This is a genomic window from Halobacillus sp. HZG1, from assembly GCF_035818575.1.
GTDB lineage: Bacteria > Bacillota > Bacilli > Bacillales > Halobacillaceae > Halobacillus > Halobacillus litoralis.
Map to the genome: position 1 here is coordinate 1 of NZ_JAYLVQ010000061.1, position 57,671 is coordinate 57,671.

A 57,671-nucleotide genomic window follows, 5' to 3' on the forward strand; every position below is an offset into this window, starting at 1 on the left:
TTCGATAATGATCCTTGGTAAAGGGGCGAAGGGGAATGGCGAGACTCCTGCGGGAAAAAAGTGCTTGGTGAGACCCCACAGGACGCAGTCCGAGGAGGCTCACCGCGCTCCCGCGGAAAGCGAGCTATTCCCCGCAGCCCCACCTACTCATTAAAAGTCTCGAAACTGAGTCTTCAAGAAACCTGCCATATAGTTGAAGATCATTGTCATAGGTAAGAGACTATTTTATTGACGTTTTCACAGGAATTAGCTATATTAATAGTAACAAGGGGAGTAGCGACCGTATAATGCGGTTGGTGAATCGTCATTTCAGTGTGCAGACACTCGGTTCACCAAACTATGACCATAGTACGCAAGACCTTGGCCTGAACGAAACTAGGGCCAAGGTCTTTTTTTATTGGCTCAAAATCAAGGAGGAATACGATGAACTTTTTAATTTTCGCCATCTCAGCCGTTGTGGTCGTACTCGCTGCCGTACAGCTGAACCGTTATGGAGATGTCATCAGTCAAAAATCGAAATTGAGCGGAGCTGTTGTGGGAACCTTCCTTATAGCGGGGGCTACATCCTTACCGGAATTGACTACGAGTTTAACGGCCGTATATATCGACAACCCGGACATTGCCGTAGGGAATATGCTGGGTAGTAACGTATTTAATGTATTGATTCTGGCAGCGGTTGATCTTATGTATCGCAAACAGAAAATGTTCAACAGCATCCCGCCAAAGCATCACCTCCCTTCTGCCATTGCAGGGATTATCTTTACGCTGGTTGTTGTTGTCTCGCTATTGATGGGTTCAACGCTTTCGCTTTTTAATATAGGAATCGAAATGTTCATTCTCGTCGGCTTGTATATCCTGACCGTCCGATTTTTCGAAAATGATGAAGCAGAAGAGATGGACGAAGCAGCAGCCACTGGCAAAACGGTTTCCTTAAAAGGGGCAAGCATCGGTTTTGCAATCAGCGCTATTGTCGTTTTCGCTGCCGGAAGTGCCCTTTCGATATCCGGGGATCAACTGGCCCAGCAAACGGGAATGAGCTCAAGTTTTGTCGGAAGCTTCTTGATTGCTGCTTCCACCTCTCTGCCTGAACTCGTCACCGTCCTTGTGGCATTTAAAATGGGGAATTATGATATGGCGGTAGGCTCGATTTTAGGGAGTAACTTGTTCAACCTGCAACTTCTTGCCATCACAGACCTTTTCTATCAAAAAGGTCCGATTCTGAATGCGACATCAGACAGCAACCTCCCGATTGCCCTTTTATTCATTGGCATGATGGTGCTGACGATCTTCATGATGGTAAGAAAAAATGCGGAGAGCTTCACGCGCTATGCCGCTCCATCTCTCCTTATCGTAGTCACGTACTTCGTCTCTTCTTACTTTCTTTTCTAATTAAAAAATCCGCAGACTTCAATGTCTGCGGATTTTCTCTATAATACTTTACTTAAGAACTCCTGTGTTCTAGGATTTTGTGGATTCCCGAAAATATTATCAGGTACATCCTCTTCCATGATGATCCCTTCATCCATAAACAGAACCCGGTCGCCGACTTCGCGGGCAAATCCCATCTCGTGGGTGACGACCACCATCGTCATCCCTTCCTGCGCTAATTCCTTCATAACCGCAAGCACGTCCCCGACAAGTTCAGGGTCTAGCGCGGAGGTGGGCTCATCAAACAACATGATGCTTGGTTCCATCGCTAGCGAACGGGCGATGGCTACACGTTGTTTCTGACCGCCGGAAAGGCTTTCAGGGTAAGCGTCCGCTTTGTCACTCAGGCCGACTTTCTCAAGGAGCGGGCGGGCCACTTTTTCAGCTTCTGCTTTCTTCATTTTCTTCACTTTGATTGGACCGATCGTAATGTTATCAAGCACGGTTTTGTGCGGGAAAAGGTTAAAGTGCTGGAACACCATTCCGACACGGGAGCGGACATCATTGATATTGATTTTAGGGTCAGTCAAATTGTCTCCCTGAATGATGACCTCTCCGGAGGTGACTTCCTCAAGCAGGTTCAAGCACCGTAAAAAAGTACTTTTCCCGGAACCTGAGGGCCCGATGACACAGACCACTTCTTTTTCTTTGATTTCTGCATTGATTCCTTTCAACACTTCGTTGGAACCGAATGATTTATGCAAATCTTTGACGGTAATCATTACACATCCAGTCTCCTTTCAACTCGTCTCAAGTACACCGCTGTCGGTACCGTGATGATCAAGTACATCACACAAACCATCGTCAGTGCCTGGAAGGCTTGGAACGTCATTCCGTAATACTGTTGTCCCATATAAAGCAATTCCCCTACAGCAATGACGGAGAAAAGCGAGGTATCCTTCAAGCTGATGACAAATTGGTTTCCAAGCGGCGGAATCATCCTTCTGAACGCCTGTGGCCAGATAATGTACCGCATCGTCTGATTACGTGTGAGACCGATGGAGCGCCCAGCCTCTTCCTGTCCTTTATCAATCGAGTAAACCGCTCCCCTTACGATTTCCGCTATGTAAGCACCGGCATTAATGGCAATCGCTATGATGGAGGCCGTAATTTTATCAATGTTGATTCCGGTCAGGTCGGACAGACCAAAATAGATAAACAAAATTTGAGCAAGAATCGGTGTACCGCGGACCGCTTCTACATAGACCGTTGCAAGTCCGTATATGATCTTGTTTTTCGACAGTCGCGCAAAGCCAAAGACCGCCCCGAGCACAAATCCAAAAATCAATCCAACAAAGGTGATGAGTAGTGTCCATACCAATCCTTCAAGCAAAAAAGGCATGACACGAAAATAGTGCGATTCTGTAATGAACTCCATATATGTATTCGCTCCTTGTGTTTTGAATGGTGTGTGGGTTCATGCCAAGTATTCAATTCAAAAAGCGTAACAAGCCAATCACTTGCTACGCTTTTATGATCAGCTGCTTTATTACTCGGAAGATTCTGTGCCGTATTTACGCTCACCGAACCATTCTTCGTAGATATCATCGTACGTACCATTATCAATCAATGTCTTTAATGCTTCGTTCACATCACTTACAAGTTCAGAATCCTTAGGAAAAGCAATACCATACTGCTCCCCCTGCAAAATGTCTCCCGCTGTTTTTAATCCTTCAGAATCATTGGCTACATAGTACTGGACGTTAGGAACGTCATACATAACCGCATCCAAACGACCAGACTCAAGGTCCATATAAGCTTCAACGATTCCAGGGAAAGTAATTAATTCGGCATCCGGGTGGTTTTCTCTGATATACGTTTCACTTGTCGTACCAGAACGAGTCCCCACTTTCTTACCTGCAAGATCATCTTCGGATTGAATTTCATCATTATCTGCGCTGACCGCAAGCATCAGTCCAGCATCATAATAAGGATCAGAAAAATCGATGGTTTCTTTACGCTCATCCGTAATTGTCATACCAGCAATTCCGATGTCATAGCGGCCGGACTGCATACCAGCAACAACACCGTCAAACTTCATCGATTCAATCTCAATATTGAAGCCAGCTTCATCAGCAATCGCCTTGATCAAATCAATATCAAAGCCTTCCATTTCTCCCGTTTCTTCGTTCATAAACTCAAATGGGACAAAGTTATTATCCGTTGCCACCGTGTAAGTTTCTCCACCTGAATCACCGGAGTCTCCTGATGAGCCTGTCTCACTATCACTGCCACAGGCAGCAAGAAACAGAGTTAAAGACATGACCATAATGAATAAGTACCATTTCGCTTTCATCCATTTTCCCCCTTTTATTCTATGACCTCTATTATCTCAAATTTTACTACTCTTGCAAATTTTCTGAATAATTCTTTTGAAGGTCTTTTCAGCTGAAATCTACTATTCTATTCAACTTTCCTATCGATTGCTCAAAATTTCATTGTTTTTCACCAATTAACTCGTGATTACGACTCATTTTTCTTAAAAAATGGGATTAACCTCAGATTCAAAGGGAAATAGGGTATAATAGGGTAAAGCTCCTAATTTTGTGAAAAGGAAGGTTTTTCATGTCTGAAGAACATCTCATGGACTCAGAAGGATATTATTCTTTGAAGTCAGCCGCTCAGAAAATATTTGATGTGGTGACCCAAAGGTTAAATGTCCAGACCGCTTATGTAACGATGAGAGGTAAGAACGCGATGACCGTACTGAGTTCCTTAAATAAGAAAGAGGAAATCGTCCCTGAAGGGTTTACTATTGACTACGAGGAAAGCCACTGCCGCCTCATTATAAATGACCAAAACCATGTACTTAGAACAACCAACTTAATGGACGACCCACTCACTAACGAAATGAAAGCCTCAGCCCAACTGGAAGTTAAAGGGTACCTCGGTGTCACATTAAAAGATTTACGAGGGAATGTGTTCGGAACCCTCTGTGTGATGGACAAAGAAGAAAAACAATTCACCGATGAAGACATAGAATTTCTACAAACGATTGCAGCTGTACTTTCTCATATGATTGACCTTGATCAAACCCACTACAACATGAGATTAATGAATGTGCCGATCATACCAATCACAGAAGGTGTATCCGTCGTCCCTATCCAGGGCATCGTGGATGAAGAACGTGCGGACAAACTGATGCGAGACGTCCTTTTATACGGAAAAGAGCAGGATATTGATCATTTTGTATTAGATCTATCCGGTTTAGTAGTGCGCGATCAATTTTTCTCCGAAATGCTGCCTAAGCTCATTCACGCCTTGCAAGTAATGGGGATCAATACGATTTTAACAGGGATTACTCCGGAAGTAGCTCATAAAGAAATAGAAACGAATGTACTGTCCCCACACAAACCTAAAACGGTTTCTAATTTAAAGACAGCTCTTTCTACGATCGGTTTTCAATTAGTGGAAAGTCGTTAATCTTTTTACTTCATTCTATAAAAGTTTTCATAGGAAAAGCTCCACCATCTTTTGGTGGAGCTTTTTATTGTTTATTTCAACTTTTCTTTTTGAGAATCGGTAACTTCCCCTGTTTGACCATCAACCGTGATTTCGTATTCAAAGGAATCATCTTGAAATTCAAACTCGTAGTGCCCATCTTCAATTTCCATATTTTTCATTTCACTGCCCGAAGCTTCCTCTTTAGCAGCTTTCTCAGCTTCTTCTTCTGTTACTTTCATATCTTCAGCTGACGTTTCATTGGAATCGTCATCGCCACGCTCTACTTGTAAGACTTCTCCTGTGTTTGCGTCCACTTCCACTTCTGCCTCTTTGCCATCTTCTGTCTGACCTTCAAACTCATAGACGGATACACCGTCTTCTTTATCTTTTTCTACTTTATCAATCGTCAAACCATCTACTTCTTTTTTAGCGGTAGTTTCTGCTTCTTTTTGGGAAATCTCTACTTCACTTTCAGAAAACTGATCATCTCCGGAGACAGCACTCACACCGAAAGCTCCGCCGCCCAATACAACAATACTCGCAATACCGCCGATCAACCATTTTTTCTTCATTTTATTTCCTCCTCTTTGTTGTTCTACTATGACTATATCCACCAGAGATGAGAACAAAGAAAGAGGAAAATGAGAATTTGATGAGAAGTCAATCGTCCCATGTGACGGACATGATTTCACCTGTAAGGGCATGGACTTGGACCGTGGCTTCCGCTCCACCCGATCGCTCAATTTCTACGAGGTAAAAGGCTGGTTCTTCTTCTGATTCAAAATCGATATCATCCACTTCCCCCTCAATTTCATTCAGGGCGACAGCCTTTGCCTTTTCTTCTGTAATCGGCTCGGTTTGAGCGCTCTCAAACTTATCTTCCGGTGGTGAAGGTGAATCGTTGTCTTTGAAACTTTCAAGCGGCCTAATTTCAGAGATCCGGCCATCTGTTTTTATAACAACCACTTCATAAACACCTTCGTCCAATGCTATCGTTGCCAAGTAATGATCTTCCATCGAAGTGACATCCGTAATTTCACCATTGTATTGGGTTTGTACTTTTTCACGAACATCTGACTCTGATAAAGGCTCAGCACTTAAGCTCTGGTGAACCCACTGCCACCCGAGGATAATCAAGAGAGTGAGCAACGCTATGGAAATCAACACCTTAAGACGGTTAGCCATAAAACTCCCTCCTTCGTATCATCCTACTCTCTAAAAATGAGAACCCTCTGAGAGTGGCATAAGAATCGTGGCCGTGGTCCCTTTCCCTTTCTCACTGGAAAGTTGAATGTCAGCCTTGAGAGCTTGAGCCAACTCTTCAGCCAGCGAAAGGCCTAATCCATATCCTTCGGTCCTCGATTCCTCCACTTGGTAAAAGCGATCAAAGACTTTTTCAAGTTCTTTTTGCGACATCCCAATTCCGTGATCCATGACAAGGATAACCACGTGATCGTCTCTACTTTCTACGTTCACCTCGATCGGATCTTCACTATACTTTCGAGCATTATCCATAAAAATATAAAGCAGCTGCTTCAATTTCTGTTCATCGGTGGTTATATGAATTCCTTGAGGGCAGAAAAGATCAACTTTTCGCTGATAAGCTTTTTCAAAAGAAGAGACCGAGGTCTGAAGTAGATAAGACAAGTCAACGGACTCAAACTGAACATCCCAGTGTTCCTCTTTTCTTGCAAGGAGAAGCAGCTGTTCCGTAAGTCCACGCATTCGCTTCGCCTCTGAATGAATGGCTTCTACAGATTCTTGAAAAAGTTCCTCATCCTGTGTGCCTCTTCTCTTTAAAAGGCTTGCATAAGACTCAATGACCGTTAAAGGAGTCTTCAACTCATGAGAAGCATTAGAAACAAACTGCTCCTGCTTGTGATAGTTTTCTTCGAGCTGCACCATCATCTTGTTGAACGTATGAGCCATTTGAGCTAACTCATCTTTAGACTCCCTTTCATAAGGAATATGTTTAAACTGGCCACTGCCTCTGATTTGCTGCATCGTCTGAATCAATGAGCGGATCGGATGGACAATCAACCGGCTTAAAAGTCTGGAAGACAGGAAAAATGGGATCATCGCAAGAAGAGCGACGCTCATGAGCACAATTCTAAGAATATTTAAATTCTGTGCCGTCGCCTCCAAACTTCTCGTCAACTGAAAAGAGACGACCTCACCATTCGTCCATATGATCGGGATAGATACAAAAGCATAAGGGACACCTTCGTACCTACGAACCTCCGTTTTTTCCCCTGCTTCATATGGATACGCTTGTTCAATGAGGTCCTCCTGGCTCCCTCCCGTCAAGCTGACCTCCGAAGTTCCATCAGGAAGGACCAGCCGGATCATGCCATTGGCAGGAACATACGCTCTCAGAACGTCTGCGGACAGGGAATCAGAACGCTCATTAACGCCAGTCACAATCCGCTCTGCTTCCATTCTGGTTTGGTCCACATCACTATCGTAAACAATTTTACTGAAAGAGAAATAAACGGCTGCGCTGATCAGCACAAGAAGGAGAATGAACAGGCCTGTGGTGTAAACTTGAATCCGATTCCCCAGCTTCATCGTGGATCCTTCAAGACGTAGCCGACGCCTCTGACGGTATGAATCAGCTTCGTCTCGTATCCTTTATCCAGTTTGTTACGCAAATAACGGATATACACATCCACGATATTCGTATCTCCGTAATAGTCAAAACCCCATACCCCTTCTAAGAGCTGTTCACGGTTCAGCACTTGCCGCTTATTTTTCATGAGATAGACAAGAAGCGAGAACTCCTTGGCCGTCAACTCTATGGAATGTTCCCCCCGGTGCACTTCATGAGTGCTTACGTTCACAGTCAGGTCTTCAATGCTCATGACTTGTTGGTCAGACTTTGTCCGTAAAGCTGCTCGTATCCTTGCAAGCAGCTCCTCAATCTCAAAGGGCTTTGTTACATAATCATTCGCCCCAAGATCGAGCCCTGTCACCTTATCACTCACGGCATCCTTCGCCGTCAGCATAATGACCGGCGTATCCTCATCACCAGAACGAATCCTTTTGAGGAGGTCCGTGCCGCTCAAGCCCGGAAGCATAATATCAAGAAGAAGCAAGTCCCATTCTTGTTCGCGGTAAAGACGTAATCCTTCCATACCATCATGAGCTTTCGTCACTTGATAACCTTCAAATTCGAGTTCCAGCTCCAATACACGAGCGATTTTTGTTTCATCTTCAACGACTAAAATATGTGGTTTACTCAATGCTCATCCCTCATTTGTTTTGTTGCCTGTATTTTAGCATATAGGCAGGCTGAGGGTTGAATATTTAATAGGAATTCAGCACCTTTTGTCGTACGATTAAAAAAGAAAGGATGAATAGCATGATTATGAAGCAACGCACATTTCCAAGAGACATCGAACAACTGCAAGCCATCGAACGAAGACTTCCTGAAAACCATACCCACATGCCAAAAGTCAAAGAACACCTCAAAAACCGCCTCTCCGGTCACAAGGGAGAACTCGCTCTCAACTTTCCCCTCTCCTACCTTCCCGATCACTATCACATTTTCCATCACCTGCGCCTCTATGACGGCACCCACTACTTCCAAATCGATTGCCTGATTTTAACGAGTCAATGGATGTTGATTGTCGAAGCTAAAAATATGGGTGGGGAGTTGTTTTACAATCAAAGGTTCAACTTCCTATCCAGAACATGGGATGAAGGACCACAAACATTTTCTGATCCTGTTCTTCAAGTCCGCCGGCATCGCAGACAGCTCCAGCAATGGCTGCATATGAAAGGTTTTCCTAACATTCCTATTTACTGCCTCGTGGTCAACAGTCATCCTGGAACTTCGATAAACACAGATGACCCTTCTCTCGATATTGTAATCCGTACGGAAGCTCTTCCGGAAAAGGTGGATGAGATTAACTCTCAGCACAGCGATTTACAGAAGTTAAGTACCTCTTCTCTTCATTTGCTATCGAGCGAATTACTATCTAACCATACAGAAAATGAATTCGATTATATAAAATATTTCTCTTTATCTATAATAGACTTTAAACGAGGGGTATTTTGCACGTATTGTAACGCTCTTCCTATGATAAGGAAACACGGAACCTGGCAGTGCGGTAGTTGTCTCCATAAAGATCCAAAAGCGCACATTCCCGCACTGAAAGATTACTCATCACTTATTGGACTCAGGATTAATAACCGTCAAGGTAGAAGTTTTTTACTCATCAACTCACCATCTGCTATGCAAAATATACTAAGAGATATGAATTTAAGATCAGAAGGGGAATATAAAGGGAGAGTTTACTTTTTGAAGTAGTTTAATTGATATATTGCTAATTCAGCCGATATACCTTGCATTTAATTGATATATTCCATTTTTAATTGATAAAACCAAAATTTAACCGATATCCGCCTCTCTCAACAAACAAAAAAGACGACCTCATCAAGAGATCGCCTTACCACTTCGGCCCAGGATCAGCCTCCATCAGTAAATCTACCAAATGCACAGCTTCCATACCCAATCCTTCACGCTCCACCCCAAGCTTCATCTGAAGTTGACAGCCAGGATTGGATGTCACTACACCACCAGCACCGGTACCACACACATCCTGCATTTTCACGTCCAGAATATCCATCGCATCTTCATAGTTGGTGATATTATAAACCCCAGCCGACCCGCAGCAAAACTCCGGTCGTTCCAATTCGCGCAATTCCACCCCAGGAATGCGATGAATGAGATCCAGTGGTTCACTCGTCACCTTCTGTACGTTACGCAAATGACAGGAAGGTTGATAGGTAACGGTCTTCGACAATTCTTTTTCAAAAACAAGCCCGTCCATCTCAACCAGCACTTCAGAAATATCACGCACTCGTTCAACAAACCGTTCTGCACGCTTGTGCCACTCTGTTCCTTCTTCAAACAAATGCGTATACTCGACCAACCGCGCCCCACAGCCACCTGCATTGTTCACGATATAATCAAATCCTTCTTCTTCAAAAGCTTCAATATTCCGCTTCGCAAGTTCCACCGACTGATCGACTTTTCCTGTATGAGCGTGAAGAGCTCCACAGCACGTCTGGGCTTCTGGAAAAACAACTTCTGCTCCACTCCGAAGCAAAAGCTCGACGGTATTTTGATTCGTTTCAAAAAAGACGCTGTCCATCACGCATCCTTTAAAAAATCCGATCTTCGCCACAGCCGGCCGCTTACGCACGTAACGATCCACTCGCTCCCGACGGCGATTACTCGGCGCAGGCATGTTCGGCAAAGCCGCTTCGAATTCGTGAATATGAAGCGGCGCTCTTTTCGTCAAACCAAAGCGTTGGGATACCTTCTGCAAACCGCTCTTCTGATAAAGCCAAGTGGCATTTCCTAACGTATTCATCCACTTTGAAGAAGGAAAGAATGACTGGAACAAGAAATCCTCCACAATCCCGCGCGGCCTCTCTTCATCAATCACCCGTTTCGCTCCTTCAAAGATTTCTCCATACTGGACGTTCGTCGGACACACCGTCGTACACGCCATGCAGCCAAGACACTTCTCTATCGGCTCCTTTAAATCCTCCACAGAAGCTTTCCCTTCTGCCACCATCTTCACGAGATTGATCCGCCCTCTCGGCGAATGGGTCTCTTTTTCCATCGTTTCATACGTTGGACAGGCCGGAAGACAGTAGCCGCACTGGACACAGTCGAACGTTTTGTCATAGTTCAATCGTTCCTTCAGTGAACTAGTCATGGTGCAGCACCAACTTCTGTCCTTTTTCAGGAAAAACTTTGCCCGGGTTCAAGATGCCGTTCGGGTCCCAGCTGTCTTTGATGCGCTTCATCATATCCAGTCCGACTTCTCCTAGTTCAAGCTCCATGAACGGGGCCTTCATCGTACCGATCCCGTGCTCACCGGATAGTGTGCCACCGAGATCAAGGGCCGCCTGGAACATGTCCCCCACCGCTTTTTCAACAAGCTTCATCTCTTCCACATTCCGCTTGTCACACAAAATATTCGGGTGCAGATTGCCGTCTCCCGCATGACCAAAAGCGACGACGTCGAGGCCGTACTTCTCTTTGATGAGTTCTAACCGGTCCATAAAGTCCGGGATTTTGCTTCTTGGAACGGTCGCGTCTTCGGAGACTTTCGTCGGCTTAATCTTCGCAATCGCAGGTGACACTTGCTTGCGCGCATGCCAGAGCTTAGCCGCTTCCTCATCACTTTTCGGAATGATGATTTCCTTAGCGCCCATATCTTCCATAATCTCCTCGATCAGACCCCGCTCCACACGCAGCGTTTCCGGATGTCCATCGAGTTCAATGATGATGACAGCAGCGGCATCGACAGGCAGACCGACCGGCTGGAAGTTTTCGACGGCGACGATACACGCTTGATCCATAAATTCCATTTTCGCTGGTAAAATTCCTGAAGTCAGCGTCTGGGAGATGGCTTCCCCTGCTTTTCGCACTTCGTCAAAAGCGACCATGATCGTTTGCACAGCGGGCGGCTTCGGCATCAGCTTCAACGTAGCTCCGACGATGACGCCTAGCGTTCCTTCCGACCCGACGATCAGCTTCGTCAGATCAATGCCTGTGACATTCTTAATCGTCTGACCACCCGTCTTAATGATTTCACCTTCAGGCGTCACGACTTCCAACCCGAGTACGTGGTCCTTTGTTACTCCATACTTCAACCCGCGGGGGCCGCCGGAGTTCTCGGCAAGGTTACCTCCGATCGTAGCCACATGGGCACTGCTAGGATCCGGGGCATACATCAGCCCGTGTTGTTCGGCCGCTTTATTGATGTTTCCGGTCAAGACACTCGGTGTCACTTTCACCGTCAAGTCGCGCGGACTAAGGTCGATGACTGCTGGATATTGAGACATATCCAAAACAATCCCGCCGTGAACGGGAAGGGGACCGCCGCTCAGGCAGGTGCCCGAACCGCGCGGATGAACCGGTACTTTATAACGATTGGCAAGCTTCAAAACATCAGCGACTTCCTGTTTTTCTTTCACCTGTACCACAGCATCCGGCAGGTGTTCCCCAAAAGAAGCATCAAAACTGTAACTGTGACGGTCGGCCAAGGATGTTAATACGTGTCCTTCCGGAAGCAAAGACTGCAGCTCTTCCAACCACTTTTCCATACGATGATTCCTCCTTATCCCTTTGTTTTCTTCCCTTTCAACAAATCCATCACGTCGGTAATTTCATGAAAGTACTCAGAAGCCTTGTCCCACTGTTCGGTGACGACATTGACGAACAAAATGTCGATCATATGTAACTGGGCAAGACGGGAAGATGTCGCTCCACTTCGGAATGGAGCAGGGATCTCCCTTGAGGCAGAAATGTACAGCGAAACATCGGCATGTTCTGTAACGGGAGACTGTCCATAACGGGTCAAACTAATGGTCCGTGCTCCCTTCTTCTTTGCAATTTCCATGATTTTTGCTGTTTCATAGGTTTCACCGGAAAAAGAGATGCCGAAGACAACATCATTTTCTGTAACGTTGGCAATGTTCATCGCCGCATTATGCATATCCGTAAAAGCAGAGGTCGGTTTGTTCATCCGTAAAAATTTCTGTTGAGCGTCCTGAGCAATAATCCCGGACGCACCTACACCGAAAAAGTGGATTGATCCTGCTTCATTTAACAGCTTCACCGCTTCCGACAGCGTCCGGTAGTCGACCATTTCCGTCGTTTCGCGAATCGCCTGCAGACTGTTGCTTGTTATTTTTTCTACAATTGAATCGGAAGGTTCTCCCGGTTGGATATCGCGGTACCGCGCCTCCGGTTTCTTTTGTAAATCACCGGAGATCCTCAATTTCAATTCCTGCAAACCTTTCAGACCAAGAGACTTGCATAAGCGAATGACAGCGGCACTGCTCGTTGAGCTCAGTTCGCCGAGCTGTGTCGCTGTACAGTGGATCGCTTCATGAGGCTGATCCAGTATAAATTCGGCAATCTTTTTTTCAGAAGGCGGTAACTTATCTTTCATTTCATTAAGAATGACAAGTCCGCCGGTTAGAGAATTCTTCATTTGTTTCACCACACTTATCCTTTAATGGCTCCCTCAGTCATTCCTTTAACAATACGGCGTTGGAAAATCGCATACAACACGATAACAGGGACGATTGCAATGACGAGACTCGCAAACAGCGTTCCCCATGCATTCGTGTACTGTGTTTCATTACTAATATAATCAATCGCGAGTGCAAGCGTATAGTTTTCCTCTGTTTGCAGGAAGATGAGCGCCATAAAATACTCATTCCAAAACTGGATCATATTCATAATCGTAACGGTAATAATCCCAGTTGTCGAAAGTGGCGTAATGATTTTCCACAGGATGCCATACGGCGACATCCCATCAATCGCTGCCGCTTCTTCCAATGATTTTGGAATCGTTGCCATGAAACTCGTCAAAACGAAAATGCTGAACGGTAACTGGCTGACCGCATACACGATACTGAGCCCGAAGATGTTATCCAAGAGATTCAATTGCATCAATAGGAAAAACAACGGAATCCAGCCAAGGACCATCGGAATCATCATCGCGGAAATATAAAGCGTGAACAACAGCCGGTTTCCGCGGAAACGCATCCGCTCTAACGCATAAGACGTCGGAATCGCCATCGCAAGCGTCAGTGTCGCGCCAAGACCGGTGACGATAAAACTGTTGAACACACTCGCATCGATGTTGTAGTTGCTCCACGCATCGACGAAGTTACTGAAACTGAAGGATTCCGGCAGCCCCCATGGATTGGCGTAGATTTCCGCATTGGACTTGAATGCCCCAAGCACCATCCAGAAAATCGGATATAAGACGGCCAGAGACCAGATGATCAATGGGATACGTACGATCGTTCTTGAAAAAATACTCCCTTTTTGCACTCTATTCCCCTCCTGTCTTTTAGTACTCCACTTTCTCTCTTCTCATCAGGAATTGCATAATCAGTACGGTCACGAGAGACAGAATCAAAATCATAACCCCGATCGTTGCCCCGTATCCGAAGTTATATTTAACAAAAGCCTGTTCATATAAGTAGGAACCCATCACGTGTGTGGAGTTGTTTGGTCCACCTTTGGTCATGACCTGGACGATAATGAAGGACCCATTCAACGTCGTAATAATAATGTACAAAATAGATATCTTGATTTGCGGCCAGATCAGCGGTAAGGTCACCTTCCAAAACTGCTGCCACTCGGTGGCCCCATCGATTTCTGCTGCTTCATAATAACTCTTCGAAATGTTCGAAATCCCGCCCATCAGCATGAGCATGAACAACCCGATTCCTGCCCATACCGAAGGAAGCACTAAACTTGGTAAAGCCCAGTCTTCACTCCCAAGCCACGGCTGCGTCCAGCTTTCAAGGCCAATCAGTTCAAGACCTGAGTTCACAAGCCCGAGACTTGGATTATAGATGAACATCCACAAAATCCCGATCACGACGACGGACATGATATTCGGAAAGAAGAAGACAATCCGGTAAAAGGGAGCTTCTTTGATTTTCATTTGCGTTAAAGCTACCGCAAAAAAGGTAGACAGAATCATGATACCGAACACTTTTGTAATGACAAGAAAGTAATCGTGCCAGATGGTTCTCGGGATAATATCATCACTGAATAACCGGCGGTAATTATCAAAACCTACGAACTCGGCGAGTGAAGATGCCCCTGACCATTTGAAAAAGGAATAATAAAGACCATTGAACAAGGGGTACAACGTGAACACGGCAAACAAAATGAATGTCGGAACAAGACAAAAGGCAAGGAACAAGTTCCGCTGTCGTTTGGACTGGACCATTTACAACCACCTCTTTTTCTAGTTTGAATATGTTTTTACAAGCATAAGTCAAGCAACAGCAGGATGGTTTTCCCGCGGTTGATTGGCTTATGCCTTTAAGAAAAATGGAATGTGAAGACGTCCGCCTCCACATTCCACTTGTCCTTTACTCCAAACTGCTGCGGTATTCCGCTGCCGCTTGTTCAGCTTCCTCGACGAACTCTTCCGCTGTAATGTTACCGAGCATCAGAGAAACGAGCGAGTTGCTGATCGGCGTCTCAAGCTCTGAACTCATTGGGTGAGGCTTTTGATAGATCTGGACCTGTTCAGGGTCATTGATCATCTCGTTGGCATCAATCAAGAAAGAAGGCACTTCTTCACTTGAAGCAAGATCCACACCTTGCAAGTTCATGATGGCTCCCGTATGTTCAGAAAAACTCTTCGCGTATTCTTTTGTGAACACGAACTCAACAAAAGCTTTTGCTGCTTCCGGGTTTTCTGCTTTTTCAGCGATCGCTAATGGACGTAGGTCTGGAACAATCGCCGCTGGTTCACCTTCGTCCTGCATCGGAGAAGGAATGAATCCATATTCGAAGTCTTCCGGCGTATCATTCGCCATTTCATTCGGCAGCCAGAAACCGACCGGAATGAACGCATTGTCATGAAGCAGGAAGTTCATTTGGGACTGCGTATGGTTCAATGCACCAAAACCGGAGTCAATCATGCCCTCTTGCTGCATCTGTTCCACTTTTTTCATGACATTAAGGACAGGTTCACTCGTCCAGGCGCCTTCAGCACCTGTAATAACATCATTAAGTAACTCATCTCCACCTGCGGCACCAAAGGCAGGGTAAAGCATTCCGCGAAGGAAATAGTATGGATATTGTCCTGTCGTAACGAAAGGCTCAATGCCTTCATCTTCCTTAATCTGACTCATCGTATCCATGAAACTTGGGAAGTCTTTCGGTACATCCCAATTGTTTTCTTCAAACCAGGCATTGTCATACCATGTGCCCCATGTATCGAAGACAAGTGGTAAGCTGTAAATTTCCCCATCGTATTTAGCAGGATCAACAATGAAACTTTCACCTAAAGCGGAGCCATCCTCAAGCTCAACGCCGCTTAACCATTCCGACAAGTTCATAAGCTGACCATCTTCAACCATCTGTGTTTCGCTGGAACCGGCACCATCAATGTAGACGACATCAGGTGGGTCATCGGATACCCAGCGTGAACGCATTTCTTCATTAATATTAGGACCCGCGTGTTCCGTAATCGAGACATCCGGATATTCTTCCTGGAAATCGGCAATGACTTCTTTCCACCAGGAATCGCCATAACCACCGACAAAGTACTGAATTTCAAGCTCTCCCGAAACTTCACCGGATTCACCAGACTCTGAAGACCCTTCCGAACTGGATTCTTCTTCTGTGCCCTCGCTGTCTGTTTCTTCCGTTCCTGCACCAGGTGCACAACCGACCAACAACAAGAAAGCGAACAAAACCGCCATCATCAACCAAGCAGATGTTTTCCGCCACATGCTCAACATAAGCTCCCCCTTTTTGATTGAAAAATTTATTTGAAACCATGCAAGATGGTCTTCAAATCATTAAGATTCATTCATGGCCTTGCGTAAATTCCCCTCATTCTCCTGAAGCATTTTCACTGCTTGTTCATAAGAAACACTTCGCTTCAGCATGACAATCGCCGGCTTCACTTGCAGCTTTGCTTTTTTCAACGTTTCCTCAGCTTCCTCATAAGTCGCTGAGGTACACTCCATCAAAATGCTCTTCGCGCGTTCCCGCAGCTTGTGATTACTTGCATGGACGTCCACCATCAAATTCTCATAAACCTTCCCGAGTTTGACCATGGCAGTCGTACTCATCATGTTCAACACCATTTTGTGGGCGGTCGCTGCTTTCAAGCGCGTCGAACCTGTCAAAACTTCCGGCCCGACAACCACCTCGATCGGGCACTCGGCATAATCACTGATTTCGGAATGATGGTTGCAGGATAGAGAAATCGTATAAGCACCAATGGAACCTGCATGTTTGAGCGCTCCGATCGGGTAGGGCGTCCGGCCACTGGCCGTAATTCCGACCACGACATCGTTTGAAGTGAGTTTTTTTGCTTTCAAGTCGGCTTCCCCTTGAGCGGCATCATCTTCCGAATTCTCTTTCGCCTTTGTAAAGGCGTTGCCGCCCCCAGCCATGACCGCTTGAACAAGGTCGGGATCCACAAGGAAGGTCGGTGGACATTCCGACGCATCCAGAATACCGAGCCTTCCGCTTGTCCCTGCTCCTACATAAAAGAGTCGGCCACCCTTTTTTAATGAAGCGGAGATATGATCGACAGCTTTCGTAATCGCCGGCAAAACCTGTTTGACGGCTTCTGCGACTTTGTGATCCTCTTCATTCATGACTTTCAGTATTTCAGCAGTCGTCATTTCATCCATGTTTTTCGTTCGTTCATTTCGTTTCTCTGTTGTTAGGAACGTCAAGGAATTCGTCACTTTTGGCACCACCTTTTATTAATTATCCGGAATTGCTAACAGAGCTGCTCCAAACTCAGGTGGAGCATAGGCCTCTTTATATACGCCCAACCCTTTCGTTTCGATTTCTTGGATGAAATATTGTTTCAGAATTTTAGAATGCTTGAAAATAGACCCTGCCGCTGTAATCGCTGCATCTTTTTCAAAGCCGTGACGTGCGATACTTTCCACGTGTGAAACGAGCTGATCAGCAGCTTCCTTCAATATTTTCACTGCGACTTCATCCTGTCGTTCCGACGCTTCGATCACGCATGTCGCAAGCTTCGCTATTTCCTGTTTCTCATGAGTCCTGCCATACATGTGACGGACGAGACCTTCAGGCTTATGTAGACTTAATTTCTCTAAGATAAAAGGAGTGAGGAGCGTTTCCTCTCCACGTCCATCGGCGGCTTTCGCCACTGATGATAACGCTTTCAAAGATAGATAATATCCACTTCCTTCATCACCAATTAAATGCCCCCAACCGCCGCATTTATGAATTTCCCCTTCAAGGTTTACCCCAATAGCGTTCGATCCCGTCCCTGAGATGACGAGAATCCCAGACTTGTCTGTCAGAGAAAGTGCCCCTTTCAAAGCGGCTAAGCTATCAGATCCAATAAATGAGTTTAAATTTTCAGATAATGATAGATTCCAAAAAATATTCCGCACAATCCTTTTCATTTGCTCTTCGTCCTCTGGTCTTCCAATACCAGCCAGTCCGAAGCCAATGCCTATGACCTGTGCAGAATCTACGTTGAATGTTTGTAATCCTTTTTCAATCAGAGCCGTTAAGCGGTGACCCGCTTCCTCAAAACCAATCTGATGAGGGTTGGTCCCTGACCCCTGGATGACTTTTGGTTGTTCCGGGTATGTACATTGATTTGCTTCAAGGAACAGGCACGTCGTTTTCGTCCCGCCTCCATCTATTCCAATCACATAGTTCATGGACATCCTCCAAATCTTTGTTGGCTCTATTATAAAATTTATGAATTTTTATGTCAACATACGTTTTAAAATATTGTAATTATATTTCAATAGCACTCTAGTAGAAATCTATAAAAAGTAAAAAAGGGCGGACCAGGTCATCCAATATCTGGATGACCTGGTCCGCCACTTTTTCACATATTCCCGAATCATGATTTGGATTTATTTGTGAATCGACACTCGGGATAGTTCATACACCCTTTATAGGCCCCATATTTGCCGATGCGATCAATAAGTCCTGCTCCGCAATCCGGACAAATCATTCCGTTTACAAGTTGACGCCTATGTTCGTGTTTCTCCTTAATTTTAATAATATGATTTTCTCTCATTTGTCTATCTTCAATTTTATGGTGGTGTAACTTATAGATGATTCCTTTCATATTGGCATTGGATATAAGCCTTTCATCATACATTTTGATTGTATTCAATAAGTGAGAGGTATTCACAACATGCACCATAGGGGAAGTTATGGTTATGTTTTCCAACGTAGATTTAGAGCTGAAAGATATAACCGAACAAAAGGGATGGGTGTAAGTTTTCCCCAATACTTCTTCTAAGCCTTTTATGTGACCATAGTTCTGGTGGATAGGATTCATGAACGTATGTTTCTTCTTATAGATGACCTGTGTCCACTTTTTACATTTTTCATCACCAAAAATCCATCCTTTATAATTTTTCGTCTCAATGACAAAAACACCATAGACCGAGACAACTACATGATCAATTTGAGTGGTTCCCTTTTCCGTCTTCAGCATTAAATCATTCATGACATAATACTCACTCTCATTCAGTCGTTTAAGTAGAAGAGAAACCTTCGCTTCCCCAATTTTCCCTTTAACCACTGGATTAGCAAGGATTCCACGTATCAACATTAAAACCAAAAGCACAATAAAAAAGAACACATAATCTCCTCCAAAAGCATGATGTTTGACCTACATCATTAATATCGGCAGAGATCCCGTTATGTAAAAAACACCACACTAGGTCATCCAATATCTGGATGACCTAGTGTGGGTATTATTTCCATTAAAGTGTATATACTGTTCCTTCATAAGGAGCTAATCTTCCGCGATTCGATGATTCTGTTTCATTTGTAATTACGACAGGCTTTCCTTCTATCTCTTTTACAATTTCCTCATCCAACGCCACTTCTTCTTCCGAAAAGTTACAGACGATAAGAAGACTTCCTTCATCACTTACACGCTTATAGGCAAAAACATTTGAATCTTCTCTCATCAATAGTTCAAAACGACCATCGGTCATAATATTGATTTCTTTTCTCAAACGGATCAACTGTTGATAGAAATAGAATACAGAGTTTCTATCTTCCAGCGCGCGCTCCGCATTAATTTCTTTATAATTCGGATTCACTTGTATCCATGGGGTTCCGTCCGTAAATCCGCCATTTTCCTTATCGTTCCACTGAATCGGCGTCCGGGCATTGTCACGCCCTTTTACGTAGATAGCTTTCATGAGATCTTCATGGGACCACCCTTGTTCCTTTTTCTCTTTATACATATTCAGTAGTTCAATATCCTTGTATTCTTCGAGCGTTTCAAAGTGGACGTTCGTCATCCCCAGCTCTTCACCCTGGTAAATATAAGGCGTCCCCTGCATCATGTGCAGGCAGATCCCGAGCATTTTCGCCGACTTCTCTCGGTACTCTGCATCATCACCGAACCGGGAAACAATACGCGGCTGGTCATGATTGTTCCAGTATAAACTGTTCCAACCCACACCATGGAGCGCCGTCTGCCACTTTTCAAAGTTCTCCTTCAAGTCTACGAGGTTCAGATTCGTCCAGTTCCACTTATCCCCGTTCGAATCCAAATCCATATGCTCAAATGTGAAAATCATATTCAACTCTTCATTCTCTGGATCTGTGTATCGCTTGGCATCTTCCGGAGAAGCCCCTGGCATTTCCCCGACGGTCATCACATCATAGTTTGATAGAACTTCCCGATTCATCTCCTGCAAAAATTCGTGAACACGAGGGCCGTTCATAAAATAAGGACTGCCATCCCCATTGTCTCCATCCGGATAGTCCGGATCTTTAGAGATAAAGTTGATGACATCCATCCGGAACCCATCCATCCCCTTATCCAGCCAAAACTTCATCATATCGTACACATCTTCCCGAAGCTTCGGGTTTTCCCAGTTCAAATCAGGCTGCTTCTTCGCGAAAATGTGCAAGTAATATTGACCTGTCTTTTCATCATAAGTCCAAGCCGGGCCACTGAAAACAGAGCTCCAGTTTGTGGGTGGCTCTCCGTTTTCGTTGCCATCTTTCCATATGTAATAATCACGATACGGATTGTCCTTGCTTCTCGAAGACTCCACAAACCAGGGGTGTTCATCAGACGTGTGATTGACGACGAGGTCCATGACCAGCTTCAAGTCTCTCTTATGAGCCTCTTCCAATAACGCTTCCAAGTCTTCCATCTTTCCAAAAAGACTATCCACTTCGCGGTAGTTCCGAATATCATAGCCATTATCTGCTTGTGGAGAATCATAGATGGGGGACAGCCAAAGAACGTCCACACCAAGCTCCTTCAAGTAATCCAACTTCTCTATAATCCCAGGGATATCCCCAATTCCATCCCCGTTCGTATCATTAAAGCTCTTCGGATAAATTTGATAGACGACACTTTTCTTCCACCATTTCTGATTATTCATCTCTTCCACTCCCTTATGAAAACCTTCTCATATAACCATAACGCATAACCGCCGTGCACTTCCATTATTTGTTGTACCAGGTCATACAGATAATGGAAAAAGAGTAGCTAGCTATTTGCTAACTACTCTTCTTACTAGAGTGCTTTTACTAATCCTCCATCAATTACAAGAGATTGACCTGTTAGGTATGTGTTGGCTCCAGAAGCAAGAAAAACAACGGTTTTGGCGAATTCTTCGGGTTCACCGTAGCGGCCTATGGGAATCGATTGTTCCGTAGTCTTCTTCAGCTCTTCTACAGAGACCTCTAGTTTATTGGCTCTCTTTTGGTCAAGCTCAGCTACTCGATCTGTAGCAATGCGTCCAGGTCCAACGGTATTAATGAGGATCTGATCCCCGGCAAGCTCTTGAGATAGACTTTTAGACAAGCCTACAATTCCTGCCCGAAAGGTGTTGGATAAGATAAGGTTGTCCAGCGTTTGTTTAATAGAAGATGAGGCAATATTTATAATTCTTCCTGACTGTTGTTTCTTCATGGCAGGCAATACTTCCCGTATGGAGCGCGTAAAGCTGAGTAAATTCAGTTCAAACGCTTTCTGCCAGTCCTCATCATCAAAATTTTCAAATGTTCCTGCTGGAGGGCCACCCGCATTATTAATCAGCACATCAACCGTTCCATAAAGTTCAATGGACTTATTGATTAATTGTTGAATGTCTTCCTTTTTAGTGACATTACAAACTTGGTACTCGACTTGATCATTCCCGCTCGCTTCTTGAATTTCTTTTTTCGCTGATTGAAGTTCCGCTTCGTCCCGACTAGAAATAAGGACACGAGCTCCTTCCTTGGCAAACCCCATGCTGACAGCTTTTCCAAGCCCTTTACTCGAAGCGAGTACAACGACTGATTTATTTTCCAATTGTAAGTCCATCACTATTCACTCCTAATTTTTTAAATCTACCACTGGATTTTCCAGTGCCATCATACGATCCACTTCACATTCAATTTTGTCACCATCTCTAATGACGACCGCTCCTGGAGTACCCGTTGAGATAATATCACCTGGAAGTAGTGTCATAACTTTAGAATGGAAAGAAATCAAGTCGTAAGGTTGAAACGTCATGTTCCTCACTTTGTTCGTCCGATGAACCTTACCATTGATTTTTGTTGTAACGTTCACTTCTAAAAGGTCATCGATTTCATCGGGAGTGATGAATTCCGGACCGAAACTGAAGAAGGTATCAAAGCTTTTGGCCCTCGTTAAGTACCTGGGATTTTTACGCAAAATATCTTCTGCTGTCATATCAATGATCGTTGTATAACCTGCAACTACATTTTCCGCTTCAGCAGCTTCGACATCTTTACACTCCCGGCCAATAACAACACCTAACTCTGCTTCTCCTGTGGTACGTTCAGACTGTAGAGGAACTTTTATTTTGTCCCCATGACCGATGATTGTCGTATCAGGCTTCATAAAGCTCGCAGGTTCCCCTTTAGGAGCAGCTTCGTCCAAATCGGAAGCATGATCGACGTAATTCAAACCAATGCCCCAAATTTTTCTGGGGTGGCGATAGAGGGGGCGGTAGTCGGGATTTTCAATAGATGGCACCCGTTCTTTGTCCTCGTTCCCCAGTTCGTTCCACCATTCCTTAAAACGACTCAACTGGTTGGATTGAATCAATTCGAACATTGTCGTAGGCCAGGATTGTTCAAAGAAATCGTTCACATCAGGTAAAGAAGTGACTTGCCCTCCCTCACTTCTTATCGCTGCGATCTCTTTTCCATCTTTCATTATCGTAGATAAGCGCATAACGTCTTCCTCCTCTATTAAAGAGCTGTTCGTTGTTGTTGAAGATCATTGTTACTTTTCAAATTGGTGACTAGTACAAAAGCAAAGATGGCTAAACCGATAAAGTCGGTGAGGAGCCCTGGATAAATCAATAGTAAAGCTCCCGCTCCTGCTAAAGCCCTCATCCAGACGGGTACGGATGATTTCAGGTATCCTTCTGCCATGACCGACAACATAAAGACACCAACGAGCGAAGTTACCGTAATCAGCAAAATATTCATCACTGTCGCATCAATCATCAACATTTCATGCGAAAAGACGAACATGAACGGAACGATAAACCCAGCGATAGCAAGTTTCATGGCTTGGAATCCGGTTTTGTTTGGGTTTCCACCTGCTACTCCAGCTCCCGCAAAGGCTGCTAAAGCGACTGGTGGCGTAATATTAGCAAAGATACCGAAATAAAAGACAAACATATGTGCAACGAAGGTAGCCGTTTCCGTAGATCCCGCAAGCTCACGATATAACGGAAGCTGTAGAAGAATAGGCGCAGCCATCGTACTTGTAATGATGTAGGTTGGGATACTTGGAAGCCCCATCCCTAAAATAATGGAAGTGATCATGGTTAAGATAAGCGTGATAATCAATTGAATCAGCGGACTGTTTACGGCACTGCCAATGCTCACAATACTATTCGCAATTTCCAACGCTACTCCTGTAAGAGATGCGATTCCTACAACAATACCGACAGCACCACAGGCAATTGCTACAGGAACAGTCGTTTTAGCCCCATCCTCAAGGGCATTCAAACAGTCTTTAACCCCTACTTCATCGCCTTCGATCTGAAGCCACTTTCTCCAAAGGTTGATCCCGAGAGGAAGCGCGACAATCAAGAGTAATTCCCACCAATCACTTCGGACGTTCGGTATATTCCCACCTGTGACCAAAGCCGACAACTGGGGTTGAAAAATCAAGTATAAAGAAAGGGCGACAATAATCGGAAGCATCCGTTTTGAACCTGCAATCACTACCGTTGCAATGATTGACCAAAAAGCAGCATAAAAAGGTGTCTTCCCAGAGAAAAGCAGGTAAAGCAAAGTCAACATTGGAATAATTAAGTGACCACGCTCGACAAGGACCCCTTTTAATGAAGGGAGTTCTTCTTTTGGCAGCCCTCTTAATCCTCGTTTAGAGGCACGGAAATGAACCTGCAGCAATATGCCGACATAGAACAGTAAAGCCGGTATGATTCCAGCTAAAATGATTTTCGTGTAAGCGACATTCAAGTTCTCTGCCATGATAAAAGCAGCAGCACCCATGATTGGTGGTAAGATTTGACCTCCTACACTGGCCGCAGACTCTACAGCTCCGGCAAAGTCTTTTTTATAACCGATCTTCTTCATGAGAGGGATAGTGAACGTACCGGTTGTCACAACATTAGCAATAGCAGATCCGTTAATCGAACCTAGAAAACCACTGGCAATAACTGCAACTTTCGCTGGTCCACCTTTGGTATGACCCGCAACTGCAAGAGCTAAATCATTAAATAACTGACCCATTCCCGACTTTGCGAGAAAAGCCCCGAACAAAATGAACAGAATGATGTAACTGGCTGAAACCCCGATCGCGGTTCCGAGAACACCTTCTGTAATAAAGACTAATTGAGAGATAATCTGTTTTGAAACACTTGTGATCACCGCAGGATTCAGTTCCGGATATACCGACAATTTCACATAAAATCCATAGATGAGAAAACCAAGCCCTAATAGAGCAAGCCCCCATCCGGTTACACGTCGAGTAATATCAAATAATAATAGAATAATAAGTACACCAACATAAAAATCGGTGTCATTGATTTGACCGCCGGATTGGATAATTCGCTCAGCTGTAGCCAGCATGTAAATTCCTACAAACAACGACAATCCCGCCGTTATGTAATCATAAAAAGGGAGACCTCTCTGCCCTCTTTTCCTAAGGAACGGATACATAAAAAACCCAAGTGTCATCAATGTATAAAGGTGGATACTTCTCTGTTTCACATCGACAAGTGAGCCTGCATAAGACGTGTACAAATGAAACAAGGATAAAGCGATCGCCAATACTGAAATCGTTAAGGCGATCGGTTTTGCCATATTCACACGCGTGGTACTCTCACGATCGTATTTTTCTGCTGTTTCGCTCTGCTGCTTGTTCACCTTTCCTCACCCCTCCAATGAATTGCTATATACTTACCTAGCGGAACCTTCTGAACCTTCACTTGATAAGCTTTCTGACTTTTAAGCGATATAGTGGTATCCTTTCCATACATGAACGTATGATTGGTGCTTTTACCTGTTCGAATCGCCAGCTCCCTGCCAATACGTTGGGAGATCCCCGTCATGTAAACCCAGCCATCTTTCAGATAGGTCTGATCCCCCGTATCGTTCGGTACTCCTGCCCCAAACGTCTTGAAGCGAGTGGACGTCAATTCAATCGTTCCATCCTCTATGACAAACATCTCTTCCCAGGTTTCTTTTTCAACAGAATGGGTCCAGCTGATGGTAAAGCCATCCCCTTCTTCAAGCCGAAAAAGCCTGGTTAATTCCTGATTTGAATAAATACCGAGCACTTCCACTTTCACAAGAAATAAAGAGAATGCTGAACTGAGAATGATAAGTACACCGACAATTAAATAGGTCTGTTTCATGGAATAAAAAAGGGCACCAGAACGATGCCCTGTTTCCTTTACTCTAAAATGCCTTGTTCTTCATAAAACTTCTTAGCACCGGGATGCAATGGAGCAATTAAACCTTTAGCAATTTCATCACGCCCCAATTGCTTCAACGCACCGACAGAAACTTCTTCTGTTCCTAAATATTCATAGTACCGTTTTGTCATGTCATAGACGACATCTTCGCTCAAATCCGGGCTGACGATGATCATGTTTTGAATACCGACCGTCTCAACAGCTTCGTCTAAGTTGTATCGAGCTTCGTCACCAGCTTCGATCGTATTCGCTTTGTAGAATGGATATTTTTCCATAAGGGCATCGGCCGTTTCCCCTTTGATTTCAACAAAGTTGATATCCGTCTGCTGCATCAAGTCCGTAATGTTGCTGTTCGGAACACCTGAGGTAAAGAATGCAGCATCCAGATTTCCATTCTTCATTTCCTGTACACTATCGGCATAACCCGTATGTGTTACTTTAGAAAGATCATCATAAGTAATTCCAACCGCTTCAAGCACCTTCTTGGCACTTTGCTCAACACCAGATCCTACTTTACCTACGCCTACTTTTTTCCCTTCGAGGTCTTCAATGGATGAAATACCGCTGTCCTTCAAAGCTACAACCTGGACGACATTCTGATACATTCCCGCCATCGCTTGTACTTCTACGGCGTTCCCATCAAATTGACCTTGTCCTTCAATCGCATCATAACCAACGTCACTCATAATAATAGCCATCTGATTAAGACTGTCCTCAATGTTTTGGATGTTCGCTACAGAGGCCCCCGTGGATTCCACAGTCACATTATCAATACTGTCACTCTCTTCAAAAACAGGCTTTAGTGCACCACCAATAGGATAATAAGTACCGGACGTTCCACCTGTACCAAAGACAATGGATTCAGATCCACCTCCGGAACTTGAAGCCTCCTCTGATCCACCATCGCTGCCACAAGCTGCCAAAATTAATGTAAATGCTAAAGATAAAACAAATAATAACCGTTTCATCGCGTTTATTCCCCCAATTCGTAATATTCTAAAAATAATGGTAACGCTTTCAATTATTAAAAAAAACATTATGAACATATTGGACATTTTGGTCATTTTGGTCTTTGGTTTTTTTCATAAAAAAAGAGGCCTCTTTTCTGTAAGAGAACCTCATTGTTTCACCTGATAACGATTGACCGGACGGCCGACACCGCCGTACTGGATATCTATATTCAGCTGTCCATTTTTTTGGAGATAGTCTAAATATCTCCTTGCAGTCACCCGGGCCATTCCCAAGCCATCCGCTACCTCTTCGGCGGATAAGGCAATGGTATTCTGCTTCAAATAATCTAAGATCTGGTTTAAGGTTTGTTGATTCAATCCCTTAGGAAGGTGATTCATTCCTCTTGATGATGGCGCATGGTTGAATAAAGTATCCAATTGTTCCTGTCCAACCCCGCCTTCTCCTGTCATACGGGTACGGAAGTTCTTATAATCGAGAAGAGCACGTTCCAATCGTTCAAATTTGAATGGTTTTATAATATAATCCACAACTCCATATTGGAACATGGATCGAATCATGCTTTTTTCATTGGCCGCAGTGATTACCATAACCTCTACATCAAACCCTAGACGACGAAGTTCCTGCAATGTCTTCTGTCCATCCAGGGCAGGCATATAGATATCCAAAATGACCAGGTCAGGCTTGTGTTCACGGATAAGCTTCAGCCCTTTTTCTCCATTAGAAGCGATAGCAGCGACATGATAGCCTTCAACCCTCTCAATGAAATGCCGGTTGACTTCCTGGACCATAGGATCATCTTCAATCAATAACACCCGAATATCCGACTGTCGTTTACTCATCATGTCCCTCCTCTCTTTCCATAGGGAATTCAATAACAAAACTTGTGCCTTCCCCGATTCTTGAGACAACTTCCAATTCTCCGTATCCTTTATCTACGATATTTTTCACGAGATATAATCCAATGCCGGACCCTTGATCTCCTTTTGTTGAATAGCCCTTTTGCAAAATTCTCCCTTTCTGTTCATCCGATATCCCTTCCCCATTGTCCTCGACCATAACTGTACACTGATGTCGATCCTGGAAGATGGACAGGTTCACCAGCTTCTCCTCTCGACGGATGCTTTGCAGAGCATCAAAAGCATTTTCTATGAGATTCCCGAGAATGAGGACAAAGTCGTGCTGGTCCAATAATGGTGGGTAACTTTTCAACTTACTATCTTCATCAATGGACACATCAATTCCAAGCTCCCTGCCCCGGCTGACTTTACTAATCAACAATCCAGCCAAGCTGTAATCTTTGAATTTGTGGACGAGCATCCGGGAAAGTTTTTCGTGCTTTTCAGACGTTTCAAATACGAAGCTCAATGCTTGTTCCTTTTGATCAAGCTGAATCAGACCTGCAATCGTATGTAATTTGTTCAAATGTTCGTGGTTTTGGACACGAAGGGCATCGACAAACGCTTTAACGCCCGTCAGTTCTTCTGCGAGTTTAGTAATATTTGTCCGGTCTTGAAACACCATGACCGCCCCAATCACTTCTTTATCCACCCGTATGGGAACTCTCGTATTGAATATGATGGCACTGCCATACCTTACTTCCTCATTGAACGCTGTCTCTCCTGATGTAAGGACGTGATGCAGCCGCATTTCCGGGACTACATGTTGAATGGGTTTATTTATATAGTCTCCTTTCAGATCGAGAATCTCTTTCGCCTTTTCATTCATAATGGTGATCTGACTATTTTTATCAACCGCAATGATTCCTTCATTCATGGCTTGGAAAGTAGCCGTTCGCTCTACTAACAATTGAACAATCTCATAGGGCTCTAAACGGTACGTCTGCTCTTTAAGGTGTCTGGCAAGAAACCAGGAACCAATAACTCCGAACAAGGAAGTCAGAAACAGGATGAAAAAAATCTCCCTTTTCATATCTGATAAAATCTCAGTTATGGACGGTACAAGGTTTCCTACAATAACGACTCCGATCTGTTCGTGATCTTCATTCATTACGGGTACAAAACCTCGGACCGCTACCCCGGCATCACCTTGAGCTCTTGTTGTATAACTATGTTCAGCAAATGCAGGTCCTTCATCTTTTCCGGATGATAGAGTGCCGAGCTTATCTTCTATCGGATGAGAAAAGCGAACGCGATTCATATTGAGCACTACAATGTAATCCGAGTTGTTAATGGTTCGAATCCTATCCACCACAGGGTTAATTTCGTCCCACCCTTCCGGTTCAGATAAATGATTTTTTAACGCTGGCAAGTTGGCCACTGTGCGCCCGGTTACAAGGGCATGTTCTCCGAGGGACTTCTCTCTGGATTCAATCGTGTTCCCTATAATGACGATGCCACCGATGACGATAGAAAAAAGGACAATCCCGAATGAAAGAATCGTAATCTTCCAACGAATCGGCATATGTTTCAGTGACATGGTCCTTCCCCCCTACCCATTTCTATCCTCTCTTCATTCTAGTGTATCACTTAATTGTCGAACTATGGTAAACTGATGTAAACGATTCCAGGAGGGATTCTTCTGAAGACCTTCACAGCGATCGGGCTCTTCATCTGCACTGGTATTTTAACTGCACTCTATTTTGGCTTTGATTTCAGTGAGGCCTCTGAGACCCTTGAATATGACGATGAACAAGAGGGGATTAAGGATGAAATCGTGATTAAATTCAGCCACGTCGTAGCCGAAAACACTCCAAAAGCGAGAGCAGCGAGAAAATTTGCGTCTCTTGTCGAAACACGATCAAACGGGGAAATCAAAGTGGAAATCTATGCGAATGGCAGTTTATATAATGATCAAAACGAATACGCAGCCTTAAAAGACGGACACATCGAAATGATCGCTCCTGCTACATCGAAAATGACAGCTCATGACCCTGGATGGAAGGTTCTTGACCTTCCCTACGCGTTCTCAACTTACGAGGATGTAAAGAAGGCGTATGAAGGAGAGTTAGGTGACCGGTTATTCGATCGTCTCGACAGTGGCATTAGAGGAATGACCTATTGGTATAACGGATTCAAACAAATCACCAACGACAAAAAGCCCTTGCTTTTGCCGCAAGACTTCAAACGGACGCATTTTAGAATTATGCCAAGTCCTATGATTCAAACCCAATTCAAATCGCTTGGCGCAAGCACTAGTGAGATTCCTTTTAATAAAACCTACAGCAATTTGGAAGTCGGTTTTATCGATGGACAAGAAAATACAGCGTCAAATATATTTTCTAAGAAATTGTATGAAGAACAGAACTATATGACCATAAGTAACCACGGTTACTTAGGCTATGTTGTCCTAATGAATAACGAATTTTGGGAAGGGCTTTCAAAAGAACATCAAGTAATTATTACGAACGCACTGGATGAGACGACCGAATGGATATGGAGACATGCCATAGAAATGAATGACTCTCACCTTCGCCAAATGAAACGAATGGACTCTATGGAGATTCATTACTTAAGTAACAAGCAAAAAGAGCGTTGGAAGAAAGCGTTTAAAAGTATCTATCAAAACACTGATATCAGCCAATCATTGATGCAAGAGCTAAAACGAATACAAGAAGAATAGTTTTCATACTTGAGGAGGATTAAGAAATGAGAACCGTGTTTGTCGCTGGCCATTCTAAATTACCGACGGGGATTGCTGCCAACCATATCTCTGAATCTCTTACTTTAACATTGGAAATCGATCAAAAATATGGGGTCATCGTTGATGCCTCCTGCACTCTTGCCACGGATCACGGAAGAGGGTATATTAAGTCGTTATTAAAAGGATTCAGCTTAAAGGATGGAATCGAAGAACCATTGGATACATTAAGAAAAGGGTATCTTGGGAAAGCCGGAAACGCCCTTGAAGCCGCCCTGAAGGATGCACACAAACAGTATCACCAGCATATGTAAAAGGACCAGCATAATGCTGGTCCTTTTTCTGCTTATTTTGCTATAGCATACGACCGCTCCGGAAGACGAGCAGCAATCTCTTTTCCGATCTCCAATGAAGCCGTAGCTGCTGGAGAAGGGGCATTACAAATGTGTACGGTTCTCTTTCCTGAAATGATATAAAAATCATCCACGAGCTTTCCGTCCTTCAACATGGCTTGTGCTCTCACCCCAGCTTCAGATGGAATGACATCTTCAGGTTCAATAGATGGGACGAGACGCTGCAGGCTCTTAACAAAACTTTTCCTATGAAAAGAACGCACCATTTCCTTCATCCCTTCTTTCATGTTGGACCCAGCCATTTTCCAAAAGCCAGGAAAAGATAGGATATCCCGGGTGTCTCTCCAATCAAAATCTGTTTTCCTGTACCCTTCCCGTTTGAAAGTGAGTACAGCATTAGGACCTGCATGGACCCCTCCATCCATCGTTTTCGTTAAATGGACGCCAAGGAAAGGAAAATCGGGATTAGGAATGGGATAAATCAATCCTTTTACGAGGTGGCTTTTCTCTTCTTTTAATTTGAAATACTCTCCACGGAATGGAATAATTCTCAATTCACTGTGAATCCCCGCCATTTTAACAATGCGGTCACTAAACAAACCTGCACAGTTCACCACGTATCTGGCCCGGACATTTTCCTTGGGAAGATCAATGACTACCTCTTCATTTTTCTCATGAAGGTCTTCCACTGTTTGTCGGAGGATGATATCAACCCCTGCCGCTTCCAGCAGTTCTTTTAACTTCTCGCTCACTTTTTTATAATCCACAATCCCGGTCGTCGGTACTTTAAGCCCGGCTATTCCATCGACATAGGGTTCGATTTCTTTCAATTCATCTTGTTCAATCTTGTTAACATTCAATCCATTCTCCTGGACTCTTTCATACAAGGCTTCCATACGTGGAAGCTCTTCTTTTTCCGTTGCCACGAGCACTTTTCCACACACATCATGAGGAATATCGTTTTGTTCACAAAAGTCCACCATGGAATCACGACCTTGAACAGCCATCCTCGCTTTTAAACTACCAGGCTTATAATAAACACCAGAATGAATCACTCCACTGTTTCTTCCTGTTTGATGGGCAGATATACTTTTTTCTTTATCAATGACCGCAACTCTTGCGTCTGGATCTCTTTTCTTGATGGCATGAGCAGTCGATAATCCGACAATTCCGCACCCGATCACAGCATAATCATACATCCCAAAACCTCCCGTTATTGAACAAATCGACCTCTTTGACGGAGCAACTCTCTATGCAGCTCTGTATTCTGTTCAAAAGACCCTCGACCGTGAAGCCAAAAGCGGTTGTTCAACATGACAAGATCCCCAACAGGAAGTTCCAACTCGATCACTGCTTTGGATTGTTCCATGGAATGGGAGAGCTCTTGTAAGTATTCCGCTTGTTGGATCGTTTGAGGATAAACAAATTGATCGATGAAGCAGATACAAGGCTGGTTGTTCCACGTATAAAATGGCTTTCTAGTAACCTCCTCAGAAACGTTCTTACTTGCAGGGGCTTTATAAGTAAAAGGATAAGAAGCTAACGAATGATTGGAGAAGTATTCAAAATCCTCCCACTCATCCAAGTGAAGAAGTCTGGAGCTTCCTCCTGCAGCGTTCTCCTCTTCCATTTTCATCATAAGCAGCCAGTCCGTCGGTTCGTCCACATAGGTTCCATCCGTATGCAACGTGAACCTTCGGTAAGCCTGGCGAAGGTAGGAATCACTGTCGTCGGTATGTTTCACAGAGAAACGGGCGTAATACTTTTTCGACATGGCATCAAAGTTAGGAATACCTGCCAGGTGAGAGAAAGCCGTTGAAAATTTCACATAATCCTGGACATCTGCATCTTTCCCTCCCAGTCCGACTGTAAAGCCGCCGGATAAACGATCATGAAGAACATGGCGGATGGTTTCACCGAATGATTCATCGAGTAAGTCTTGCAGGGCTTTTGCGACCATAAGACGCTGATAAGGGATATACTCCAGTTGTTCATCACTGATGTTTTTGACATCTACCAAAAATTGTTCCACCACCCATCGTTCCAACTCTACTTTGTACAATCGAGGGTGTTCCTTGTTAGGCTCTATGCGATACCCATGACCTGTCCATATTTGTTCCGGATGCTTTTTCGTCTCAACCATACTCATAAAAAACCCCTCCAAAATTTTTGATTGTTTATGAACTGATTACGAAAAAAAGCCAGTCCTCCCCTAATAGGGAAGAACTGGCTTTTTACTGCGAGAATACCTCTTTGGCAATAGAGGTTATAACAGTCTTAACAGTTCAAATGATTTGCTGCGTTCTAGTAATCCGGAATCGAAAGGGGTTGCCTTTTTGAGGGATTACTTTCTACAAACACCTTAAACTTATTTGACTATTCTGTCAATAGAACAATCTTACATACAATCAGTAAAAGTCTAAGCTGATAAGCGCTCTTCTTGTTGAGATTCTTTTTTCAGTCGGAATGGCGCTGTTACCAGAGCAAGAATTAGGAACAGTCCCATATACCCGATCAGTGGGTAGAAAAATGCGACAAGTTCTGTAAATCCTACGAAGCTGAGCCCGAAAGCGACGACTCCTGTAATGAGAACGAACTTCTTATGCTGGCTTGTCCCAACTTTCGTATAACGGGCAGCAAAGGAGAAGAACATGCTGACGGCTGTATTGAAGACCATACCGAACAAAACAATCGAATAAAACGTTCCTAATACCGGAGACAGACCATCGACAAGCGCAAGAAGCGGCATGTCATACGAAGCAACAGTATCGACTTTTGAGAAAATGGCCAGATGGCTGATGACGATCATAATTCCGAGCCCTAATCCTCCAAGGAGCCCGCCGAGTGCGGACGTCCGTTCATCTTTCTCATTTCCTCCCATCAGCAAGGACATCGACGCCCCTACCGCCACGTTAAAGGAAACGTAATTGATGGCGGAAAGGAACCAGTTGGATAAAGCGGATGGCTGATCAACGGCAACCGCGTTCAAATCACTGAAGGACTGATCCATTGTAAACAAGCTGTAGCCGGATATAATTAAAACAGTAATGATTAAAAACGGTGTAATACTGCCAATGACATTGACGACTTTGTCCACATTCATCATTATTATCGCAACCACGATCACACTCATGAGAATGACTCCGAGGACCGGAGGCAGACCGAATTGCTGACTTGGAATCGAACCAGCTCCAGCAATCATCACGACACCAACACCAAACAACGTCAGAATAATGACATAATCCACAATCAGCCCAAGCCATTTGTTTCCACTGACTTTATAGACCGCTTCCTTATGTGAAGTCGCCTGCGTTCTCGTTCCAAGCTTCACAAGCATCATCCCCATATAGGCGAACAAAGCGGTCGATATGATGGTTCCGATCGTTCCTAAATAGCCGAAACTCGTAAAGTATTGAAGAATCTCCTGGCCGGAGGCAAAGCCCGCACCAACGATGATCCCTATAAAAGCGCTTGCAATTTTAAGTACTTTTTTCACAGAAAATCCTCCTTTAATCTAAGATGTCTCGTTCCTTCCCGGCATGATAAAACGCTTACACACCAAAGGGATAGGCCCAGTTTATCATGAATGCGCTTTCCATGATTGGGCAAAATCCACAAATCCCCTCATCTATATTCGTTCAATTTAACAAATACTTCAATAGGGAAATGGATGTTTCTCTAAGAGAATCAATGATAATATAAAGGTATTCACACCATAAGGAGTACCGCTATGAACCATTCATCACACATGAACTATTCATATAAAGATTACATCGATTCCCCCGAGGGGCTTGCTGACAGCATCGCGGAAACCTTAGGATGTCCGGTGACCATTGAGGATGCCAACCACCGCATCGTCTCTTACAGCAAACATGAGAAAAACGTGGATGAAGCAAGAACGGCCACCATCATGAGACGGAAAGTGCCCGAACATGTCATCAACGGGTTATGGAAACAAGGCATCATGGCTAAGCTTTTCGAAAGCGATCAGCCGCTCATTGTCAAAACGATTGATTCTATTGGACTCGGTCACAGGTTAGCTGTCTCTGTCCGCAAGAACAACGAAATCCTCGGGTTTATCTGGGCCCAGACGAACGATCTCTCCGTAACTGCTGAACATTTGGATGAGATGAAAGAAGCCGCTCAGTGGGTCAGTCATCATTTATTAAGACAACAGGCGAAGAAGAAAAAGACCGATGAAAACCGGAAAGAGTTTTTCTGGCAGCTGCTGACAGGCTCCCTAAAAAATCAGGCGGAAATCAAACGACTGGCGAAGAAGTTTCATATGAATTTACAGGGGCAGCTTTGTGTAGCTGTGTTTGAATTTACGGAAGAAATGAGTCAGGCCGTGGAACGTCACGCCTATTACTTAACCGAAACCCTTCATCAAACCCGGATTGTAAACCGAATTTTCGATGACCAGCAGCTCATTCTCCTTGTCCGTACAGATAATAAGGAAGATGCGAATGAAATGAATCAGGCGTTCATTCGTGAATTCACACAAAAGATGAAGGAACGTCTCAACTTTGAGGATTTAAAAGGGGCTTTCGGTTTGATCTATGACTCCCCGACATTAATCAGCGACAGTTATAAGCAGGCCTTAAAAGTCCTTGAATTAAAAGAACAGTATGCCGCAGGGCTTGAGAACGTCGACAACTACCAGGATCTTGGTGTCTATCAATTCCTTAATGAACTGTCGGTCCTACAAAAACGGGAAAACTACAAAAACGCTGCCTTGACCAACATCCAAGCTTACGATGAACGGAACAACTCTATGCTCCTTGAAACATTGAAGGTTTTTCTTGAGAAAAACAGTAACGTTCACCAGGCAGCCGCTCATATGCACATTCATACCAATACATTGAATTATCGACTGAAGCGGATTAAAGAGATCGGCAACGTCGACTTCAAAGATATGAACCAGAAGACAATGCTCTACCTGGATCTACTGATCTATGAGAACGAACAGGAGGATTTGTGATTTTACACAAATCCTCCTGTTTATTTTTTCACTTTCACCTAAACAAAAATATCCGCAGGCGGGCTATACTTTGTTTACATTCAATTTGAAAGGTGGACGTTCCCCATGATTATCGGAATTCCTAAAGAAATTAAAAATAATGAAAACCGCGTAGCGATTACGCCTTCAGGTGTCATCAATCTCATGAAAGCCGGACACACGATCCGCATCGAAACTCAAGCCGGTACAGGAAGTAATTTTACCGACGAAGAATATCGTGATGCAGGTGCTGAGATTGTTGAAACCGCTTCCGATATTTGGTCAAATTCAGAAATGGTGATGAAAGTAAAAGAACCACTACCATCTGAATATGGATACTTCCGTAAAGGTCTTATTCTTTTCACATACCTTCACCTTGCAGCGGAACCTGAACTGACAAAAGCATTAGTTGAAAACGAAGTCACGGCCATTGCTTATGAAACGGTGGCTGTTGATAACAAACTTCCTCTTCTTACTCCAATGAGTGAAGTGGCTGGACGTATGGCGACACAAGTCGGAGCTCAATACCTTGAGAAATCCTTCGGTGGAAAGGGAATCCTCCTGAGCGGCGTTCCTGGCGTTTCCCGCGGGAAAGTCGTCATCATTGGCGGAGGGATCGTTGGTACGAACGCAGCGAAAATTGCCATCGGCCTTGGTGCACATGTAACCGTACTGGACTTGAATCCTAACCGCCTTCGCGAGCTGGATGATCAGTTCGGCAAAGACATCCAAACCATGATGTCCAATCCGTTCAACATTGCGGAAGCAGTCAAAGAAGCAGATCTTGTCATCGGAGCTGTTCTGATTCCGGGAGCCAAAGCACCGAAACTTGTAACAGAAGACATGGTCAAAGAAATGAAAGACGGCTCAGTCATCGTTGACGTCGCCATCGACCAGGGTGGAAACTTCGAAACGGTCGACCACATTACGACACACGATGATCCGATTTACGAAAAACACGGCGTCCTTCATTATGCGGTCGCAAACATCCCGGGAGCTGTTCCACGTACATCGACGATCGCTCTTACAAACGTAACGATTCCTTACGCTTTGCAAATCGCTTCCAAAGGGGTCAACAAAGCAGTCGAAGAGAATAAAGCGATTGAAGCAGGTGTGAACACAGCCAACGGCCACTTGACTTATGAAGCCGTTGCTCGTGATCTAGGCTATGATTGCAAGCCTGTACAAGAAGCCCTTCAGTCTTTGGCACGCGTATAAATCAACAGGCTCCTCCACATTGATGGGGGAGCTTTTTTCATAGAAAGGAGAGAATCATCATGATCAACTATCGTCCGACATGGGCAGAAGTTTCCATGAAAGCACTCGGAAACAATGTGAAGGCCTTTCAAAAACATATCGATAAGAACTGTGAATTGATGGCAGTCGTCAAAGCGGATGCTTACGGCCATGGGCTTTTGGAATGTGCAGAAGTTATGATTGAAGCTGGAGCGGAGCGTTTAGGTGTTGCCATTATTGAAGAAGCCTTGGAATTGCGAAAAGCAGGAATCACACTCCCGATCCTTGTTTTTGGCTACACGCCTAAAGAAGCCGTCCCGGATGCCATAGATCATGACATTACGTTGACCGTTTTTACAGAAGAAGTCTTAGAAAAGGTCAATCAAGAAGCCGATCAGCGGGAGAGTTCTATGAATATTCATATCAAAGTGGATAGCGGGATGCATCGGATTGGTCTCAAAAAAGCGGAAGATATCATCCAGCTCTTAGAGCAAAATGCCTCACCTTTTGTCCATGTGGAAGGGATTTTTACTCATTTCTCTGATGCAGATAATGAGGACTCTGCCTATACAGAGCAACAATTTGATCACTTTTTATCAGTCGTAGAAGATGTGGAAAAGGCTCACGGGACGATTCCAACCAAGCACTGCTGCAACAGTGCGGCCACCATCAACTTTCCGCATATGCACATGGATATGGTGCGGGTGGGGATAAGCTTGTACGGACTTTATCCAGCTGATTATATGCGGGAATCGATTTCACTTCACCAAGTGATGCGTTTAAAAACAAAACCTGTCATGGTGAAAACCGTCCACCCTGGCGAACCTATCAGTTATGGAAGATCCTACGAACCAGCGGAACCGATACAAGTAGCCACAGTCCCCATCGGATATGGAGACGGCCTCCCCCGCTCCCTTTCAAATCAAGGGAATGTGGTCGTCCATGGGAAGAGAGCGCCGATCGTAGGGAAAGTGTGTATGGACCAAACCATGGTGGATATCACAGCAGTCGGAGAAACGGGCGAAGAGACGGAATACACGTTCTTCGGAGAGCGGACAGAAGGTCACATCCCCCTTCAGGAAATCGCCGATCAGCTCAACACCATCCACTACGAAATCACCTGCCAAATCGGCAGCCGTGTACCTAGAAAGTATGTATATAAATAACACACCAGGTCATCCATTTATTTACATCATGGGTGACCTTTATCTATTCACATTTTTGAAGGTCTCTCCTATCTTCCATATTTTTACGTACCAGGTCATACAGAAAATCCCAACTACAATTCTTATCCCCTACAATTCTCCATATTTCTTCTTTATTAGTACAATAGTCCGAATCTATTTCGCAACTCGAAATGTTCGTGTGACGGTAATTGTGTCTAAAAACCGTGATTAAAGTCTTATACTAAATTTCTATTCGACATTATTTTCAGAATATACAAACAGTTCAATCTACTCTGTATACTTTATCCTCTATTACCTATAATTGGATACATTATTACGAGGAGGTTGGTTATGAAGAAGAAACACGTGTTTCCAATGGCCGTCTTGTCATCTGCCCTATTAATGGGAACGGTCGCACCGACACAGTCCTATGCGATCAGTGAGAACGCTAGTTCAAATGCTCATGCGCAAATCCAGCACAATAGTGTACATAAGGATAAAGACAATCGTCCATTCTTTGTACAGGAAAAACAGAAAGAGAAGTACACAAAAGCGAACGAGGCCTCTGCCAAAGCCCACCTGAACAAGAATAAGGATACTTATCAAATGAATGATCCTGAACATAGTTTAGGTAATGCAGAAGTTACAAAAGACGACCTCGGAATGACTCACGTCAAGCTTCAGCAGGAAAAGAACGGCGTACCTGTAGAAGGCCACCAAGTAACGGTCCACTACGATAAGGAGAACAAAGTCCAAACCGTAAACGGTCAGTTCAACGAAATGGTTGAACAAAAAGATATGTCTACCGACGCAGCATTAAGCGATGCTAAAGGTTTGGAAATAGCCAAGGAAGCTGTAAAAGCTCCAGAACAACTCGTAGAGTCTCCATCATCCAATCTTGTCATCTATCCATTTCAAGAAGAAAATCACCTCGCTTACAAAGTAAATGTCAACTTCCTTGGAGAAAATCCAGGAAACTGGTTCGTTTATGTTGACGCCAACACGGGTGAAGTGATCGACAAATACAACGCCCTCATGCATGCGGATGAATATAAGTCCTCCAAAGGATCAGGGATTGGAGTCCTTGGCGACCACCGTAACCTCCACATTTCCCACAGCAACGAAAAAGGCGTGGAAGCAAACGGAACGGACTTTTACCTGTATGACAAATCTCACGAAAACCTGGATGGCATTTACACATACGATGCACAGAACAGCTGGGACTACTCAGCCCTGCAAGATAAATTATTCTCTTCAAGCGATGCAGCCTTTACGGATGATTATGAAAAACCAGCCGTTGATGCCCATTACAACTCTGAAAAAGTGTACGAGTACTATTTAGAAGAACATGACCGCAATTCTATTGACGGGGAAGGAATGGCCATCAAGTCGACGGTCCACTTTGGCCAGGATTACAACAACGCCTTCTGGAACGGCCGGCAGATGACTTATGGTGACGGAGATGGCGAGTTCTTCATCCCTCTATCCGCCGGACTTGATGTAGCTGCACACGAAATGGCCCACGGAGTAACGACAAACTCAGCAAATCTTAAATACCGCTTCCAATCCGGAGCTTTAAACGAAGCTTTCTCTGATATTTTCGGAGCACTTGTCGATGAGGAAGATTGGGAGATCGGTGAGGATATCATGGCGGAGGACGCAATTGCTTCCGGACGAACATCCTTAAGAAGCCTGAGTGATCCAAGCAAATATCCTGTTGGTGCAAAATACGTAGAATATGGAGATGGCAACGGCATGTACCCTTCCCACATGGATGAGTTTTATGACTTGCCGCTAGATTTAGATAATGGCGGTGTCCATATCAACTCGTCCATCATCAACCATGCAGCATACATCACAGGTGAACAAATCGGAAAAGAAAAGCTCGGCCAAATCTATTACCGTGCTTTGACTGTCTACTTGCAGCCGGAATCAGACTTCAGCCACGCCAGAGAATCGCTTATCCAATCAGCTGTTGACCTTTATGGCGAAAATAGTGAAGAAGCTCAAGCTACGGAAGATGGATTCAATCAAGTAGGAATTACAGAATAAGGAGGAATTGTTCATGAAAAAACAAGTATTTGCGGTCGCTAGTTCCATCGTATTGGCTTCCAGTGTGGCCATCCCAACATATGCAGCCGGAAACCACCCTGGTACACCTGATCAGCAAACCTACAACAGCTCCGGTTGGACAGACTATGGTCAGCTGACGAAAAAATTAGAGCAGATTGAAAAATCAAGCCAAGGAACTGTAAAAGTCGACGTCGTCGGTCAATCCAATAACGGACTGGATATCTATCAAGCCCGTGTCGGTCACGGCGACAAAGTCATTCTTATTGAAAGTGAAATCCACGGAAATGAAAAAACAGGAACCGAAGCCATTCTGAATCTATTAAGCTATTTGGGTTCAAGCAACTCCCCCCATGCCAAAAAAATCAGAGAAGAGGTGACACTCGTTACCCTTCCTAAAATGAACCCTGATGCTTCTGAGCTCGACAGGCGGGGCAATGATATGACGTGGTCAGAAGTCGTTGAAGACTTCCCTCAGCTGGCTGATGCCGGTGGGCCGACATGGAATTACTATACCGCCCCCAATATTCAGGGGGACAATTACGCAGCCAATCCAGGATTTGATGTAAACCGCGACTTTAATCCTGATTTGGATTATGTTCCAGAAGCAGAAGATGTTCCAGGTTCTTCTTCACAGCCAGGCTGGTATATCACACCAGAAGCTCAAACCGTTCGTGACGTTTATAAAAACTTACAGGATGAGTTTGGAACGGTCGATGTTTTCATAGATCTCCACCACCAGGGGCTCTATTATGTAGATGGCACAAGTGATCCCGTCACCTTGTCTCTATCCGGACAATTCGTCCCTGATCCAAACTCAGATGAAGGAGCCAAATACTCCGAATATGCAGCCAACTATGATTTCGATTATTCCCGTCAATTGAACGTTGCCGCCTACGATGCCTTGCAGGAAATGGGGAACTCTCCATTCGATAACATCACACTTTACAGCCAGGGACTGGATCTTCCAGGCACAGCCTTAGGTTCCTTTGCCCTTAATGGCAGCGGGACAGTCCTCTTTGAAGTGACGGGACAGACACAGAGTCTCGGGCAGAAGAAAAAAGGTATGCTCGTAAAAGCCGTAGAAACGGGGCTCAGAGGTATTATTGATGGTGTAGCAGCGGACACAGTTGAAGATTTAGATCCTGAAGATTATGAAGAAATTCCAGAAACAGCTTATCGTCCAAGCTTATAACATAAGAAAAGCAAGGGGCCTGATTCCCCTTGCTTTCTTTTGCATTATGGAAGAGAACGAATCATTTCTCTCACAGCACTCGTTAAATCCTCCTGCGACCAACTTGGTAAATTCCCATGCTGGACAGCTAATTCATGAGACGCAGGCATGTGAATGAATCCAGAAGGAATCTCCATATTCTTTTTCTTAAAATGATTCAGCCCTCTGTACATCACATGATTACATAAGTACGTACCGGCAGTGTTAGAGATTTTAGCAGGATATCCCTTCTCATTCAACACCTCAACGAAGGTTCGAATAGGCAAAGAAGAAAACAATCCATCCGCGCCTTCCGCATCAATCAAATCTCCTTCAGGCTGATTCCCTTCATTATCTTCTTCCTTACTTTCATTACAGTTGATCGCAATTCTCTCCGGTGTCACTTTGTACCTTCCTGCAGCAAGACCAAGTGAAAGAACAGAATCGGGTCGAACTTCTTCAATCAAGGACACCAATTGGTCGCCGGATTTGTTATAGTCGACGGGTAAGACTTTGGCGACAATTGTATAATTGTTGATCGTCTCTCCATCTAATGCACGGGCAATTTCCTCGGTCGGGTTCAATGAATAATTCAAAAAAGGTTCAAACCCAGTAAGCAGTAATTTTTTCATGTTTCCTCCCCCTCTTCTTTATAGCGCAGAATTCCCTCTATAAAACTTCCTTATCCTTTATTCTAAACTCTATGGAATAACTTCTCATCTCCCTTTAGGGAATCTCCCCATGTCCAATCTGATAGAATGATAAAAAAAGGAGTGATCCAACATGGAACTTACTGATCACCTGGGACAGGAAATCATCCATCGCCTCTCTAAATACATCGATGTAGCCATCAACCTAATGGATCCGACTGGAAAAATTGTGGCCAGCACAGACCACGCCCGCATCAATCAAGTCCATGGTGGAGCACAAAAAGTAATAGAAACGCTGGAAGCCCAACAAATAACTAAAGACATCTCATCCCAATATTCCAATACAAAACCTGGGGTTAATCTGCCGATTTTTCATAGAGGAGAACTTGCGGGTGTCGTCGGTTTGACAGGAGATCCAGATCAAGTGTACCAAGCGGCTGGAATGACCCAAGGATCGGTAGAGATTGCGCTCGAACAACTCTATATCCAGAAACAGAGTTTCTATCAAGAAAGACAATGGAACCACTGGTTTCATCGGCTCATGTCAGATGAAGATATCGAAGAGCTGGAAAAAGAAGCCCGCTATTCTTTACGCGCAGACCTTAAGAAAGCATGGCAGGTGGTCGTTTTCCAGACACCCTCACCTTTTGATTTTACAGAGAGACTCCGCAGACAGGCCGAACAGCTGCAATTACGTCCTCTTTTCATCCTCCCTTTTCAGGAAAATTCAGTGGTCATGCCTCTTCCATTCCAAGAGCATCTTCCACCCTTCCAAACAGAAGGACCCGCCGCTGTTGGTGAACCAGGGTACAGTGCCAAAGGTATTTATACATCTTTCCAACAAGCATCACAGACAATTGAGATTGCAGGAAAAGCTGGAGAGATGGTTTACAGCGGAGCTTTTAAGGTTGAACGGCTACTCTCAAGCATTACAAAAGAGACGTACATAGAGATTACGGAACCTTATGCCCATCGTTTGAACCGATTAGAAGCACCTTATTTAGAAACACTTGATTCTTTTTTCAAAAACGACTTAAAAATGAGTCGGACTGCTGATGAATTGCACGTCCACAGAAATACACTCCATTACCGTCTGGATCAAGTCCATAAAAAAGTAGGACTGGATGCACGCTGTTTCAAAGATGCGATCATCTTACAAGCGATTTTAATCAACCCGTGATTTGTGCAATTGCACAAGAACACGCTTGCAATTTTCTGATATTTTGTGGATCTCATCAATTGTTATCGTTTCTTATTTCCTGTTGAATAGAAAGTAAGCAAAAATCTAGTAAAGGAGGGTGAATAATGAAGGTCGTTTTTGCCCCTGATTCGTACAAAGGAAGTTTGTCTTCCATTCAAGTCGCCGAAATCATGGAAAAGGCTTTTCATTCGGTAAATCCAAATATAGAAACCATCAAGAAGCCAATGGCAGATGGCGGAGAAGGTACCTTAGACGTATTTTCTACATCTGTGCCCCACGAAAAAATTCAATTTTCATGTAAAGGGCCTTTAGGAGAAGAAAGGAAAAGCTGGTATGTAAAACTGGACGATGATCGAGCGGTCATCGAAGGAGCAGAAATTGCCGGCTTACCACTCGTCCCGACAGAAAAACGTAATCCCGATCACACAACGAGCTATGGAATTGGACAGGCAATCACGCATGCGTTGGATGAAGGATGCACGGACTTGATTGTAGCTATCGGGGGGAGCTCTACGAATGACGGTGGTCTCGGAATGTTACAGGCCCTGGGGATGAAAACCTACGATGAAAGCGGTCAGATAACGGGCATTCACGGGAAGGATCTACATACTGTGAAAAAAGTAGAATTGTCCGGATTAGACTCCCGCCTGAAGAATATTAAGATTCGTGTTGCTTCTGATGTAGACAATCCACTAACGGGAAATCGAGGAGCCAGTCATGTCTATGGCCCACAAAAAGGAGCGACCGAGCAGCAGGTCTATGCCTATGACCAATCTTTAGACCACTACGGAAAACTCGTGGAAGAGGTCCTTAATAAAAACATCATGAACACCCCCGGTGCTGGTGCAGCCGGTGGCCTCGGCTTTGCTTTTCTCACCATTGGTGCGCAGCTTGAATCAGGTGCAAAGTTAGTCGGTGAAGCCATCCAGATCCAAGAGACCATCCGCGGTGCTGATTACGTCATCACTGGCGAAGGTCAAAGCGATGAACAGACTCTTTACGGGAAAGCACCCGGCTATGTAGCTGAACTTGCAAAAGAAAACCATACGCCTGTTCTTCTCATTTCAGGAAGTTTAAGCAATGACTACGGGGCATTAAATGAAAGGTTCACGAGTTGTTTTTCCATAACTCCAGGTCCTTCCTCACTAGAGGACTGCCTGGCTAACGCAGAAGAATATTTATTTGAGACAACAAGACAAATCGCAAGGTTGATCACCAAACAATAAAAAGGAGTGAGAAGTATATGGAAGGTTTCGGACTTGTACTTATTATTTTACTCGGTGTTTTATTTGTCATTGTAGCCACAGCGAAATTCAACCTCCACCCTTTCCTTTCTCTTTTGATTTCTGCTTTTGCTATCGGAATATTATCCGGTATGCCACTTGGAGATGTCGTAGAGGCCGTCAATGGCGGTTTCGGAGGATTGATGGGAGGAATTGGTCTCGTCATCGTGTTCGGTACAATCATCGGTGTCATCTTGGAAAAATCAGGCGCTGCCTTACGTATGGCTGAAGTCGTCTTGAGAATCGTCGGGGAAAAAAGACCGCAGCTCGCGATGAGCGCCATCGGCAGTATTGTCAGTATCCCTGTTTTCTGTGATTCAGGCTATGTTATTTTATCCTCTTTAAAGAAAGCGCTTGCAAATAAAACAAAGGTGACCGTTGCATCCATGGCGATCGCGTTGTCTACAGGTCTGTTCGCTACGCACACTTTAGTGCCACCGACACCTGGACCTATCGCAGCGGCAGGGAATATCGGTGCGCAGAATTATCTAGGTACGGTCATTTTATTCGGTATCATCGTCGCAATCCCAGCTATCCTGGTTGGATACATCTGGGCGGTCAAGGCCGGTAAAAACATTCACATTGAACAAAGTGAAGATGATGCGTTGTATAATTACGATGAGGTCGTCAGCAGCTTTGGTGATATGCCTTCGGCTACTAAATCCTTTGCGCCCATTTTAATTCCGATTCTTCTCATTGGTTTCAGCTCTGTCATTACTTTCGCTGGATGGGAAGGCCCGCTATTTTCCTTTTTCCTATTCCTGGGTTCACCTGTTGTCGCTCTACTCGTCGGTGTCTTATTCGCCTTTACTCTTCTTCCAAAATATGATGAAGAAACGCTTACCCAATGGGTCGGAATCGGCATCAAGGAAGCCGCTCCTATCCTATTGATTACAGGAGCAGGTGGCGCTTTCGGTTCTGTGATCAGCTCCACAAGTATCGCTGATCTTATTAAGGGAATTGCGGGCAATGAAGTAGCTGTTGGAGCAGTATTCATCTTCATCCCATTCATTATCGCAGCCGCATTAAAAAGTGCTCAAGGTTCATCTACTGCTGCGATCGTCATCACATCAACCTTAATCGCTCCCCTTCTTCCACAAATCGGAATCGAAGGAACAGTACCACTGGCCCTTGTTGTCATGTCCGTAGGTGCCGGAGCCATGGTCGTCTCCCACGTGAACGACAGCTATTTCTGGGTCGTTAAAGAATTCAGCGGGATGTCCATTACGCAAGCCTACAAGGCTCAAACGATGGGCACACTATTACAAGGAATAACGGCTATTATTGTCACATCATTTCTATGGTTCATATTGGTATAACAAAAAGGGAGACTTCCAGATTGGAAGTCTCCCTTTTTAACTTTCCGCTGCTTGCCCGTTGAAGTTTAAAACTTTATTTTACCAAATGAAAAAAACTCCTAAAGCAATCATTCCCCAAATCGGCAGAGCCAGCAATCCAGCCCATAATAATCCTTTGAAAAAGTTCCCTTCATCATGCTCCATACCATCACCTCTTTAAAAACAGTATGGACAACACCAATCGGATTCTTTCTTTAAATGTTCTGCAAAGACCGATCCACTTACAATCCAGGGTGAAGAAAAGACACCTCGGTTCAAAGGGACTGTACTAGCATTATGTGGCTAAAAAAATCACAATAGGAATCGTAACTAAACTGAGCACTGTGGTTGCTAAAGTCGCACTCGTAACGGTTTGGGGTTCGGTTTGAAACTGAATGGCATACATCGTCGTATTTGCAGCTGTAGGTGTGGCCGCCATAATGATCATAATTTGCTTCATCAACGGATCGACAGGCATTGCCCAAACTATAGCGGCCGCGATGGCAGGTGCAGCTACCAGTTTAATCATTAAGGCGATGGATACTTTTTTATATTCGAACCCCTTGACCTTGATGTTCGCAAGTTGCATGCCAAGAGTAAGCATGATCAAAGGAATCGCGGCACTTGCAATTAAATCTACGCCTCCTTTAAGCTCTCCGATAGATATGCCGAACGTTTGGAAAAGAAACCCGGCTATAGCCCCATAAACCATCGGCATCCGACGGACGGAGCGCAGGGCAGCCTTCATTCCATCTCCCTTGTCTCCTACCCCTTTAGCCGCATAGTAAACGCCTAAGGTACTCATCAGCAGCTGTTGTAATACCATAAGGACAATCGCTGTTTCCATTCCTGCTGTTCCGAATAAGAACAATACGAGTGGTGTGCCGTAGTTTCCGTTATTAGTGAAAGCACAGGACAAGACCATCCCGCATCTTTCCTTTTCGGTATAGTTCTGTATCTTGGAAAGGATCGAAACGATGCCAATGATAATGATGCACAATCCCAGCATATAGATTGAAATATAAACATAGGAAAAGGTGATCTTTTCTTCGTAAAACGTCTGGAAGACAAGGAAAGGAACGAGAATATAAAGAGCTAGTTTTGAAAACGTAGAGGTATCGAATTGAAAGATCTTCTGAGCTCCATAACCAATACCAAATACTAAGAAAATTGGCAGTAAAATCGTGATAAACTCCATATGCTTTCTCCTATAAGTTAAATTAAGAAAAGGGAGCCGTATGGACTCCCTTCCTAGTTACAAGTTGAATACAACAATTTTCTCTTCTGTCATTTCCTCAATCGCATAGCGTGGACCTTCTTTTCCTGTTCCACTCTTCTTCACACCGCCATATGGCATATGATCGACTCTATAACCGGATGTATCGTTGATGATCAAGCCGCCAACATGGATCTGATCCATGGCTTTCATCGCAAACGCCAGGCTGTTGGTGAACAACCCTGCTTGAAGTCCATACTCAGAGTCATTGACGTAAGAAATGACTTCATCTTCATCAGCATAGGAATCAACCGCTACGACAGGTCCAAATACTTCCTGCTTGCAAACTTTCATTTCTGCGTTCACGTTTGTAAGAACGGTAGGCTGGTAGAAAACACCGTCACGCTTTCCTCCGGTTTCAATAACCGCCCCTTCTGCAACCGCTTCTTTAACCCATTCTTCCACTCGAACCGCTTCTTCTTCTGCAATCATTGGTCCCATTTGTGTGGAAGGATCCATAGGGTCTCCTAATTTGATTTGGGAGGTCGCTTCTCTTACTTTTTCAAGAAACTGGTCATACACAGCATCGTGAACGTAGACGCGCTGGACGGAAATACACACCTGCCCTGCATTGTTAAAGCTTTTTTGTGCGACCAGTTGTGCCGCTTGTTCAACATCGGCATCTTTGTGAACGATTGTTGCTGAATTGTTGCCAAGTTCCAATGCGACATCACGTAGGCCTGCTTCTTTTCGAATCCGTTCTCCGACCTGCGGGCTCCCGGTAAATGTAAACATATTCACATCAGGATTGGATGTCAGCAGTGGTCCTACCTCATGACCTTCTCCAGTAAGTACATTCAGTCTCCCTTTTGGAAGTCCTGCTTCTTCAAACAGCTTCGTCAGTAATAAAGCCGTAAGCGGAGTCTGCTCAGCGGGTTTTAAAACAACACTGTTTCCAGCTGCAAGCGCTGGGCCAACTTTGTGGCAGACAAGGTTCAACGGGACATTGAACGGCGTAATGGCTGCAACCACACCGACAGGATAACGTCTTGTGAACGCTTTACGATTTTCAGATCCCGGGGCTGCTTCGACAGGGATTTCTTCGCCGTGGATTCGTTTTGCTTCCTCCGCTGAATTCTCTAAAGTTAAGGCAGAACGACCTACTTCTCCTCTTGCTTCATTAATCGGTTTTCCGACTTCCTGCGCAATCACCGCTGCAAACTCTTCGGTGTTGTCTCTCAATAATTGAGCGACTTTCAGTAAAACTTGATAACGATCATATAAAGAGAAAGGCACTTTAAAAGCTTCTTTGGCGCTTTCCACAGCTTCCTTGACATCGGATTCATTGGTTACGGCTGTTTCACCGATTTTTTCTTGATTGTATTTGTTCAAGACAGGAACGGTGTTTTCTTTTGTGCTCCATTCGCCATTGATAAATAAACCGAAAGAATAGTCTGTTGCTACTTTATTCATTACAACAACCTCCTTATATATTATAACGTTACGACCTTTTGTTCATTGCTAAATGCTTCCGAACGTCCAGCACTTCCAAAGACATCAATCTTCTCTTTGACTTTTTCCTTCATTCGCTCACGACCTGCACCTAAGGAATTAGCCAAAACAATGTCTTCTGGATTTGAAGCCAAATAATCCTGTAAGCCTTGCGTATAGGCCTGGCGAAGTTCTGTGTCTACATTGATTTTGGAGATCCCCAGCTTAATAGCTTCCTGTACTTGTTCATCCGGCACATCTGAACCGCCATGCAGAACGATTGGTCGAGCCACAGCTTCAGAGATTTCTTTCAACCTTTCGAAACGCAGATTTGGTGTCTGTTTGTAAATGCCATGCGCGGTTCCTATGGATACCGCTAAATAATCGACATCCGTTTCATTCACAAAGTCGACTGCTTCCTCAGTTGTCGTAATCAATGCATCTTTTTCGTCTACCGTAATATCATCTTCAGTTCCACCAATTTTACCGATTTCCCCTTCACTGCCGATGCCAAGCGCCCGGGCAGCATTGACCACCTGTTTCGTAATTCGTGTATTCTCTTCAAAGGAATATCCCGAACCGTCAAACATCACGGATTGAAAACCGGACTGAATGGCTGCCATTGTCTGCTCATACTGACGGCTGTGGTCGAGGTGGATACATACAGGAACAGTGAACTCTTTCGCAAAAGAATCGACCATATCTTTCATCGGCTGCAAGCCCAGGGTTTGTATCACTTTCTGGCCAATTTGAATCATCACAGGGGCTTGCTTTTCTTCCGCAGCTTCTAATATAGCTAAAATGGTTTCCGCATTATGAGCACTAAAGGCTCCGACTCCGTACTTGTTCTCATAAGCATGGGTTAGCAATGTTTTTCCATCCACAAATGGCATAGAGGACCACTCCTTTTATCGTTTAAGTTCAAGACTATAATGGTATTGATCGTTACGATATTTCGTTTTCGTATATTCAATCGGCCGTTCATTGACACCGAAACTCAGCCTCGTCATTTCAAGAAGAGCTTCGCCTCCCCGTATTCCGAGAGCATCTGCTTCATCAATGGTTGCATTGATGGCTGCTATCTTTTCGCTGGCTCTATTCAAATAAATGTTGTAGTTTTCAAGGATTTCGTAGTAACGCGCTTCATCTAAATTGTGCTTCATCAGGATTTCGCCGATCTCTTTCGGCCAGCATGTACGTTCAAGGGCTACAGGTATTTCATCCGCTAAACGAATCCGCTCGATTAACAAGATGGGTTCATCGTCTTTGACCTCAAGCATGGACTTTTCATGATGGAGATTGGATTTAAACTCTGCCCGGATCAACTTGCTTCGAGGAACTTGCCCGCGTTCCAGAACCTCTTCCGCGAACCCTTTCAATTGACTTAAGTTTCCGCTCAATTTTCTAGGTTTCACGATAGTTCCGCGCCCTTGTTTCTTTTCTACCAATCCTTCCTGCACGAGAATGGAAATGGCCTGACGGATCGTTGTGCGGCTGACGTCGAATTCCTTCATAAGTTCCTGCTCGGTCGGAATCAATTTATCTGCTTCCCATTGTCCATTATGGATACGATCAATGAATAATTCTTTCAATTGTAAGTAAAGGGCTAAATCTTTGTTGGGGTTCACTTTAGTGTTCACTATATTCGACTCTCCTTCTCGAAAGCGGAGGATAAGAAGGCCGGTCACCTCCTAACAGTGGAGTCAACCATTGGTAATAAGCCTTTAGATCTGTGATGAATTGAGCTGGTAACAGCCGTTCTCCCTCAGCAATCACTTTTTCAAGTTTTACAGGTTTTATCTCCATTGTATAATAGTTTGATGCTTTTCGCCCAACAGCGACCATTACTTCATCATACCCTTCCATCACCCATCGACCACCTTCTCTGCCAATTTGATAAGCTTCATAGGTATCGATGGGGGATAAAGCCGATGTGTCCGCCCGTTGATTCATCCCCAACAGTTCCGCCCTTGTATTTACATTTAATTCTTCCTTGATAAATTCACTGACTTCCTTGGAAATACCCCCAAGAATGGAGCGTCCGCCCACTTGATTGAGTTCAATTTGAGATCCTTGTTCCCACTGAACCCCTTCACTGACCACAACGATCGCGTAACCATAGGAACTCAAAGCTTCTTTGACTGTTGTTAACAAAGTTTCCTTATTCAATGGCTGTTCAGGAAGAGCTATATAATGGGGGCCTTCCTCCGCATACTCTCTCCAGGCTCCTGCAGCGGCAGCTAACCACCCGGCATTCCTGCCCATCGTTTCCAATATGCGGACCTGCTCAAAATTCTTCATGGAATATAAATCACGGCTCAAATCTTTCGTCGTCTGCGCAATCGATCTCGCTGCACTTGCGAAACCAGGAGCATGGTCTGTGCCTCCTAAGTCATTATCCACCGTTTTCGGAAGTCCGAGTACCTGCAGAGTGTAACCCTGACGTTCGGCTTCTTTTTTCACTTTTAACAAAGCTTCCATCGTCCCATTCCCACCGATAAATACGAGGGTATCGATTTGGTGCTTCTTCAGGGAATGGACCGCTTGAGCAATCGCCTCATCGTTAAAAGGATAACGCCCGGATTGTAAGCACGCCCCCGGCACTGACTGATTCTCAAGAATCCAATCAATGACTTCCGAATCACCGTAAAGAAAGTTCTCTTCCACCAGACCTTGATAACCTCCTTCAACGAAGGTCAATTGACACTGTTCTTTTACACTTTCAACAAAACCAGCCAGGGTAGCGTTGATGACAGCTGTCGGTCCTCCTGCCTGCCCTACTGCGACATGTTTCATCAGGTGTCCTCCTTCAATCAATCTTTCGTATAGACGATAGTTTCAAGGTCCAGTTGACGCCCAAGTTCCACAAGCTCTTCAACGACATCTTCGTAAACGAGAGCATAGTGAGGCTCAAAACCTTCTTCCATTAAACTGTACAGCGTGTCATTGATCTCCGTCTCAAGTTCTACTTCTACAGACGTCCCGTTGAATCGTTTCGGAGTATCCAATGCGTTTCCTCTCATGATAAGCAGACGATACCCATCTGGTGTATAGCTGACGCGGAACATCGTTACCTGCCCTGGCTTCAGACCAAATTCCATCGTAAATCCGAGTTTACGGTTCGGGTGCACGCCAGGCTGCGCTCCCTGGTCAGGGTGAGCAAGAGAGTAGGCACCTGCGCCGCAATGCCAGAAGACGACTGAATTACTCGCTTCATTCACATGAACCATATCTCCTAAGTAAGGCGCTTTTCCTCCACTCAGTTGCTGTAAAATAAACATGGAAACAGAACCATGGATATCCGATTCACAAGAAGAGACGATTCCGTCTTCGGTAAATTGGGAAAGTGTTGAACAAGCGGCTGCTCCTAATTCATTGAAAAACTCCGGCCAGCAGCGGATGGCGAGTCCTGAAAGGTTTTCTTGATTAACGACAGACTCGACATAAGTCGTGAACTGAGCAAAGCGCTGGACTGTTTCATCATTTCTGTTCAAACCGATCACCTGCTGCTGAGCTCGGTCAATCGCATGTTCCCATTCTCCTTCTGATAGTTTCTTAGACTCTTCGAAGGCTTTCATCAAGTCCACACTTTTCACTTCAACCCCCAGTTGCTTGTGAAGCATCTCTTCGTCTGTTCCTGAGAAAAAGAAGCCAGGAGGGTGTTCCCCAATGACGCCAATTTTGAATTGCTTTAAATCTTGAATCATCTGCTGAACTTTTAAATATTTTTTTAAACGCCCGCGAATTTGAGCCTCTTCCGGATTCCCGAAAAGGAAGGAATAAGGATGCTTCGCACATTTCAACACGTGGCTGGTGCTGTTCCCACCCGTTAAGGAGTTTAAGCGCAAACGTCCGTTAATGCTCGGTTCACGAATGGACCACACCATGACAGGCGCTTCCACCTGCTTGATCAGTGTTTCAACAAATTCACCATCCGCGAACGTGACACTTTGATAAATGGAAACGCCGATGTCATCCTTAGCAATCGCTTTCAAAAAGTCGTTCAAGTCATCTGGTGAAGTAAGGATGCCCTCAGGTTCAATCACTTCAATGCCTAACTCGTTCAACATCTCCGAACTCTTTTTCCTTTGGGTTTCTCCTGCTTCTAAATCAAATGTTTTTCTCCCAATTGGAAGATACAATACTTTCATACTCATTGATCCGTCCCACCTTTTTTCTTCATTTGAAAACATCATACCATACATACCTACCTTTTAACAAAGGTTATTACCTTTTTATTTTATAGGCATATGTTTTTCCCGAATCTTCTCAAAGAGATCGGCGTAGGCGGATTCTTTTTTATAAAAAACAGGAGGCTGACCGATAGGAGCGGAAACTTCTACATGGCCGCCGTCAAATTCTTCACCGCTCCAGAGGTGAACCCATGTTTCATTCGGAAGATAAACATTCCACTGGCTCGCTGCTTCCTCGTAGACAGGTGCAACAAGCACATCGTCTCCCAACATGTATTGGTATTGAAGGTCATACGTCTGTGCGTCATCTTCAAATTCCATAAACAACGGTCTTTGAACCGGAACCCCTTTTTCCGCATTTTCTTTCACAAGATCTTTTAAATAAGGAGTCAATGTCACATGGACATCTGTCATTCTAATAAATGCATTCATCGTGTCTTCATCATGATCATACTGGTGACTATCGGTCGGGCGATTTCCTTCATGACTTCTCATTACCGGCGTGAAAGCAGCGAGTTCCACCCAGCGAAGTAGCAATTCCTTGGAACGCTTGTTTCCATGCAAACTCGTGTATCCACCGATGTCACTGTGGTGAAGTCCATTACCTACAAGACCCGCTGAAAGTGCAGCAGGGATGACAGACGCGATCCCATCATCAAGATCCCAGTTGACGCTCTGATCTCCCGCCCACAACAAACGGCAGTACTTTTGGCTTCCTGTGTAGCCTGCACGCATGAAATAGACTATGTCATCTGTTTTACCAGCTTCATCAACAGCTTCGAAATTCACTTTTGCCCACAGCATCGGCCACGCATTGTGCATAAGCATCGCCGGCTCACCATTGTGGAGTTTGGCATCGGTCGGTAAGTATTCTCCGAAATCAGCCATCCAGCCATCAAGACCGAAATCAATCATGTACTTTTGAATGACGCGCTTATACCATTCAAAGGCTGACGGATTCGTAAGATCGACAATTCCGCAGTCAAACTCACCGAAGTCAACTAAATAAACGTCTTCTTGTTGATTGAGGACAAAATAATGATTCGCCGCAGCTTCTTTATACAATGCTCCATCTAAAATCAAATATGGATTAATATAGCCTAAGAAACGGATGCCTTGTTCTTTCCATTCTTTCAATTTTTGGTCCAGTTCAGGATATTCATTCTCATCCCACTGCCAGTTCCAGTTCAAACGGCGGCCAAAAGAGGTCACTCTTTTCCCTTGCCAATCCTGAGCCCAGACAGCCCCTACCTTCATGCCTTTATCACGCGCAGCATCGATTTTCTTTTGAACCTCATCCGTGCCGCCTTGCATACCGAGCCAGATGCCATCATACGTCCATTCGGGAAGCTCCGGCTGTCTCCCTAGATGATGAGTCAGTCGAGACACTACCTCTTTGATGCTCGCTCCCGTTTCAAACATGATTTGCGACGGGACTTCCCACACTTGAAGTTCATGATAATGATCTTTTCGAAAATCAAAGTCGGCATAGGCAGTGGTATCGACATGACAGAAATACTTCTTCGAAGACAGGAATGTTGGCTGAGGGTAATTGGTATGATAATAGTCGCCCCCCGCCTTATCATGAAGGTCTGCTAGAAAAGTGGTGTACGTGTTTTTGTTCCGGCCAACACCTGGCTCAGAGGTCCAAAGTGGGAAATGCTTGCCCCGCAAATTCAGGTGAGACATCTGCTCCCCGCATCCGTACACCTTTTCTGTGGAATCAGCAGGGATACGAACCCAAAAACGATTGAAGACCTTTCGATCTCCTGAAAAATCCAGTTTCAGATTTTTATTTTCATAGCTGAAGGCTACAGATAGAGTTTCAGAATCCATGGAAGTCCGCTTAAAATCAATACGGAAACCCTGTGCGCTTTCTTCAATAACTTCAAAACTTCTCAGTCCGAAGCGTTCCACCACATAATCTTCGATCTCATAATTTCCACGGTACATCTCAATTTTTTCTTCTCCTTGACCGACAAATAAACACGGGGACGTCGGTGTATGTTCAAGGATCTTACGTCCATCGAGTACAACTTCGAACGTATTTCCCTGATATTGAATGGATAGCCCTTGTTTTTGTTTCGTCTGCATAGATGAACTCCTCCTTAAAAATTATAGATTAGCCGCTTTTTTCATTTGTTTTTCTACGACACGGTCATATTTCTTTTCCCATTTCTTCATAGCAAAGACCAGTGCTACAGAAGTTAAACCAATCAACACACCAGAAGCGATCCAGAACCACTGGGAAACCACCGCGTCCGGATATGCAAGCCCGATTGGAGAGAAGACGATGTAAGTAAATACAATCAAACTCAACAAAATAATCGCTGTCGGAATCGCATACTTCCACGGGACCATGTCCACTTTTGGAGCATGCTTGAACGAATAAGGTTTGGAAAGTGGGCGAATATATCCGACTGCCAACATAATACCGACTTCGATAACAAAAAGGATGGCAGAAATATGGATGAAGTTCATCGTGATTTCAATGCCGAACATCTGGTTCAATCCCCATACAAGCATGTAGTACGTAATGACGTGAAAAATCACTGCAATCTTCGCGCCCAGTGGCGGAACAAACTTGGATGCAATTCCTACGAGCACAATCGCGATGATTGGGATGTTAAAGAATCCAGTAAACTTACGAATGATGTCCCAAAGGCCATCCGGTGCACTCATGAGCATCGGGGAAATAAAGAATGAAACGAGTGCCAAAATCGTACCGAAATATTTACTTACCCGAATCAACTGTTCATCAGAAGCATCGGGCTTAAAACCAGGCTTGTACACATCTAAAGCAAACATCGTTGCCGCTGAGTTCAAAAGTGAGTTAAAGCTTGAGAACACCGCTCCCAGAAGAACAGCTAAAAACAATCCAGAGAAGATCGTAGGCATCAAATTGGTCACCATGGTTGGATAAGCCAAATCGACCGTTTGGAACCCTGACCCATATAGATGGAAAGCAATAACTCCTGGAATCATCATGAGAATAGGTACAACAAGCTTATAAAAACCGGAGAACAAGACCCCTTTTTGACCTTCCGCCAAGTTCTTTGCTCCCAGGGCACGCTGAATCACGTACTGGTTCGTCCCCCAATAGAACATATTCATGAAGATCATCCCAGTGAATATAGCGGAAAATGGAACAGAATCATCTTTTCCACCAATCGCATTCAACTTGTCTGCATTATCAGTAGCCATCGTCTTGAACCCTTGAAAGAAGTTTCCGTCCCCTAGTACGAAAAGTCCGATCACAGGAATCATTAAACCAATCAACAGCAAACCAATTCCATTTAACGTATCAGATACTGCAACCGCTTTCAATCCGCCGAAAATCGCATAAATGGCACCGATAATACCAATCACCCAGATAACGAGCCAGACCGATGATTCGAAAGAAATACCTAAGAGACCTGGAACATCAAAGAGCTTCAGCACCGCTAGTGCGCCGGAATAAAGAACGGATGGTATGGTGACAAACGCATACCCGAGCATAAACAGGACCACTATGTAACGTCTGACACCATCATCAAATCGTGTACTTAAAAATTCCGGAAGAGTGGAAAATGCCCCACCTAAGTATTTAGGAAGCAGGATCAATGCCATAATGATGACAGCAATTGGTGCTGTCACTTCCCAAGCCATGTTGGACAAGTTCGTGCGATAAGCCTGTCCATTTAGACCAATCAATTGTTCTGCAGATAAGTTCGTCAGCAGCAAACTACCAGCAATAAACCCACCTGTTAATCCACGACCGGCCAGAAAATACCCATCAGAATCATTGACCTGCCCTTTCGCCTTCCGGTAAGACACCCATCCGACCAATCCCATAAACAAGATACACGTGACCAGTGTATATAGAATACTCATGATTGACTTCCTCCTTCTTTATCGTTCAAATATTGTACAAATACATTGGGACCTTTAATCCCGACATATGCCCCTTGAGAGACAAACCTTTGATGTTCTTCATGGGCAATCAGCCATTTATTTCTCATAAAAAGTAAGGAGTCTTCCCCTTTTTCTTCATCCTTTAATGGAGTATTGGTACCTTCAGGTAAAATGACTATACATTTGAATCCTTCACCGGTCACTTTACAAGGAGCGAGGTGAAGGGTCGTTTGGAACATTTCGATCGCATACCCTTTCGGAATATAAAACGCTTTCAAATGATTTGTAGAAAAAGTACTCTCCTCCATGTCATTCAAATGCCCTAAAAGCAGGACCATATCCGTTGCAGCCACATTAATTTCACTGCCTTTATGATATTCCAGTCCACCTAAATTGGAATTGTTCCCATTACAGTAGCCAATTTGAATATCCATCCCACCGTAGTACCTTTTCTGAATGGTGCTTTTCAAACCTTTTAACTCCAAAGTAGGTTCAGAAGGGACATATACATTCCCACTCTCGGGAACCGGAAGATCTTCAGTCAATGGAATGAGATCTTCATCAGGAAACCTTTCAAGTATTCGTCCGAAATTCTTAAAGGAACTATCCTCCACGTGTCGAATATTTAGAGAAACATTCATCTTTTGCAATTGGTCCAGCATATCATCCCTCCACATTAAAGATATCTACCTTTTATTAAACGTAGGTATCTTTGTTGTTATTCATTGTACTGGAAGCGCATTCAATCTGGCAAGAGGAAATTTTAATTACCTTCCACGAAACCGCATGAAACAGCGATTTAATCATATTTATACCTGATATAAAATTTTTAATTTTCTAAAAAGTGTTGAAATATTCAGGGTCTGTCCATATAATATTAGACAATGAAAGCGTTATCAATAGAGGAGGTGCGGAATTAAAGGTTGTAACGTTATTAATTAAGGTAGCAACGTTAGTATGTAAAACAAAAGGGGGACGAATTAGTGAATGTTAAGCATATGATGCTTGCCGTTTTTATTCTAATGACAATGGTTCTAGGCGCTTGTTCATCGGAAAGCTCTGGTGAATCTGATAATGCTGATGGAAGTAAAACGATCAGTTTCATTCATTGGCGTGGGGAAGATAAAGAGGTTTTCGATCAGCTCATTGAAAAGTTTGAAAAGGAAAATGAAGGAATTAAAGTGGATATGACCATTTATCCATCCGAACAATATCAATCCACAGCACAGACACTCATTCGAGATGGGGAAGTCGGCGATGTATTCACATCCTTTCCAGGTTCTCAATTCGAAATTATGGATAAAGCAGGATTGATGACAGATCTATCTGGAGAAGAATTACTCTCCAACTTTAATGAGAGTTTACTTGAAGCTGGTCAAAAAGACGGGAAACAGTGGGCCGTTCCTTATCAGTTGGTGTTCAACCAGCCCGTCTACAACAAAGG

Annotated in this window: 51 protein-coding genes (1 of these 51 running past the window's edge); 14 read left to right on the forward strand and 37 right to left on the reverse strand. The window is 44.3% G+C overall.

Annotation, left to right across the window (positions count from 1 at the left end):
* The first annotated feature begins 423 nt into the window (after window positions 1-423).
* Complete coding sequence (locus VKA52_RS09240; RefSeq protein ID WP_326315282.1) at window positions 424-1,389, forward strand: sodium:calcium antiporter; 966 nt, start codon at window positions 424-426, stop codon at window positions 1,387-1,389.
* A 38-nt stretch (window positions 1,390-1,427) separates the two neighbouring features.
* Here the strand turns inward: VKA52_RS09240 and VKA52_RS09245 are convergent, their stop codons facing one another.
* From VKA52_RS09245 to VKA52_RS09255, 3 genes are all read right to left on the reverse strand, one after another.
* Window positions 1,428-2,150, reverse strand: a complete 723-nt coding sequence (locus VKA52_RS09245; protein ID WP_160911382.1) for an amino acid ABC transporter ATP-binding protein — start codon at window positions 2,148-2,150, stop codon at window positions 1,428-1,430.
* Window positions 2,150-2,806 (reverse strand): amino acid ABC transporter permease, encoded by a 657-nt coding sequence (locus VKA52_RS09250; protein WP_115822824.1) that lies wholly within the window; start codon window positions 2,804-2,806, stop codon window positions 2,150-2,152. Before VKA52_RS09250 ends, VKA52_RS09245 begins: the two co-directional genes overlap by 1 nt.
* Before the next feature lie 111 nt (window positions 2,807-2,917).
* On the reverse strand, window positions 2,918-3,724 hold the full coding sequence (locus VKA52_RS09255; RefSeq protein WP_326315286.1) for a glutamine ABC transporter substrate-binding protein: 807 nt from the start codon (window positions 3,722-3,724) through the stop codon (window positions 2,918-2,920).
* A 269-nt stretch (window positions 3,725-3,993) separates the two neighbouring features.
* Between VKA52_RS09255 and VKA52_RS09260 the strand changes: the two genes are divergently transcribed.
* Complete coding sequence (locus tag VKA52_RS09260) at window positions 3,994-4,851, forward strand: GAF domain-containing protein (protein ID WP_326315288.1); 858 nt, start codon at window positions 3,994-3,996, stop codon at window positions 4,849-4,851.
* A 71-nt stretch (window positions 4,852-4,922) separates the two neighbouring features.
* Here VKA52_RS09260 and VKA52_RS09265 read toward each other — a convergent pair whose 3' ends face one another.
* From VKA52_RS09265 to VKA52_RS09280, 4 genes are all read right to left on the reverse strand, one after another.
* Window positions 4,923-5,444 (reverse strand): PepSY domain-containing protein, encoded by a 522-nt coding sequence (locus VKA52_RS09265; protein WP_160911376.1) that lies wholly within the window; start codon window positions 5,442-5,444, stop codon window positions 4,923-4,925.
* Between the two features lie 88 nt (window positions 5,445-5,532).
* On the reverse strand, window positions 5,533-6,057 hold the full coding sequence (locus tag VKA52_RS09270) for a PepSY domain-containing protein (RefSeq protein ID WP_326315291.1): 525 nt from the start codon (window positions 6,055-6,057) through the stop codon (window positions 5,533-5,535).
* A 30-nt stretch (window positions 6,058-6,087) separates the two neighbouring features.
* The gene (locus tag VKA52_RS09275) at window positions 6,088-7,440 is read right to left on the reverse strand and encodes a sensor histidine kinase (RefSeq protein WP_326315293.1); all 1,353 of its coding nucleotides are present in this window, start codon (window positions 7,438-7,440) and stop codon (window positions 6,088-6,090) included.
* Window positions 7,437-8,114, reverse strand: a complete 678-nt coding sequence (locus VKA52_RS09280) for a response regulator transcription factor (protein WP_326315295.1) — start codon at window positions 8,112-8,114, stop codon at window positions 7,437-7,439. The genes VKA52_RS09275 and VKA52_RS09280 overlap by 4 nt, the downstream gene beginning before the upstream one ends.
* Before the next feature lie 125 nt (window positions 8,115-8,239).
* Between VKA52_RS09280 and VKA52_RS09285 the strand changes: the two genes are divergently transcribed.
* Window positions 8,240-9,184, forward strand: a complete 945-nt coding sequence (locus VKA52_RS09285; RefSeq protein ID WP_326315297.1) for a nuclease-related domain-containing protein — start codon at window positions 8,240-8,242, stop codon at window positions 9,182-9,184.
* A gap of 139 nt (window positions 9,185-9,323) precedes the next feature.
* Here VKA52_RS09285 and VKA52_RS09290 read toward each other — a convergent pair whose 3' ends face one another.
* The 17 genes from VKA52_RS09290 to VKA52_RS09370 form a co-directional block, all read right to left on the reverse strand.
* Complete coding sequence (locus VKA52_RS09290) at window positions 9,324-10,604, reverse strand: (Fe-S)-binding protein (RefSeq protein WP_326315299.1); 1,281 nt, start codon at window positions 10,602-10,604, stop codon at window positions 9,324-9,326.
* Window positions 10,597-12,000 (reverse strand): FAD-binding oxidoreductase, encoded by a 1,404-nt coding sequence (locus tag VKA52_RS09295; RefSeq protein ID WP_326315301.1) that lies wholly within the window; start codon window positions 11,998-12,000, stop codon window positions 10,597-10,599. Before VKA52_RS09295 ends, VKA52_RS09290 begins: the two co-directional genes overlap by 8 nt.
* A 14-nt stretch (window positions 12,001-12,014) precedes the next feature.
* Window positions 12,015-12,893 carry a MurR/RpiR family transcriptional regulator gene (locus VKA52_RS09300; protein ID WP_115893795.1) on the reverse strand — a complete coding sequence of 293 codons (879 nt, stop codon included), beginning with the start codon at window positions 12,891-12,893 and terminating at the stop codon, window positions 12,015-12,017.
* Window positions 12,894-12,907: 14 nt separating this feature from the next.
* Window positions 12,908-13,744 (reverse strand): carbohydrate ABC transporter permease, encoded by an 837-nt coding sequence (locus VKA52_RS09305; protein WP_089651246.1) that lies wholly within the window; start codon window positions 13,742-13,744, stop codon window positions 12,908-12,910.
* Window positions 13,745-13,763: 19 nt separating this feature from the next.
* Window positions 13,764-14,657 carry a carbohydrate ABC transporter permease gene (locus VKA52_RS09310; RefSeq protein ID WP_160911363.1) on the reverse strand — a complete coding sequence of 298 codons (894 nt, stop codon included), beginning with the start codon at window positions 14,655-14,657 and terminating at the stop codon, window positions 13,764-13,766.
* A gap of 145 nt (window positions 14,658-14,802) precedes the next feature.
* Window positions 14,803-16,185 (reverse strand): ABC transporter substrate-binding protein, encoded by a 1,383-nt coding sequence (locus VKA52_RS09315; RefSeq protein ID WP_160911361.1) that lies wholly within the window; start codon window positions 16,183-16,185, stop codon window positions 14,803-14,805.
* A gap of 60 nt (window positions 16,186-16,245) precedes the next feature.
* The gene (gene murQ, locus VKA52_RS09320) at window positions 16,246-17,148 is read right to left on the reverse strand and encodes an N-acetylmuramic acid 6-phosphate etherase (protein WP_326315305.1); all 903 of its coding nucleotides are present in this window, start codon (window positions 17,146-17,148) and stop codon (window positions 16,246-16,248) included.
* Between the two features lie 18 nt (window positions 17,149-17,166).
* Window positions 17,167-18,111 (reverse strand): N-acetylglucosamine kinase, encoded by a 945-nt coding sequence (locus VKA52_RS09325; protein ID WP_326315307.1) that lies wholly within the window; start codon window positions 18,109-18,111, stop codon window positions 17,167-17,169.
* A gap of 188 nt (window positions 18,112-18,299) precedes the next feature.
* Window positions 18,300-19,052 (reverse strand): NERD domain-containing protein, encoded by a 753-nt coding sequence (locus tag VKA52_RS09330; protein WP_326315309.1) that lies wholly within the window; start codon window positions 19,050-19,052, stop codon window positions 18,300-18,302.
* A gap of 124 nt (window positions 19,053-19,176) precedes the next feature.
* Window positions 19,177-20,826 carry an alpha-glucosidase gene (locus tag VKA52_RS09335; protein WP_326315311.1) on the reverse strand — a complete coding sequence of 550 codons (1,650 nt, stop codon included), beginning with the start codon at window positions 20,824-20,826 and terminating at the stop codon, window positions 19,177-19,179.
* A gap of 134 nt (window positions 20,827-20,960) precedes the next feature.
* Window positions 20,961-21,752: an SDR family oxidoreductase gene (locus VKA52_RS09340; protein WP_326315313.1), complete on the reverse strand. Its 792-nt coding sequence runs from the start codon at window positions 21,750-21,752 to the stop codon at window positions 20,961-20,963.
* Window positions 21,753-21,764: 12 nt separating this feature from the next.
* The gene (locus tag VKA52_RS09345; protein ID WP_326315315.1) at window positions 21,765-22,631 is read right to left on the reverse strand and encodes a fumarylacetoacetate hydrolase family protein; all 867 of its coding nucleotides are present in this window, start codon (window positions 22,629-22,631) and stop codon (window positions 21,765-21,767) included.
* Between the two features lie 17 nt (window positions 22,632-22,648).
* Window positions 22,649-24,805 (reverse strand): TRAP transporter permease, encoded by a 2,157-nt coding sequence (locus tag VKA52_RS09350; RefSeq protein ID WP_326315317.1) that lies wholly within the window; start codon window positions 24,803-24,805, stop codon window positions 22,649-22,651.
* On the reverse strand, window positions 24,802-25,296 hold the full coding sequence (locus VKA52_RS09355; RefSeq protein ID WP_326315319.1) for a DUF1850 domain-containing protein: 495 nt from the start codon (window positions 25,294-25,296) through the stop codon (window positions 24,802-24,804). The genes VKA52_RS09350 and VKA52_RS09355 overlap by 4 nt, the downstream gene beginning before the upstream one ends.
* 38 nt (window positions 25,297-25,334) lie before the next feature.
* Complete coding sequence (locus tag VKA52_RS09360) at window positions 25,335-26,324, reverse strand: TAXI family TRAP transporter solute-binding subunit (RefSeq protein ID WP_326315321.1); 990 nt, start codon at window positions 26,322-26,324, stop codon at window positions 25,335-25,337.
* 150 nt (window positions 26,325-26,474) lie between these two features.
* Entirely contained in the window at window positions 26,475-27,167 is a 693-nt protein-coding gene (locus VKA52_RS09365) for a response regulator (protein ID WP_326315323.1), read from the reverse strand.
* The gene (locus VKA52_RS09370; RefSeq protein ID WP_326315325.1) at window positions 27,160-28,764 is read right to left on the reverse strand and encodes a sensor histidine kinase; all 1,605 of its coding nucleotides are present in this window, start codon (window positions 28,762-28,764) and stop codon (window positions 27,160-27,162) included. The genes VKA52_RS09365 and VKA52_RS09370 overlap by 8 nt, the downstream gene beginning before the upstream one ends.
* A 237-nt stretch (window positions 28,765-29,001) precedes the next feature.
* Here VKA52_RS09370 and VKA52_RS09375 point away from each other — a divergent pair, with 237 nt between their 5' ends.
* Both VKA52_RS09375 and VKA52_RS09380 read left to right on the forward strand, forming a co-directional pair.
* Complete coding sequence (locus tag VKA52_RS09375; protein ID WP_326315327.1) at window positions 29,002-29,907, forward strand: DctP family TRAP transporter solute-binding subunit; 906 nt, start codon at window positions 29,002-29,004, stop codon at window positions 29,905-29,907.
* A 26-nt stretch (window positions 29,908-29,933) separates the two neighbouring features.
* The gene (locus tag VKA52_RS09380; RefSeq protein ID WP_326315329.1) at window positions 29,934-30,239 is read left to right on the forward strand and encodes a DUF3870 domain-containing protein; all 306 of its coding nucleotides are present in this window, start codon (window positions 29,934-29,936) and stop codon (window positions 30,237-30,239) included.
* Window positions 30,240-30,271: 32 nt separating this feature from the next.
* Here the strand turns inward: VKA52_RS09380 and lhgO are convergent, their stop codons facing one another.
* The 3 genes from lhgO to VKA52_RS09395 all read right to left on the reverse strand — a co-directional run bounded on the left by lhgO (window position 30,272) and on the right by VKA52_RS09395 (window position 33,774).
* A complete protein-coding gene (gene lhgO, locus VKA52_RS09385; protein ID WP_326315330.1) occupies window positions 30,272-31,477 on the reverse strand; it encodes an L-2-hydroxyglutarate oxidase in 1,206 nt (401 codons plus the stop codon).
* A 14-nt stretch (window positions 31,478-31,491) separates the two neighbouring features.
* Window positions 31,492-32,427 (reverse strand): glutarate dioxygenase GlaH, encoded by a 936-nt coding sequence (gene glaH / locus VKA52_RS09390; protein ID WP_326315331.1) that lies wholly within the window; start codon window positions 32,425-32,427, stop codon window positions 31,492-31,494.
* A 270-nt stretch (window positions 32,428-32,697) separates the two neighbouring features.
* A complete protein-coding gene (locus VKA52_RS09395) occupies window positions 32,698-33,774 on the reverse strand; it encodes a YkvI family membrane protein (protein ID WP_326315332.1) in 1,077 nt (358 codons plus the stop codon).
* Window positions 33,775-34,008: 234 nt separating this feature from the next.
* On the opposite strand from VKA52_RS09395, the gene VKA52_RS09400 reads away from it, so the two are divergent.
* The 5 genes from VKA52_RS09400 to VKA52_RS09420 all read left to right on the forward strand — a co-directional run bounded on the left by VKA52_RS09400 (window position 34,009) and on the right by VKA52_RS09420 (window position 40,944).
* Window positions 34,009-35,259 (forward strand): PucR family transcriptional regulator, encoded by a 1,251-nt coding sequence (locus VKA52_RS09400; RefSeq protein WP_326315334.1) that lies wholly within the window; start codon window positions 34,009-34,011, stop codon window positions 35,257-35,259.
* Window positions 35,260-35,364: 105 nt separating this feature from the next.
* Entirely contained in the window at window positions 35,365-36,495 is a 1,131-nt protein-coding gene (gene ald, locus VKA52_RS09405) for an alanine dehydrogenase (RefSeq protein WP_326315336.1), read from the forward strand.
* 59 nt (window positions 36,496-36,554) lie between these two features.
* Window positions 36,555-37,679, forward strand: coding sequence for an alanine racemase (alr, locus tag VKA52_RS09410; RefSeq protein WP_326315338.1), 1,125 nt, complete (start codon window positions 36,555-36,557; stop codon window positions 37,677-37,679).
* Window positions 37,680-38,030: 351 nt separating this feature from the next.
* Window positions 38,031-39,731: a M4 family metallopeptidase gene (locus VKA52_RS09415; protein WP_326315340.1), complete on the forward strand. Its 1,701-nt coding sequence runs from the start codon at window positions 38,031-38,033 to the stop codon at window positions 39,729-39,731.
* 13 nt (window positions 39,732-39,744) lie between these two features.
* The gene (locus tag VKA52_RS09420) at window positions 39,745-40,944 is read left to right on the forward strand and encodes a M14 family zinc carboxypeptidase (protein WP_326315342.1); all 1,200 of its coding nucleotides are present in this window, start codon (window positions 39,745-39,747) and stop codon (window positions 40,942-40,944) included.
* Window positions 40,945-40,988: 44 nt separating this feature from the next.
* Here VKA52_RS09420 and VKA52_RS09425 read toward each other — a convergent pair whose 3' ends face one another.
* On the reverse strand, window positions 40,989-41,594 hold the full coding sequence (locus tag VKA52_RS09425; RefSeq protein WP_326315344.1) for a pyroglutamyl-peptidase I: 606 nt from the start codon (window positions 41,592-41,594) through the stop codon (window positions 40,989-40,991).
* Window positions 41,595-41,745: 151 nt separating this feature from the next.
* Here VKA52_RS09425 and VKA52_RS09430 point away from each other — a divergent pair, with 151 nt between their 5' ends.
* From VKA52_RS09430 to VKA52_RS09440, 3 genes are all read left to right on the forward strand, one after another.
* Window positions 41,746-42,792, forward strand: a complete 1,047-nt coding sequence (locus VKA52_RS09430; protein WP_326315346.1) for a CdaR family transcriptional regulator — start codon at window positions 41,746-41,748, stop codon at window positions 42,790-42,792.
* Window positions 42,793-42,917: 125 nt separating this feature from the next.
* Window positions 42,918-44,039, forward strand: a complete 1,122-nt coding sequence (locus tag VKA52_RS09435) for a glycerate kinase (protein ID WP_326315347.1) — start codon at window positions 42,918-42,920, stop codon at window positions 44,037-44,039.
* Window positions 44,040-44,056: 17 nt separating this feature from the next.
* Window positions 44,057-45,415, forward strand: coding sequence for a GntP family permease (locus tag VKA52_RS09440; protein ID WP_326315348.1), 1,359 nt, complete (start codon window positions 44,057-44,059; stop codon window positions 45,413-45,415).
* 313 nt (window positions 45,416-45,728) lie between these two features.
* Here VKA52_RS09440 and VKA52_RS09445 read toward each other — a convergent pair whose 3' ends face one another.
* From VKA52_RS09445 to VKA52_RS09485, 9 genes are all read right to left on the reverse strand, one after another.
* Window positions 45,729-46,631, reverse strand: a complete 903-nt coding sequence (locus tag VKA52_RS09445) for an AEC family transporter (RefSeq protein ID WP_326315350.1) — start codon at window positions 46,629-46,631, stop codon at window positions 45,729-45,731.
* 57 nt (window positions 46,632-46,688) lie between these two features.
* Window positions 46,689-48,122, reverse strand: a complete 1,434-nt coding sequence (locus tag VKA52_RS09450; RefSeq protein ID WP_326315352.1) for an aldehyde dehydrogenase family protein — start codon at window positions 48,120-48,122, stop codon at window positions 46,689-46,691.
* 20 nt (window positions 48,123-48,142) lie between these two features.
* Window positions 48,143-49,033 carry a class II fructose-bisphosphate aldolase gene (locus VKA52_RS09455; protein WP_326315354.1) on the reverse strand — a complete coding sequence of 297 codons (891 nt, stop codon included), beginning with the start codon at window positions 49,031-49,033 and terminating at the stop codon, window positions 48,143-48,145.
* A 15-nt stretch (window positions 49,034-49,048) separates the two neighbouring features.
* Window positions 49,049-49,768 carry a GntR family transcriptional regulator gene (locus VKA52_RS09460; protein ID WP_326315356.1) on the reverse strand — a complete coding sequence of 240 codons (720 nt, stop codon included), beginning with the start codon at window positions 49,766-49,768 and terminating at the stop codon, window positions 49,049-49,051.
* A gap of 1 nt (window position 49,769) precedes the next feature.
* Window positions 49,770-50,936, reverse strand: coding sequence for a diphosphate--fructose-6-phosphate 1-phosphotransferase (locus VKA52_RS09465; protein ID WP_326315358.1), 1,167 nt, complete (start codon window positions 50,934-50,936; stop codon window positions 49,770-49,772).
* 17 nt (window positions 50,937-50,953) lie between these two features.
* Window positions 50,954-52,297: a sulfoquinovose isomerase gene (gene sftI / locus VKA52_RS09470; protein WP_326315360.1), complete on the reverse strand. Its 1,344-nt coding sequence runs from the start codon at window positions 52,295-52,297 to the stop codon at window positions 50,954-50,956.
* 78 nt (window positions 52,298-52,375) lie between these two features.
* Window positions 52,376-54,427 carry an alpha-glucosidase gene (locus tag VKA52_RS09475; RefSeq protein WP_326315362.1) on the reverse strand — a complete coding sequence of 684 codons (2,052 nt, stop codon included), beginning with the start codon at window positions 54,425-54,427 and terminating at the stop codon, window positions 52,376-52,378.
* Between the two features lie 21 nt (window positions 54,428-54,448).
* Complete coding sequence (locus VKA52_RS09480; RefSeq protein WP_326315364.1) at window positions 54,449-56,206, reverse strand: solute:sodium symporter family transporter; 1,758 nt, start codon at window positions 56,204-56,206, stop codon at window positions 54,449-54,451.
* Entirely contained in the window at window positions 56,203-56,889 is a 687-nt protein-coding gene (locus tag VKA52_RS09485; protein ID WP_326315366.1) for a DUF4867 family protein, read from the reverse strand. Before VKA52_RS09485 ends, VKA52_RS09480 begins: the two co-directional genes overlap by 4 nt.
* Before the next feature lie 336 nt (window positions 56,890-57,225).
* On the opposite strand from VKA52_RS09485, the gene VKA52_RS09490 reads away from it, so the two are divergent.
* Window positions 57,226-57,671, forward strand: the 5' end (the start) of a protein-coding gene (locus tag VKA52_RS09490) for an ABC transporter substrate-binding protein (protein WP_326315649.1). The gene runs 790 nt beyond the window's last position; 446 of the gene's 1,236 nt are visible here — the first part of the coding sequence; it begins with the start codon at window positions 57,226-57,228; its stop codon lies beyond the right edge, outside the window.

Coding starts and splice junctions, on each gene's coding strand:
- VKA52_RS09425 (WP_326315344.1), bottom strand. CDS start 41,594: ATGAAAAAATTACTGCTTACTGGGTTTGAACCTTTTTTGAATTATTCA.
- VKA52_RS09260 (WP_326315288.1), top strand. CDS start 3,994: ATGTCTGAAGAACATCTCATGGACTCAGAAGGATATTATTCTTTGAAG.
- sftI (WP_326315360.1), bottom strand. CDS start 52,297: ATGAGTATGAAAGTATTGTATCTTCCAATTGGGAGAAAAACATTTGAT.
- VKA52_RS09325 (WP_326315307.1), bottom strand. CDS start 18,111: ATGAACTATGTGATTGGAATAGATGGAGGCGGGACGAAAACGACGTGC.
- VKA52_RS09335 (WP_326315311.1), bottom strand. CDS start 20,826: ATGAATAATCAGAAATGGTGGAAGAAAAGTGTCGTCTATCAAATTTAT.
- VKA52_RS09485 (WP_326315366.1), bottom strand. CDS start 56,889: ATGCTGGACCAATTGCAAAAGATGAATGTTTCTCTAAATATTCGACAC.
- VKA52_RS09345 (WP_326315315.1), bottom strand. CDS start 22,631: ATGCGCTTATCTACGATAATGAAAGATGGAAAAGAGATCGCAGCGATA.
- VKA52_RS09290 (WP_326315299.1), bottom strand. CDS start 10,604: ATGACTAGTTCACTGAAGGAACGATTGAACTATGACAAAACGTTCGAC.
- VKA52_RS09300 (WP_115893795.1), bottom strand. CDS start 12,893: ATGAAGAATTCTCTAACCGGCGGACTTGTCATTCTTAATGAAATGAAA.
- VKA52_RS09270 (WP_326315291.1), bottom strand. CDS start 6,057: ATGGCTAACCGTCTTAAGGTGTTGATTTCCATAGCGTTGCTCACTCTC.
- VKA52_RS09445 (WP_326315350.1), bottom strand. CDS start 46,631: ATGGAGTTTATCACGATTTTACTGCCAATTTTCTTAGTATTTGGTATT.
- VKA52_RS09370 (WP_326315325.1), bottom strand. CDS start 28,764: ATGTCACTGAAACATATGCCGATTCGTTGGAAGATTACGATTCTTTCA.
- VKA52_RS09455 (WP_326315354.1), bottom strand. CDS start 49,033: ATGCCATTTGTGGATGGAAAAACATTGCTAACCCATGCTTATGAGAAC.
- VKA52_RS09430 (WP_326315346.1), top strand. CDS start 41,746: ATGGAACTTACTGATCACCTGGGACAGGAAATCATCCATCGCCTCTCT.
- ald (WP_326315336.1), top strand. CDS start 35,365: ATGATTATCGGAATTCCTAAAGAAATTAAAAATAATGAAAACCGCGTA.
- VKA52_RS09440 (WP_326315348.1), top strand. CDS start 44,057: ATGGAAGGTTTCGGACTTGTACTTATTATTTTACTCGGTGTTTTATTT.
- VKA52_RS09435 (WP_326315347.1), top strand. CDS start 42,918: ATGAAGGTCGTTTTTGCCCCTGATTCGTACAAAGGAAGTTTGTCTTCC.
- lhgO (WP_326315330.1), bottom strand. CDS start 31,477: ATGTATGATTATGCTGTGATCGGGTGCGGAATTGTCGGATTATCGACT.
- VKA52_RS09365 (WP_326315323.1), bottom strand. CDS start 27,167: ATGAGTAAACGACAGTCGGATATTCGGGTGTTATTGATTGAAGATGAT.
- alr (WP_326315338.1), top strand. CDS start 36,555: ATGATCAACTATCGTCCGACATGGGCAGAAGTTTCCATGAAAGCACTC.
- glaH (WP_326315331.1), bottom strand. CDS start 32,427: ATGAGTATGGTTGAGACGAAAAAGCATCCGGAACAAATATGGACAGGT.
- VKA52_RS09450 (WP_326315352.1), bottom strand. CDS start 48,122: ATGAATAAAGTAGCAACAGACTATTCTTTCGGTTTATTTATCAATGGC.
- VKA52_RS09275 (WP_326315293.1), bottom strand. CDS start 7,440: ATGAAGCTGGGGAATCGGATTCAAGTTTACACCACAGGCCTGTTCATT.
- VKA52_RS09480 (WP_326315364.1), bottom strand. CDS start 56,206: ATGAGTATTCTATATACACTGGTCACGTGTATCTTGTTTATGGGATTG.
- VKA52_RS09400 (WP_326315334.1), top strand. CDS start 34,009: ATGAACCATTCATCACACATGAACTATTCATATAAAGATTACATCGAT.
- VKA52_RS09265 (WP_160911376.1), bottom strand. CDS start 5,444: ATGAAGAAAAAATGGTTGATCGGCGGTATTGCGAGTATTGTTGTATTG.
- VKA52_RS09245 (WP_160911382.1), bottom strand. CDS start 2,150: ATGATTACCGTCAAAGATTTGCATAAATCATTCGGTTCCAACGAAGTG.
- VKA52_RS09475 (WP_326315362.1), bottom strand. CDS start 54,427: ATGCAGACGAAACAAAAACAAGGGCTATCCATTCAATATCAGGGAAAT.
- VKA52_RS09420 (WP_326315342.1), top strand. CDS start 39,745: ATGAAAAAACAAGTATTTGCGGTCGCTAGTTCCATCGTATTGGCTTCC.
- VKA52_RS09380 (WP_326315329.1), top strand. CDS start 29,934: ATGAGAACCGTGTTTGTCGCTGGCCATTCTAAATTACCGACGGGGATT.
- VKA52_RS09250 (WP_115822824.1), bottom strand. CDS start 2,806: ATGGAGTTCATTACAGAATCGCACTATTTTCGTGTCATGCCTTTTTTG.
- VKA52_RS09340 (WP_326315313.1), bottom strand. CDS start 21,752: ATGGACTTACAATTGGAAAATAAATCAGTCGTTGTACTCGCTTCGAGT.
- VKA52_RS09295 (WP_326315301.1), bottom strand. CDS start 12,000: ATGGAAAAGTGGTTGGAAGAGCTGCAGTCTTTGCTTCCGGAAGGACAC.
- VKA52_RS09285 (WP_326315297.1), top strand. CDS start 8,240: ATGAAGCAACGCACATTTCCAAGAGACATCGAACAACTGCAAGCCATC.
- VKA52_RS09360 (WP_326315321.1), bottom strand. CDS start 26,324: ATGAAACGGTTATTATTTGTTTTATCTTTAGCATTTACATTAATTTTG.
- VKA52_RS09355 (WP_326315319.1), bottom strand. CDS start 25,296: ATGAAACAGACCTATTTAATTGTCGGTGTACTTATCATTCTCAGTTCA.
- VKA52_RS09310 (WP_160911363.1), bottom strand. CDS start 14,657: ATGGTCCAGTCCAAACGACAGCGGAACTTGTTCCTTGCCTTTTGTCTT.
- VKA52_RS09240 (WP_326315282.1), top strand. CDS start 424: ATGAACTTTTTAATTTTCGCCATCTCAGCCGTTGTGGTCGTACTCGCT.
- VKA52_RS09255 (WP_326315286.1), bottom strand. CDS start 3,724: ATGAAAGCGAAATGGTACTTATTCATTATGGTCATGTCTTTAACTCTG.
- VKA52_RS09415 (WP_326315340.1), top strand. CDS start 38,031: ATGAAGAAGAAACACGTGTTTCCAATGGCCGTCTTGTCATCTGCCCTA.
- VKA52_RS09315 (WP_160911361.1), bottom strand. CDS start 16,185: ATGTTGAGCATGTGGCGGAAAACATCTGCTTGGTTGATGATGGCGGTT.
- VKA52_RS09465 (WP_326315358.1), bottom strand. CDS start 50,936: ATGAAACATGTCGCAGTAGGGCAGGCAGGAGGACCGACAGCTGTCATC.